Origin of the sequence: Halomonas sp. 328 (genome assembly GCF_015645095.1) — a bacterium.
Taxonomy (GTDB): domain Bacteria; phylum Pseudomonadota; class Gammaproteobacteria; order Pseudomonadales; family Halomonadaceae; genus Bisbaumannia.
Window position 1 is genome coordinate 1 of the sequence record NZ_JADOTW010000018.1, and the last position, 57,443, is coordinate 57,443.

Sequence of the window (57,443 nt, forward strand, 5' to 3'; positions counted from 1 at the left end):
GCTGATCCTGTTCTTCCTCTCCCTATAATCTACTGGTGAAGCGGCTTGCCTCTCTCGTCACTCTTGCCAAGTTCGCCACCACTGATCCTGTTCTTCCTCTCGCTATAGCGGCACTGCCCCGCCGCTGCGCAGGGGATGGTAGGCCAGGGCCACGAGCCGACACTCCCCGCTGACCACCTCCAGACCCAGCGGTCGCCCCGCCGGCGTGGCGAGGCTCAGCTGGGTGATGGCCAGGCGTCCGTCGTCGAGCAGCAGCTCCAGGGAGCCATCGTCCAGCAGCCATTCCAGGGTCAGCGTTTCCCCCGTGAGCCGGCCCACCGCCAGGTCATGGGGAAAGTGGGCATCGAACTCGGCCACGCCGTTCTCGCCCCGGCGACGATGGCGCACCCGGATGCCGTCGCCGTCGTGGGCGAGCTCCAGGAGCTGGTGCCCGTCCTGCTGCAGGTCCAGCAGCACCCGGCTGCCGGCGTCCAGGCCCAGTGTCATCCGGCCATGGGCGAGGCGTGTCCCGGCGTTCAGCAGCTCATGGCGACCGGGACCGAACGCGGCCTGGCCGGAGGCGATGTCGAGGGGCTCGGCCGCCCGCGCCCGCCACTCCCGGGCGAAGGCCTGGCGCAGCCGCACCCCTTCGGGGGTGGCGACGAGGCCCAGCTCGCGGGGAAAGCTCATGGCGCCCCGCCAGCCCGACTCCGGGACCTGGTTGGCGTAGAGCCAGTTATTGAGCCAGGCGATGGCCAGGCGCCGGCCATCCGTCGCGGGCATGTCCGACCAGCTCTGCACGGCATAGAAGTCGCGCCCCTCGTCCATCATCAGCACCGTCTCGGCCGGGTGATCGTTATGGAAGCGCTCGCCGTCGAAGTGGCCGACGAAATACTGGGTGAAGGAGCCGAAGGGCTCCTCGGCGCTGGCGCCGATCCCCACCACCAGCACCCAGCGGGTCGCGGGCTCCCCGGGGGCCTGCCCCTCGACGGGCAGTTCGAAGAGGTCCGGGCACTCCCAGGGGTGCGCGGTATGGGCGCCCTGCCCGTCGCCGAACTCGCTGGCCAGGGTCCAGTCGAGCAGGTTGGTGGAGACGTAGAAGCGGATCGCCTGGCCGCAGGCCAGGGCCATCACCCAGCGACCGCTGGCGGCGTGCCAGAGCACCTTGGGGTCGCGAAAGTCCCGTGGCCCGGGACTCGCCAGGATCGGGTTGCCCGGGTACTTCTGCCAGCTGCGCCCGCGGTCACGGCTGTAGGCCAGGCACTGGGCCTGGACATAGGTCGGCCGTCCCGGTTCCCCGGGGTCGCCGGGCGGCTCCCGGTGCTCGGTATAGAAGGCCAGCAGCCCCGGCTCGCCATCGAACAGGCCACTGGTGTCATGCCGGTCGACGATGGCGCTGCCCGAGAAGCACATGCCGGCCGCATCGGGATGGAGCGCCACGGGCAGGTGTTCCCAGCGGCACAGGTCGCGGCTCACCGCATGCCCCCAGTGCATGGGCCCCCAGACCCGCGCCTGGGGATGGTACTGGTAGAAGAGGTGGTACTCCCCCTCGAAGACCACCAGGCCATTGGGGTCGTTCATCCACCCCTCGGGCGGGGTGAAGTGCAGGCCGGGACGCGCCGGGGCGACGGCATCCGCCGGCACGCCGGCGGCGGAGTCGGGTGCGTTCATGGTGATTCCTTGGGTGGGGATCGATGAATGGGCGACGCCTCGGGCACGGGAGCGCCGGTGCCCAGGCAAGAAGCCCGCGTCCGAGGACGCGGGCAAAGATCGAAACGGCAAGCGTGGCCTGGGGTCTGGCCTCCCGGCTTAGAACCAGACTTCGGTCTGCACGCCGAAGCTCCACTGGCCGCCGGTAAAGCCATCCTCGCCGAAGCTGCCACCGAAGCCGTTCAGCTCGCTATCCCAGTCGGTATAGGAGGCGAAGGCCCGGATCTCGGGGCGCTGCCAGAATCCCCCCACCTGGGGCTTGAAGGTCGGCGCGATGGTCAGCTTGCCCCAGTTGCCGCTGACGGCATTGCCGCCCTCGCCCTGGTCGAGGTCCATGTACTGGTAGCTGCCCTCGTACTGCATCTCGAAGTTCTCGGTCAGCTCGTTGGCCAGGCGCAGGTTGAGGGTCGCCCAGTCGTAGCGATCGCCGGAGGCGAGGCGATCCCGGCTGGTCTCGGCGAGCAGCGCCGGGGCGATGCGCCAGTTGGACGTCAGGTAGGTGGTGCCGTAGACGCCGAGGCGGGTCGCGGTGGCATCGTCGGTCAGGGTGCCGTTGCTGCCCAGCCCCTTGACCTCGGCGCCCAGGCCCTGGCCGTGCAGCAAGGCGACCTTGAAGTTGCCCTCCCCCAGGCCGAAGAAGCTGTCGCCATGGTAGGCCACCATGGTTTGGAAGCCGCTGTCGGCGGCGGTCTGGCCGGCGCCGATATCACGTTCGTCGTTGTCGGCGGCGGAGATGCCGTTGACCATCCACTGCCAGTTGCCGAAATAGTTGTTGGCGGTGAGGATCAGGCTATCGGTGCTGCCCTCGTCACCCGGGTGCTCGGGGCTCACCGGGAAGTCGCTGAAGCTGCGCCCATAGAGCGAGAAGTTGGCGCGCCAGCTGTCGGCCAGCTGGACATCGTAGATGCCCGCCCCGGTGCCGGCCAGGAAGACGAAGTCGGTGTCGAGCCAGTGGATATCGAAGTTGTCGCGATCGAAGCGCTTGCCCGCCCAGATCGAGGCGTTCTCGAAGGCGCCGGTGAAGCTCGGCAGATCGCTGAACTCGGCATAGACCTGGCGCACGTTGAGGTTGGAGTCGTCGTCCCAGTCGTTGCTGGTGGTGGTGCCGCTGGCCAGCATGGTGCGGTAATGGGCCCGGGCACCGTTGTCGAACTGCATGCGGTAGTTGAGGATCGCCTCCGCATAGGTATCGGACTCGTTACCCAACCGACCCACGGCGCCTCCCACGGAGCCCGCCGGGGTCACATAGGGCCCACCCGGGATGCTCTTGCGATCCTCGCCCAGCAGCAGCCCGGAGCGGGCATAGGCATTGAAGGAGAAGCCCTCTTCCCCGCTGGCCCGGCGCTCGACCCGGGCCAGGCGCTCCTCCACCTCCTCGGCGGACAGGCGGCCCTCGGCCTGGGCTTCGGCGAGCTCGGCGCGCCGTTCGGCGGCATTGGCGCGCTGCTCGGCGGCGGCAATGCGCGCCTCGAGATCGGCCAGGCGCTGATCGAGATCGGTCGACTGGGCGCCGGCGGTGCCGGCCAGGGCCAGCCCGGCGGCGGTGATGGCGATGGCCAGCGGGGTCTTGAACAGGGTGGTGTTCATGGTGATGGGGTCCCTTGTTGTTATGGAGTGGCTCGGGGTGGTCCCGGCCTGAGCCGGTCCGCCGTCTCGGCATCGCTACCGAGTGGCCCACCCGATGACCTTGCCTGCTCCGTCGTGCCCGAGAGGCGATCCGTCTCGGTCGATAGCGATCTGTATCGATTCAGTCCGGTGAGGCACGGGATGCCCCGCAACCGAAGCCGGGCAGAAGAGTCAGGCCGGGTCAGGTCGAAACTTAATCGTTTAAGCTCGATCCCTCAACCACGGCGGCGAAGAATGCAACCAAAGTCTAACGACAGGCGACGCATCGCGAACGCCTCGGAAAAACGTGGCGTTTCCTGGGTTGCCAGGTAAGAAGGCGCTCATGTCTGCACCAGGGCGCACCGGGGAAGCGGACGGCGTGCTTCGACAAAAGTCTAGGTTGATGGAGCCACGCCCTTGGTCTTAACTAACGCCACGACTTAATCGTTTAAGACCACCCTTCGATAACAACAACCGCGAGGATGCCCCATGCTCAAGACTCCCCTGCTCGCCGCCATTGCCCTGGGCTCCGCCGCCCTGGCCGGGACCGGCCAGGCCCAGGCCGCCGACCTGACGATATCCTGCGGTGCCGTGGGCGCCGAGCTGACCCTCTGCCAGGAGGGAATTCGCGCCTGGGAGCAGCAGACCGGCCATAGTGTCGATGTGGTTTCCACCCCCAACTCCTCCACCGAGCGCCTGTCGCTCTACCAGCAGATCCTCTCCGCCAACTCCAGCGATATCGATATCTTCCAGATCGACGTCATCTGGCCGGGCCTGCTGGGCAGTCACCTGCTCGACCTGCGCGAGGTGCTGGGGGAGACCGCGGGCGAGGGCCACTTCCCGGCCATTGTCGAGAACAACACCGTGGATGGCCGCCTGGTGGCCATGCCCTGGTTCACCGACGCCGGGGTGCTCTACTACCGCGCCGACCTGCTCGAGCAGTACGGCCACGAGGCACCCGAGACCTGGGAACAGCTGACCGAGATCGCCCGCGACATCCAGGACGCCGAACGGGCGGCGGGCAACGAGCGCATGCACGGCTTCGTCTTCCAGGGCCGCGCCTACGAGGGCCTGACCGTCAACGCCCTGGAATGGGTGGCCAGCCACGGCGGCGGCAGCCTGGTGGAGCACGACGGCGAGATCAGCATCAACAACGAGCGCGCCGCGGCGGCCCTGGACCTGGCGGCCGGCTGGGTGGGCGAAATCGCTCCCAGCGGGGTGCTCAACTACACCGAGGAGGAGGCACGCGGCGTCTTCCAGGGCGGCAATGCGGTCTTTATGCGCAACTGGCCCTATGCCTGGTCCCTGGCCCAGAGCGACGGCAGCGAAGTGCGCGGCAAGGTGGGCGTGACCCAGCTGCCGGCGGGCGATGGCGGTCACAGCGCGGCCGGCCTGGGTGGCTGGAACCTGGCGGTCTCCCGCTACAGCGACAACCCCGAACTCGCCGCCGAGCTGGTGGCCTTCCTCACCGGCTTCGAGGAGCAGAAACGTCGCGCCATCGAAGGTGCCTACAACCCCACCCTGGCGGCCCTCTACGAGGACGCGGAAGTGCTCGAGGCGGTGCCCTTCTTCGGCGAGCTCTACGACACCTTCGTCAACGCCGTGGCGCGCCCCTCGGCGGTCACCGGCGATGCCTACGGCCGGGTCAGCAACGCCTTCTTCAGCGCCACCCACGACGTGCTCTCCGGCAGCCGCAGCGGCGAGCAGGCGGTGGCCGACCTCGAGCGCGACCTGTCCCGCGTCAAGCGCCGCAACTGGTAACCCGGGAGCCCTCCCATGAGTACGACCCTAGACGATAGCGCGCCCACCGCGGCGCGCCCCCCGGCCAAGGCCTACCGCAGCACCAAGGTGCGCCGCCAGCGAGTCAAGGCCGCCTGGACCTTCCTGGCGCCGATGCTGGTGGCCCTGGCCCTGGTGGCCGGCTGGCCGCTCGCGCGCACCTTCTACTTCAGTTTCACCGACGCCTCCCTCTCCGACCTCAGCAACGTCTTCTTCGTCGGCCTGGAGAACTACCTGGTCCACGACGACGGCCAGTGGTACGGCGTGCTCGCCGACCCCATCTGGTGGCGGTCGGTATGGAACACCTTCTACTTCGCCATCGTCTCGGTGTCACTGGAGGTGGTGTTCGGGGTGATCGTGGCGCTGATCCTCAATGCCCAATTCAAGGGCCGCACCTTCGTGCGCGCCGCGGTGCTGATTCCCTGGGCCATTCCCACCATCGTCTCGGCACAGATGTGGGCCTGGATGCTCAACGACCAGTTCGGGATCATCAACGAGCTGCTGATGGCACTGCGCCTTATCGCCGAGCCCATCGCCTGGACCGCCGACGCCAGCTACTCCATGTGGGCGGTGATCATGGTCGACGTCTGGAAGACCACCCCCTTCGTCGCCCTGCTGGCGCTGGCCGCCATGCAGATGCTGCCCAAGGACTGCTACGAGGCCGCCGAGGTCGACGGCATCCATCCGGTTAAGGTGTTCTTCAAGGTCACCCTGCCGCTGATCACCCCAGCGCTGATGGTGGCGGTGATCTTCCGCCTGCTCGACGCCCTGCGGGTGTTCGACGTCATCTATGTGCTGACCTCCAACTCCACCAGCACCATGTCGATGTCGATCTACGCCCGCCAGCAGCTGGTGGAGTTCCAGGACGTGGGCTACGGCAGCGCCGCCTCGACCCTGCTGTTCCTGATCATCGCCCTGGCCACCATCGCCTATCTCTACCTGGGCCGTAAGCGTCTCAACCTGGGAGGTGACGCATGACCTCACGCCAGTTCAACAAGCTCGCCACCCGTGTCGGCTTCTGGGTCCTGGTGGCCTTCGTGGTGGTCGTCGCGGTGTTCCCCTTCTATTACGCCGTCATCACCTCCCTCAAGCCGTCCAGCGACCTCTTCCGAGTCGAGCTGTGGCCCAGCACCTGGAGCCTGGCCAACTACGTCCAGGTATTCACCCAGCGCAGCTTTATCCAGGCGATCTTCAACTCCATCCTGATCGCCACCAGCGTGGTGTTCATCGCCCTGCTGCTCGGCATCACCGCCTCCTACGCCCTGGGCCGGGTCCGTTTCCGCGGCCGCTCCACGGTGCTGCTGGTGATCCTCGGCGTCTCCATGTTCCCCCAGGTGGCGGTGCTCTCGGGGCTGTTCGAGGTGATCCGCGCGCTGAATCTCTACAACAACCCGGGCGGCCTGATCCTCAGCTACACCATCTTCACCCTGCCCTTCACCGTCTGGGTGCTGACCACCTTCATGAAGCAGCTGCCCATGGAACTGGAGGAGGCGGCGATCATGGACGGCGCCACCCCCTGGGTGACCATCACCAAGGTGTTCCTGCCGCTGATGTGGCCCGCCATGGCGACCACCGGGCTGCTGGCCTTTATCGCCGCCTGGAACGAGTTCCTCTTCGCCCTGACCTTCACCCTCACCGACAGCCAGCGCACCGTGCCGGTGGCCATCGCCCTGCTCTCCGGCGGCAGCGCCTACGAGCTGCCTTGGGGCCCGATCATGGCCGCCTCGGTGGTGGTCACCGTGCCCCTGGTGATCCTGGTGATCATCTTCCAGCGGCGCATCGTCTCCGGCCTCACCGCCGGCGCGGTCAAGGGGTAAGCCTCTCATGTCATTCACGGAATCCAAGATGCAAGACAACACCCTCTGGTGGCGCGGCGGCGTCATCTACCAGATCTACCCGCGCAGCTTCATGGACGCCAATGGTGATGGGATTGGTGACCTGGCCGGTATCACCGACAAGCTCGACTATGTGGCGAGCCTCGGCGTCGACGGCATCTGGCTGTCGCCCTTCTTCACCTCGCCGATGCTCGACTTCGGCTACGACGTCAGCGACTACCGCGACGTCGACCCGATGTTCGGCACCCTGGATGACTTCAAGGCGCTGCTGGCGAAGGCCCATTCGCTGGGCCTCAAGGTGATGATCGACCAGGTGATCAGCCACACCTCCGAGGCGCACCCCTGGTTCCAGGAGAGCCGCGCCGATCGCCACAATGCCAAGGCCGACTGGTACGTCTGGGCCGACCCCAAGCCCGACGGCACCCCGCCCAACAACTGGCTGTCGATCTTCGGCGGCGCCGCCTGGACCTTCGACTCGCGCCGGCGCCAGTACTACCTGCACAACTTCCTGACCAGCCAGCCGGACCTCAACTTCCACCATCCGGAGGTGCGTCAGGCACAGCTCGACAACATGCGCTTCTGGCTGGAGCTCGGCGTCGACGGCTTCCGCCTGGATACCGTCAACTTCTACTTCCACGATGCGAAGCTGCGCGACAACCCGCCGGTGCCCGCCGGCGAGGCCAAGACCCTGGGCGCCCCGGACGCCAACCCCTACACCTGGCAGCGCCACGTCTATGACCTGAGCCGCCCGGAGAACCTCGATTTCCTGCGCGAGCTGCGTGCGCTGATGGACGAGTTCCCCGGCACCACCACGGTGGGCGAGATCGGCGACGACAACCCCCTCGAGCGCATGGCCGAATACACCGCGGGCGGCGACAAGCTGCACATGGCCTACACCTTCGACCTGCTCAACACCCCCCGCTCGGCGGCCTATCTCCGCGAGGTGCTGGAGCGCTTCCAGCGCCTGGCCGGCGATGCCTGGCCCTGCTGGGCGCTCTCCAACCACGACGTGGTGAGAAGCGCCACCCGCTGGGGGGCCGACGAGGACCCGGTCGCCTACCCCAAGGCGACCCTGGCGATGCTCTTCTCGCTGCGCGGCAGCGTCTGCCTCTACCAGGGCGAGGAGCTGGGCCTGATGGAAGCCGAGGTGCCCTTCGAGCGCATCCAGGACCCCTACGGCAAGGTGCTGTGGCCGGAATTCAAGGGCCGCGACGGCTGTCGTACCCCCCTGCCCTGGAGCGATGCCGAGAATGGCGGCTTCAGCGCCGAGGGCGTGACGCCCTGGCTGCCGGTGGAGGCCCGCCAGCTGCCGCTGGCCGTGTCGCGACAGCAGGACGACCCGGCTTCGCTGCTCAACGCCACCCGCCGCCTGCTGGCCTTCCGCCGTGCCCACCCGGCGCTGGTCGACGGCGACCTGAGCCTGGTGGACGTTGGCGACGACCTGCTGGGCTTCGTCCGCGAGACGGGCGACGAGCGCCTCCTCTGCGTCGTCAACCTCACCGGCCAGGCCCGCGAGACCCGGCTACCAATGGCGGTACAGGCCCCCCTCGAGGGCCACGGCTTTACCCATGAGCGCGATGGCGACACCCTGCGCCTGCCGCCCTACCAGGCCGCCTGGTTCGCCCTCTGAGCCACACTGATAACAGCACGCATCACAGTATTCATAACAACAGGCCGGCCCGGACGAGACCCTTCATCACCCAGCCACCACCGGGCCGGCAAGGAGACACCCCATGGCAAGCGTCACCCTCGACAAGGTCAACAAGGTCTTCGGCAGCACCCATATCATCAAGGACGTCGACCTCGACATCGGCAACGGCGAGTTCGTGGTCTTCGTCGGCCCCTCCGGCTGCGGCAAGTCGACCCTGCTGCGGTTGATCGCCGGGCTGGAGTCGATCAGCGACGGCGAGCTCTCCATCGGCGACACCGTGGTCAACGAGCTGCCGCCCCGGGAGCGCGGCGTGGGCATGGTCTTCCAGTCCTATGCGCTCTACCCGCATATGACGGTCTACGAGAACATGGCCTTCGGCCTCAAGCTGGCCAAGACCGCCAAGGAGACGGTCCACGAGCGGGTGATGGCCACGGCGCGCATCCTGCAGCTCGAGGAGCTCCTCGAGCGCAAGCCCAAGGCGCTCTCCGGCGGCCAGCGCCAGCGGGTGGCCATGGGCCGCGCCATGGCCCGGGAACCGCGCATCCTGCTGTTCGACGAGCCGCTCTCCAACCTGGACGCCTCCCTGCGCGTGCAGATGCGCAACGAGATCGCCCGCCTGCATCATCGCCTGGGCTCCACCATGATCTACGTCACCCACGACCAGGTGGAGGCCATGACCCTGGCCGACAAGATCGTGGTACTCAACGCCGGCCGGGTCGAGCAGGTGGGCAGCCCCCACGAGCTCTACCAGCGCCCGGCCACCAAGTTCGTGGCCGGTTTCATCGGCTCGCCGACCATGAACTTCCTGCCCGCGACGCTGGCCGCCGGTGGCCCCGAGGGGTGCCGGGTACATAGCCCCGGCCTCCATGAGCTGGCCCTGCCCCAGGACACCACGGATCATGCCGCCGGTGCCGCCCTGACCCTGGGCGTGCGCCCCGAGCACCTGCGCCTGACCGAGGCCAGCGGCGACAACGCCTTCGAGATCGTCAACGTCGAGTACCTGGGCAACGAGGTCTATGTCTACCTGGAGCCCAAGGCCGGCGAGACCCTGCTGATCCACCGCAGCGAGGCACCGAGCCCCTGGCGAGTCGGCCAGAAGGTGGCCCTGGTACCGGATCCCGAGCATGTCCATCTGTTCGACGGCCAGGACCGGGCACTGGGCGTCGCGACCGCCCGGGCCGTGGCCTGACGCCTCCCCGCCCCCACCGCCGGTGATCTTGCCTGGCCCCGTCGCGATGACGCCGCCGCCCCCGACGCCACGAATCACCGTCCCCAAACAATGACAACCAGGGGCCCCACTCATGCTCTCCTTCACTCGCACTCCCCTCGCCCGCCCTCTCCTGCTCGGTACCCTGCTGGCCGGCGGCCTGACCCTTGCCGCCGCCCAGGCCCAGGCCCAGGCCGCCAGGATCACCATCGCCTGCGGCGACGGCGGCGCCGCCGACTTCTGTCCGGTGCTCGCCGAGCAGTGGGCCGCGGAGACCGGCCACGAGGTGGCCGTGGTCACCACGCCCCAGTCCGGTACCGAGAAGCTCTCCCTCTACCAGCAGCTGCTCGGCAGCCAGTCCGGCGATATCGACGTGCTGATGATCGACACCGTCTGGCCCGGCCTGCTCGCCCCCCATCTGGTGGACCTCGCCGAGTACCTGCCCGAGGACGCCACCGCGGGCTTCTTCCCGGCGATGATCGCCAACAACACCGTGGACGACCGCCTGCTGGCCCTGCCCTGGTTCACCGACGCCGGCCTGCTCTACTACCGCACGGACCTGCTGGAGCAGTACGGCCACGAAGTGCCCGAGACCTGGGAGGCGCTGACCGAGATCGCCCGGGAGATCCAGAACGCCGAACGCGCGGCGGGCAACGAGCGCATGCACGGTTTCGTCTTCCAGGGGCGCGCCTACGAGGGCCTGACCACCAATGCCCTGGAGTGGATCGCCAGCTACGGCGGCGGCACCCTCGTCGATGACGAGGGCAACGTCACCGTCAACAACCCCCGGGCCGCCGAGGCCCTGACCCTGGCCGCCACCTGGATCGGCGACATCGCCCCATCGGGCGTGCGCAACTACATGGAGGAGGAGGCCCGTGGGGTCTTCCAGTCCGGCAACGCCGTGTTCATGCGCAACTGGCCCTATGCCTGGGCCCTGGGCCAGGCCGAAGGCACCGCCATCCAGGGCAAGTTCGGCGCCGCGCCGCTGCCCCGCGGCCCGGAGGGCGAGTCGGTGGCCACCCTGGGCGGCTGGAGCTGGGCGGTCTCCCGCTACTCCGCCAACCCGGAGGTCGCCGCCGACCTGGTGGCCTACCTGACCGGCGAGGCCCAGCAGAAGGCCCACGCCATCCGCTTCGGCATGAACCCCACCCGGGAAGCGCTCTACCGGGATGCGGAGGTGCTCGAGGCCCAGCCCTTTATCGGCGAGCTCTACGATACCCTGGTGGGCGGCGTGCCTCGCCCGGCCAACGTCACCGCCGAGAACTACCCGCGGGTCTCCAACGCCTTCTTCAATCGCGTCCACGACGTGCTCTCCGGCGACCTCACCGCGGAGCAGGCCCTCGACCAGCTCGAGCGGGAACTCAATCGCATGAGCCGGCGTGGCTGGTAGCCTCACCGTCCGCGTCGCGGCCATCACACTCAGGCCCTCTGGCGGTCCGCTCCTCGAGGGACTATGATAGCGAGCTAACTGAATCGATCCAGATGGCGAAGGAAACGCGCGTGCCCACTCCCCGTCGCATCACCCTCAAGGACCTGGCCCGGGAGCTTGGCGTCTCCACGGCGACCGTCTCCAACGCCTTCAATCGCCCGGACCAGCTGTCGCCGGCCCTGCGCGAGCGCATCCTCGGCGAGGCCAAGCGCCTCGGCTACCGCGGGCCCGATGCCAAGGCACGCAGCCTGCGCACCGGACGCTCGCGGATCATCGCGGTGATCCTCGCCGAGAGCCTCACCTACAGCCTCAACGATGCCGTGGCCAGCGAGCTGCTCTCCGGGGTCGCCGAGGTGCTCGACGCCCAGGGCCATACCCTGCTGCTGCTCTCCGCCCGGCAGATGCAGAGCGAGCTGCCCGGCGCCGCCAGCATGGCGGATGGCTACATCGTCTACGGCCTGATGCCCAGCGAGACCCTGCTGGAGAGCCTGCCCCCCCAGGCCCCCCTGGTGGCGGTGGACTTCGACGTCACCGGGCGCCCCTCGCTGCATGTGGACGACGAGCCGGCCTGCCACCTCATCGCCCGCCATGCCCTGGCGTCGCGGCCCCGGCGGCCGGGCATCATCAACCTGCGCCTGACCGCCGAGCCCTGCAACGGCCCCATCGTCCCCGGTCAGCGGCTGCTCGGCGCCGAGCAGACCATCACCCGCTCGCGACTCCTGGGCTTCCATCGGGCCCTGGACGAGGCGGGCCATGACCCGGCGGTGGTGCCCATGTGGAATATCGAGGAGAACACCTTCGAGGTCTCGGCCCCGGTGATCGAGGCGATCCTCGACCTGCCCGACACCGAGCGCCCCGACCTGCTGTTGTGCATGTCGGATCGCATCGCCCTGACCGCCCTGACCCTGGCCGAGGAGCGTGGCCTGCGGGTGCCCGAGGACCTGCGCCTGACCGGCTTCGATGGCATCGCCGAGGGCCAGTACCGGGCCCCGCGCCTGACCACGGTGCGCCAGGACAGCGTCGAGAAGGGCCGCCAGGCGGCGCGCATGATCCTCGGCCTGGAGGCGCCCCGGTCGCGCACCCTCGCCACCGAGCTGTGGCTGGGCGACAGCTGCCCCTGAGCGGTTACAGGCGACGACTCTCCGCCTCGTTCTGAAGGACTTGCAAATTCCCTGCATAATGGCTGACCAAAGCGTGCACCTCCGGATGGCATACTGCGCCGTCCTCTCGTCCCTGGAGACGCCTCGATGCGGCTGCCCCGTTTCCTGCTATCGCGCCTCGGCTTCAAGCTCTTCGCGGTGATCCTGGTGGTCAACGTGGCCACCTCGGCGCTGCTCTTCGTGGGCGTCTCCCGCAGCCTCGACCGGGGCTTTATCGACTACCTGGAGACCACCCAGGCCAACCGCGCCCGCCAACTGGCCGAGGCCCTGGGCGAGGAGTGGCAGCGCCGCGGCGACTGGCAGTGGCTGCGCGAGACCCACTGGGCCTGGTATCGCCTGGTGCGCCAGCAACTGGTCGCCGGCAATGACGACCCCCGCGGCCTGGAACGCCGCCTGGGCAATGCCCGGGACTTCGTGCTCAACGACGCCCAGGGCCTGCCGGTGATCGGCCTGCAGCAGCATCCGGACGAGGAAGAAGCCCCGGAGCTGGTCTGGCTACCCATCGAGAGCGGTGGCGAGAAGGTCGGTTCCCTGGGCTACCGGCGCCCCGAGTCGCTGATGGCGCGCATGGATCATGTGTTCCTGGAACGCCAGCAGCGCAACCTGGGCATTATCGTCGCCTCCCTGGTGGTGGCCTCGCTGCTGCTCGCCGGCGGCCTCTCCTGGTGGCTGGGGCGGCGCACCGGCGGCATGGCCCTGGCCACCCGGCGCCTCACCGAGGGCGACTACAGCATGCGCCTGAGCGAGCGCGGCCACGACGAGCTGGCCCGCCTGGCCCACGACTTCAATGTGCTGGCGGCGACCCTGGAGGCCAACCGCCAGGCCCGCAGCCGCTGGGTCTCGGATATCGCCCACGAGCTGCGCACCCCCCTGGCGGTGCTGCATGGCGAGATCGAGGCGATGCAGGACGGCATTCGCCCCCTCGACGAAGCCAGCCTGCACTCCCTGGCCCAGGAGGTGGCACAGCTGGAGCGCCTGGTGACCGACCTGCGCCTGCTGGCCCAGAGCGATGCCGGCGCCCTGGAGGCCTCCCTGGCCCCCCTGGACCTGAGCGAGGCCCTGGCCGGCCGGCTGGAGGAAGCCCAGGGCTGGCTGGCCGACCATGGCCTGAGCCTGGAGACCGAGATCCCGGGACCGGCGCCGATCCGCGGCGACATGCAGCGCCTGCGCCAGCTGTGGAATAACCTGCTCGACAACAGCTGCGCCTACACCGAGGCTCCGGGCCGGCTGCGAGTGAGACTGAGCCAGACCACCGAGCGGGTCCGGGTCACCTGGGAGGACAGCGCCCCCGGGGTGCCCGAGGCGGCCCTGCCGCGGCTCACCGAACGCCTCTATCGGGTCGAAGGCTCTCGCAATCGGGCCAGCGGCGGCAGCGGCCTGGGGCTCTCCATCGCCAAGGCCCTGGTCACCACCCATGGCGGGCAGATGCACGCCTCCCCCTCGCCGCTGGGTGGATTATGCTGGACAATCGAGTTCCCCCGCCTCACGGAGGAGACCCGCTAAGCCATGTCTGACGGAGAAGACGCCATGCGCCTCAACGACACCATCCTGGTGGTGGAAGACGAGCCGAAGATCGCCCAACTGGTGGGCGACTACCTGGCCGGCAACGGCTTCGCCTGGCACCACCTTGCCCATGGTGACGCCGTGGTCCCCTGGCTGGGCGAACAGACCCCGAGCCTGGTGCTGCTCGACCTGATGCTGCCCGGCACCGATGGCCTGACCCTGTGCCGGGAGATTCGCGCTCGCTGGCCCGCGCTTCCGGTGATCATGCTCACCGCCCGGGTCGAGGAGGTGGATCGCCTGCTGGGCCTGGAGCTTGGCGCCGACGACTATATCTGCAAGCCCTTCAGCCCCCGGGAGGTGGTGGCACGCATCAAGGCGGTGCTGCGCCGCAGCCAGGCCCTGGAGGCGCCCCCGGCGGATAACGGCCTGAGCCTCGACGACGAGGGTTGGCGGGCCCTGGCCGATGGCCACGACCTGGAGCTGACCGCGGTGGAATTCCAGTTGCTCAAGGTGATGATGCAGGCCCCCGGGCGCATCTTCTCCCGGGACCAGTTGATGGACCATATGTACCGGGACCACCGGGTGGTCTCGGAGCGCACCGTGGACAGCCATATCAAGAAGCTGCGCAAGAAGATCGCCGATGTATGGCCGGAGCGGGAGATCATCCGCTCGGTCTATGGCGTCGGCTATAAATACCAGCCGGAGGAGTAGTTCGCCGGACTGTTGGTGACGGCCCAAGGGGCGCTGGGGGCAGGTCGAAGCGGAGCTCATTCTTCAAGGATGAAGAATGGAGCGCCCAGGGACGGGTTCACAGCGTCTTCGCGGGGGTCCGGCCTTCCGGGTGCCTGCCCCCAGAGTAGCCCCGCGCCAAAACCGATAGCTTGAGAAACGAAATAAGATCATCGCTTCCCCGAAGCTTGCACCCTCCCTGCACAAGCGGCGACGACACTCTAGGCATCGACACACCGCAAAGGAGCCTTTCGATGCCGATCACCCGCAAGCTGCTGATGCCCGCCCTGCTCTCCCTGGCCATCGCCCCCCTGTCGCTGACCGCCCTGGCCGATGGCCACCGCGGCGGCTCTCACGCTGGCCCTTATGACGGCGGCCCCCGCGCAGAGACCCTGCTGGAACGCCTCGACCTGGACGCCGAGACCCGCGCCGCCCTCGAAGCGACCCGTGATGCCCATCGTCAGGCCTATCGGGAACTGCGCGAGCAGGACTTCGACGACCGCGAGACGCGTCGCGAGGCCTACCGGGCGCTCCACGCCGAGCACCGCGCCGAGCTGGATGAGCTGCTCGACGAGGAGCAGCGCCAGGCCCTCGCCGAGGCCCGCCAGGAGCACCGCGAGGCCCGCCGTGCCGCCATGCAGACGCGCCTGGACGCGGTGATCGACGGCTGGGAACTCTCCGCGGAGCAGCATGAGGCCCTGAACACGACACGCGAGGCCATTGCCAGCGACCTGGCCGAGTTCCGCGACCGGGAGTTCGACAACCGGGAGGCGCGCCGCGAGGCGATGGCCGAACTGCGCGACGCTCACCATGCCGACCTCGCCGAGATCCTCGACGAGGCCCAGCTCGACGAACTCAAGGAGGCCCTGCGCCCGAGCCGCGGCGACCACCACGGCAAGGGCCGCGACCGTCACCGCCACCAGGGCGATTGATCCCGGCCTCACCCCACAGCACGCTCCGACACCCGGCCACCGCCGGGTGTCGTCGTTTTCACGGCCACTCCACGCTCTCTCCTCGACCCCGGGTTGAAGATCCCTCGAGAAGTGCGTATTTTATTTGAACGGGCAATTAATAAAAATCCATTATGCATTAGCGATTGCCGGTCGCCTCGTCGACCGCGCCAGGGAAGCCCAATGGCTCCCTCACTTGCCCCGATGCGACGTTTATCGCGTGTCTTGTATCCCGTTGCGACCCCGGCCGACCCAGAGGCAGGCAAGACGATGAGATCACCGCTATTTTAATTGTGCGTTCAATCAAAATAACGACGATCCCATCCCCCTGCGCCCGGCCCACGGGGCGAGACACAACATCAATAACTCAGGGAGTCCCCCATGAATCAAGACAACCTGCGACGAGACCGGCTCAACCCCGCCGTCTTCCACGGCTCGGTGGCCGGTATCCTGGTCTTCCTCGTCCTGACCATGACCTTCACCGACCAGGCCGGCGCCTTCTTCGACGCCGCCCTGGCCTGGGTCAACGAAACCTTCGGCTGGTACTACATGCTGGCGGTGGTGGCCTACCTGGTCTTCGTGATCCTGATCGGCTGCTCGCGCTTCGGCAGCATCCGCCTGGGCCCCGACCATGCCCGGCCGGAGTTCTCGCTGCTCTCCTGGTCGGCGATGCTGTTCGCCGCCGGCATCGGCATCGACCTGCTGTTCTTCAGCGTCGCCGAGCCGGTGGCCCACTACCTGGCGCCGCCGGACATGACCCCGGAGAGCCAGGAGGCGATGCGCGCCGCCGTGGTCCAGACCTTCATGCACTGGGGCCTCTCCGGCTGGGGCCTCTATGTGCTGATGGGCATGGCCCTGGCCTACTTCAGCTACCGCCACCGTTTGCCCCTGGCGATTCGCAGCGCCCTCTACCCGCTGCTGGGCAAGCGCATCTATGGCCCCATCGGCCATGCGGTGGACATCACCGCGGTGATCTCCACGGTGTTCGGCATCGCCACCAGCCTCGGCATCGGGGTGATGCAGCTCAACTACGGCCTCAACTACATGTTCGACGTGCCGGAGAGCCTCTCGGTGCAGGTGATCCTGATCGCCCTGGTGGTGATCATGGCCACCATCTCGGTGGTCAGCGGCGTGGAGAAGGGCATCCGCCGTCTCTCCGAGTTCAATATGCTGCTGGCCCTCGCGCTGCTGCTCTTCGTGCTCTTCCAGGGCCACACCCTGCAACTGCTCGACAAGCTGGTGAACAACGCCGGCGACTACTTCGCCGGCTTCGTGGCCAAGAGCTTCGACACCTACGCCTTCGCCGGCGAGGAAGCCAGCGAGTGGAAGATGTGGTGGACCGTCTTCTTCTGGGGCTGGTGGATCGCCTGGACCCCCTTCGTCGGCCTCTTCCTGGCGCGCATCTCCCGCGGGCGCACCATCCGCGAATTCGTCGCCGGAGCCCTCGGCATCCCGCTGGCCTTCATGATGGTGTGGATGTCGGTGTTCGGTAACAGCGGCATCGAGCTAGTGGCCCAGGGCGCCGTGGAGCTGGGCGAGCAGGCCCTCTCTACCCCCCAGACCACCATGTACACCCTGCTGGAGTCCTACCCCTGGGTCGGCCTGACCGCCGCCGTGGTCACCATCCTGGGCATCGTCTTCTTCGTCACCTCGGCGGACTCCGGGGCCCTGGTGATGGCCAACTTCACCTCCATCCTCTCCGACGTCAACCACGACGCCCCGGTGCGCCTGCGCATCTTCTGGTCGGCGGTGATCGGCCTGGTGACCGTGGCCCTGCTGATGGCCGGCGGCCTGGCGGCGCTGCAGAGCGCCGTGGTGGTCACCGCCCTGCCCTTCTCGCTGGTGATCTTCGCCATCATGGCGGGCCTCTACCGGGCCCTGCGCATGGAGGGCGACAAGGCCGACGCCCGGCGCCGCATCGCCGGCACCGCCCCCGGTGGCGACTGGCGCGAGCGCCTCGACCGGGCCCTGGACACCTCCACCCGGGCCGGCGCCGCCGCCACCATCGAGCACGCCATTCGTCCGGCCCTGACCCAGTTCGCCGAGGAGCTCACGAACCGCGGCCAGAGCGCCAGCGTCAGCGAGGAGCAGGTCGAGGGTGAGCCCTTGCCGCGGCTCACCCTGCAGGTGGACTTCGAGGAGGCCCAGAGCTTCGTCTACCAGATCCGTCCCCACCGCATGCGAGCGCCCAGCTTCCTGCCGGCGGATGACGACTACTACCTGCGCCTGGATGTCTATCTGGCCGAGGGTGGCCTGGGCCAGGACCTCAACGGCCATACCCGTGGCCAGGTGATCAGCGACGTGCTGGCCGAGTACGAGCGCCACCTGGAGTTCCTGGCCCTGTCCCGCGCCGACAGCGCCAATGTCCACGCCATGCCCGGCGCCGTCGGGGACCTCCCCGAGCAGGCCCCGGAGACCTGAGCCGGTATTCCACCCCGGTCCTGACAGCGGCTCCCCATCGGGGAGCCGCTGTCGTTTCCTGACGATCGTCGACTTGTGGCAGTGCAACAGGCGGGAGTAACGTGATCGCCCGATCCTGCCCCTCGACGGAGTCGACCATGTCCCGTCCCCAAGCTTCGCCCCGCTATCGGCTCCCCTTGCCCGGCAGCGCCCTGGTCGCCGCCTGGCGGCAGGGCTATGGCCTCGCCGAGCTGCGCCGTGACCTGCTGGCCGGCCTGACCATCGGCATCGTCGCCGTGCCGCTCTCCATGGCCCTGGCCATCGCCACCGGCGTGCCGCCCCAGCACGGCCTCTACACCGCCATCGTCGCCGGCGCGATCATCGCCCTGACCGGCGGCTCCCGCTTCAACATCTCCGGCCCCACCGCGGCCTTCGTGGTCATCCTCTTCCCCATCGTCGCCAGTCACGGCCTGGGGGGCCTGCTGATCGCCACCCTGATGGCGGGACTGATCCTGGTGGCCCTGGGCCTGGCCCGGCTCGGCAACCTGATCCAGTTCGTTCCTTACCCGGTGGTGCTCGGCTTCACCGCCGGCATCGCCGTGGTGATCGCCCTGCTGCAGCTCCCCGACTTCCTCGGCCTGGCCGATGTCGAGCTCGGCGACAGCACCCTGCACAACCTGGCCGCCATTATCCGTGCCCTGCCGGGCGTGGCGCCGGCCGAGCTCGGCGTCGGGCTGGTGACGCTGGCCAGCCTGATCCTCTGGCCAAGACTGAAGCTGCCGATCCCCGCGCCCCTGGTCGGCCTGGCGGTCGGTACCCTGGCGGCACTGGCCATGGTGCCGCTGGGCGTGGAGATCGACACCATCGCCTCGCGCTTCCGTTGGGAATTCCAGGGCCAGAGCGGCAGCGGGATTCCTCCCTTCGCCCCCGCCCTGCTGCTGCCCTGGCAGCTGCCCGGCCCCGATGGCCTGCCGCTCCGGGTGGACTTCGCCCTGATCCGCGAGCTGCTCGGCCCGGCGCTGGCCATCGCCATGCTGGCCGCCATCGAGTCGCTGCTCTGCGCGGTGGTCGCCGACGGCCTGACCCGCACCCGTCACGATCCCAATGCCGAACTGATCGGCCAGGGGCTCGGCAACCTGGCGGTGCCCTTCTTCGGCGGCATCACCGCCACCGCCGCCCTGGCCCGTACCGCCACCAATATCCGCAGCGGCGCCGTCTCGCCACTGGCCGCGGTGGTTCACGCCCTGGTGGTGCTGCTGGCGGTGGTGGCCCTGGCCGGCGTGCTCGGCCAGGTGCCCATGGCGGCCCTGGCGGCCCTGCTGTTCGTCATCGCCTGGAACATGAGCGAGGCGCGGCACTTCATGCATACCCTGCGGAGCGCTTCCGGCAGCGACGTGGCCATCCTCGTGATCTGCTTCGGGCTTACGGTCATCGTCGACATGGTGCTGGCGGTGGCGGTGGGTATCGGCCTGGCGGCCGCGCTCTTTATCCGCCGCATGGCCCACCTCACCGAGGCCCGGCGGCTGCGGGCCGACGAACACGAGGCACCTCCCGGGCTACCAAGGGAGGTCGCCCTCTACGACATCAAGGGCCCGCTGTTCTTCGGGGCCGCCGAGAAGGCCCTCGCCTCGTTGCGGGTGGTCGACCCGGAAGTGCGCGTGGTGATGGTCGACATGCGCCACGTGCCGAGCCTCGATGCCACCGCCATCGTCGCCCTGCAGTCGCTGGTGGAGGAGCTGCGCTCCCGGGGCGTCAGGCTGATCCTGGTCGGGCTCCCCGCCCGCCTCGCCTTGAAGCTGAAGCGGGCCGGGCTGCGCCGCGAGGCCGGCCGCCTGGCCATGGTCGCCCACCAGGCCCAGGCAGTACGGCTGGCCGAGCGCTGGCTGACCGCACCGGGCAACTGAGCGAGCCGCCCCAAGCATGCCCGGCGCAGCGGGCAACCCGGGTTAGAGCGCCCGCGCCCCGACAACGACGACGGCGGCCTCGAGGCCACCGTCGTCGTTGTCGAGGGCTGTACTGGCACATCAGCCAGTCAGGGGTAGCGCTTACGGGGAAGCCACCGTGGTGGGCTCGCCTTCCGCGGCGACGAAGACCACCAGCACCTTGGCGTCACTATCCGTCATATTGAAGAGTTGATGGTCCCGATTGAGCGCTTCGATATAGGCCTCTCCGGCGCCGTAGGTGTAGGGATCCCCCCCCTCGGTGCGTAGCTCGACCTCGCCCTCGAGAACATAGACGAAGACAGGCACCGGATGCTGGTGCAGGGGCGTGCGTCCGCCGGGCTCGATGGTGCCGATCACCGAGACGATCTCCGCCGTGCCCTGGGGCCAGGCGATCGGGTCGCCATCGCGGGTGGTGGTGGTCTTCAGGACCGGCTCGGTCTCGAAACCGGCCGGCAGGGCAGTGTCCTGGGCCAGGGCGGTGCCGATAGGCAGGGCGATGACCAGGCCCAGGGTCAGTGCCGACGTCTTGACAATGGTTTTCATGGGAGTCTCCTCTCTCGGAAAGCGCTTAGGCCTTGATGGCCAGCAGCGAAATGCTCTTCACGCCATAGGTCTCGCTGGCGCCCCGCGCCGAGTCGGTCAGGAAGCGGTACTCGGGGTGCTCGCGAAATGCCTGGATCTCGAGCCCCGCCGCTTCGATGGCCGCCCGGTAGTCGTCCTGCTGGCTGGCGCCACCAATGCAGGCGGCCCACAGGGTGGCATTGCAGGTCACCCCCTCGGGCAGCGGCGCCTCGGTGACGATATCCGCCAGCGCCAGGCGGCCGCCGGGCCGGAGCACCCGCGCCGCCTCGGCGAAGACCCGGGGCTTGTCCGCCGACAGGTTGATCACGCCGTTACTGATCACCACCTCGACGCTGGCATCGGCGAAGGGCGGAGCCTCGATATAGCCGGCATGGAACTCGACATTGGTGAAACCGCCCTGCCGCGCCAGGCGGGAGGCCTTCTCGCGCTGGGCCGCGGTCATGTCGAGCCCCAGCACTCGCCCCCGTGGGCCGGTGGCCAGGGCGGCCAGTAGGCTGTCCATGCCGGAGCCACTGCCCAGGTCGAGCACCGTCTCGCCGGGGCGAATCGCCGCCAGGTCGAGGAAGTGGCCGACCCCGGCGAAGGAGTCGATGGCCGCGGCGGGAATGCGGTCGAGGGCCCGGGGGTCATAGCCCAGGCGTTCGGCCAGGGCGCGCCCCATCTCGAAGTGAAAGTCGCTCTCCGGGGTCTCGGCGACCTCCCGGTACATCGCCTTGACCCGGGATTCGAGTTCGCCCCGATCCACTGCGGTTGGCGTCGTGATGGCCATGGTTGCTCTCCTCTTGTGTGGATTCACGACATGGCGAGCATGCCGTGGAACCAAGGACGCACCCCGTCGTCCCAGGGTTCCCGTGCTCGCCACGGGAACCCTCCGCCGTGTTGCCGCGTCCTGGCGAGGCACTCGACTTGCCGCCCCGGCAAGCCTGGCCCAGGCTCAGAGGTGCCCCATGTCCCTTGCCAGTTCCTGTGTGGTTACCGCCCAGGGCGGCTCGACCGGCCGCCACGAGGCACAGCGAGAAGGCGCCATGACCTTGCATTCGGCGAGTTCCCCCCGACAGCGCCGCCAGTGGTTCCAGGCGCGACTGGAGGCGGTGATGGATCGCCTCTATGGCCGCGCCCTGCGCCTGACCCGCCACCCGGACGATGCCGAGGATATCGTCGCCGAGACGGTCACCAGGGCCTGGGCGCGCCTCGACGAACTGCGCGACCCGGAGCGCTTCGAAGGCTGGCTCTTCCATATCCTCACCACCACCTTTATCAGCGACTGGCGCCGGCGCCGCTGTCGCCCCCAGGCGGACCTGAGCCTGGACGAGGCCCAGGAAACCTTCTGCCTCTACGAACGCCTGCATCAGCCCTTCCTGCTGTGGTGGGGCAGTGCCGAGGAGCGCTTCTTCAATGGCCTGCTCAAGGAGGAGCTGGAGCGGGCCCTGGACGACCTGGCCGAGGAGTTCCGGCTGGTGATGGTGCTGGTGGAGGTGGAGGGCCACACCTATGCCGAGACCGCCGGGCTGCTGGGCATCCCGGTGGGCACGGTGCGCTCGCGGCTGAGCCGGGCCCGCGGCCAGCTGCAGCATCGCCTCTGGCTGCAGGCCAGGGAGCGTGGCCTGGGTGGGCCCGGGGCCGCGGAGGAGGAGGCGCCATGATGCCGCGAGAGCCGAGCTGCGAGGAAGTGATGGCACGCCTCTTCGACTACCTGGACCGGGAGCTCGAGGCCCCGGACCGGGCGGTGATCGAGCGCCACCTGGCGCGCTGCCACGCCTGCTTCGGGCGCGTCGAATTTGAGCGCCGCCTGCGGGCGCGCCTCGACGAGGCCATGGCCTCCCGGGCGCCGCCGCGGCTCAGGCGGCGCCTGGAGCGCCTGCTGGATGAGCTGGAATCCTCCCACCCCGATAGCTAAGGAGTCCCCCATGGTTGCCATCTTAGGTTACTCCCGCCGGCAGATCCTCGGCGCCGTGCAGCAGATGTACGCCGAGGTGGCCCGACGCCCCGAGGCGGGCTTCCACTTTCCGGTGGGGCGCGAGGCCTGCGAGGCGCTCGGCTACCCACCCGCCTGGCTGGATCGCCTCCCCGAGGGCGCCCTCGCCTCCTTCGCCGGCGTCGGCTGCCCCTTCCGCGGCGAGGGGATACGCCCCGGCGACCGGGTCCTGGATATCGGTGCCGGGGCCGGGGTCGACAGCCTGATCGCCGGCGAACGGGTGGGGCCCGAGGGGCGGGTGATCGCCCTCGACCTCACCGCCGCCATGACCCAGAAACTGCAGCGCACGATCCGCGAGCGGGAGCTTTCCCGGGTCAGCGTGATCCGGGGCTCGGCGGAGCAGTTGCCCCTGGCGAATGCCAGCATCGACTGCATCACCAGCAACGGCGCCCTCAACCTGGTACCGGACAAGCGCCGGGCGGTGCGCGAGATGTTTCGGGTGCTGCGTCCCGGCGGGCACCTGCAGCTGGCCGACGTGGTGATTCGCCGCCCGGTCTCGGTGGATTGCCACGAGGATCCGCGCCTCTGGGTGGAGTGCGTGGTGGGCGCCAGCGTCGACGAGGAGCTCGTCGCCCTGTTCCGCGAAGCGGGCTTCGAGGCCATCGAGTCCCTGGGCGAGCACGACTACTTCGCCCTGAGCCCCAGCGACCAGACCCGGGAGGTGGCCCAGGGCTTCGGCGCCCGTAGCCAGGAGTGGCGAATGCGCCGCGCCGAGACGCCTCCCGGCCCCTGGCAGCGCGCCTGGCGACGGCTCGACCCGCGCCGGCTATGGCGCCGCCTGCGCGGCCATGGGCTGGTAGGCGTCCTCGCCCTGGGGCTGGCCCTGCTCAGCTGCTACGGCACCCTGGCCCTGGTTGCCCTGCTGCCGCTGCTGGGCCTGCACCTGAGCCTGAACGAGGGGCTCTGGGCCGGCGCCATCGGCGTCTTCGTCCTGCTGACCCTGGGCGTGGTGGTGGCCTCGGGCATCCACCGCCGCCAGGCCGCCCCGGCCCTGCTGGGACTGGGCGGTGCCCTGCTGGTGGGCCACGCCCTCTTCGTCGACTACCAGGCCTGGCGCGAGTTGGTCGGCTTCCTGCTGCTGGGGGGCGCCGTGCTCTGGGACCTGCGCCGGCGCCGGCGGCAGGAGTCGGCGCTGCTGGCCCCCTCCCGAGGCGGGGAGTGATGGCGTATCATGGCCCCAGCCCTGGCCCCATAAGGAAGCCTTCCATGATCGACGCTCGTCCTACCCGCTTCGCCGGCGCCCTGCTGAGCCTGGCGCTGTCCACTCTCGCCACGGTCGCCCAGGCCAAAGAGTGGCCCCGGGGCCATTACCCACTGCCGGAACGGGGCAGCCTGATCGGCGAGCCCTTCACGGTGACCGCGACCCACGAGCAGACCCTGCTGGATATCGCCCGGGAACACGCCGTGGGCTACGAGGAGATCCGCAACGCCAACCCCGACGTCAGCCTGTGGCTGCCCGGCGAGGGCACCGAGGTGGTGATTCCCGCCCAGCACCTGCTGCCGGACGCCCCCCGGGAGGGCCTGGTGATCAATATCGCCGAGCTGCGCCTCTACTATTACCCGGAGGTGAGCGAAGGCGAGACCCCGCGGGTCGAGACCTACCCCATCGGTATCGGCCGCGAGGGGTACGACACCCCCCTGGGCACCACCCAGACCACCATGAAACTGCAGGATCCGGCCTGGTACCCGCCCCGCTCCATGCGCGAGGAGGCCGCCGCCCGGGGCGAGCCGGCACCCGCCGTGGTTCCCCCCGGCCCCGACAACCCCCTGGGTCGCCACGCCATCCTGCTGGATATCCCCGGCTACCTGATCCACGGCACCAACCAGCCCGACGGCATCGGCATGCGCGCCAGCCGCGGCTGCATCCGCATGTTCCCGGAGGATATCGAGGCCCTCTTCCGGCGGGTGCCGGTGGGGATCGATGTGCATATCATCGACCAGCCCTTCAAGGCCGCCTGGCAGGATGGCACCCTCTATGCCCAGTCCTTCGATACCCCCGAGGTCCAGGCCCAGGAACTGACCAGCATGCTGGATGCCATGGCCACCCTGGAGACCCTGAAGGCCGAGGCCGATATCCATATCGACTATGCGCAGCTGCGCCAGGCCCTGGATGCCGCCCCGGGGCAGATCGTCCGCCTCTCTCCCAACGCCTGACCGTATCGACCCACCGCTCTGCCTCTGGGGCTATCCTCACAACAAAGCCGTGAGGATAGCCCGATGCGCCCTTCCCCCGAGTGGCAAGTGAGTCAATGGCTGAATGGTCCGCCCCTGAGCCTGGCGGGCCTGCGCGGCCGGGTGGTGCTGCTCCACGCCTTCCAGATGCTCTGCCCGGGCTGCGTGCTGCATGGCCTGCCCCAGACCCAGCGGGTGGCCCGACTGCTGGCCGGCACCCCGCTGACCGTGGTGGGCCTGCATACGGTCTTCGAACATCACGCCGTGATGGGCCCCGAGGCCCTGGCGGTGTTTCTCGCCGAGCATGGCTACGGCTTCCCGGTGGGTATCGATGCCGCAGGCCCCACGGGCGATCCCCTGCCCCGCACCATGCGCGCCTATGGCCTGGAGGGCACCCCCAGCACCCTGCTCTTCGATGCCCGGGGACGGCTGCGCTATCGCCACTTCGGGGTCGAGGAAGACCTGCGCCTGGGTGCCCAGCTGGGGCTGCTGTTGCAGGAGGCGGAGACCTCCTGACCGTTGCCCGACAGTCGGCGAGCGACGGTCAGGCAAGTCCTGAACGAAAAAAGGGGACGCCACGGCGTCCCCAAGCTTTCACACGACTCACACCACCGACTTGCCGATCAGAAGAACCCCAGCGGGTTGATGTCGTAACTCACCAGCAGGTTCTTGGTCTGCTGGTAGTGTTCCAGGGCCACCTTGTGGGTCTCGCGGCCGACGCCGGACTTCTTGTAGCCCCCGAAGGCGGCATGGGCCGGATACTGGTGGTAGCAGTTGGTCCAGACGCGGCCGGCCTGGATGCCACGGCCCATGCGGAAGGCGACGTTGATGTCGCGGCTCCACACCCCGGCGCCGAGACCGAACTCGGTGTCATTGGCGATGGCCAGCGCCTCGGCCTCGTCCTTGAAGGTGGTCACCGCCACCACCGGCCCGAAGATCTCTTCCTGGAAGACCCGCATCTTGTTGTGGCCCTTCACCAGGGTCGGCTGGATGTAGTAGCCCTGGTCGATGCCCGCCTCCAGGCTCTCCTTGTCGCCGCCGGTGAGGAACTCGGCGCCCTCCTGGCGGGCGATCTCCATGTAGGACATGATCTTGTCGAACTGCTCCTGGGAGGCCTGGGCGCCCACCTGGACCTCGGTGTCCAGGGGGTTGCCGCGCTTGATGGTCGCGACCCGCTCCAGCACCTTGGCCATGAAGGGCTCGTAGATGGACTCCTGGATCAGCGCCCGGGAGGGACAGGTACACACCTCGCCCTGGTTGAAGAAGGCCAGCACCAGTCCCTCGGCGGCCTTGTCGATGAATGCCGGCTCGGCGTCCATGATGTCGGCGAAGTAGATGTTCGGCGACTTGCCGCCCAGCTCCACGGTGGAGGGAATGATGTTCTCGGCGGCGCACTTGAGGATATGCGCGCCCACCGGGGTGGAGCCGGTGAAGGCGATCTTGGCGATGCGCTTGCTGGTGGCGAGCGCCTGGCCCGCCTCGGCGCCGTAGCCGTTGACGATGTTGACCACCCCCGGGGGCAGCAGGTCGCCGACCCGTTTCATCAGCTCGAGGATCGAGGCCGGGGTCTGCTCGGCGGGCTTCATCACCACGCAGTTGCCGGCGGCGAGCGCCGGGGCCAGCTTCCAGACGGCCATCAGCAACGGGAAGTTCCAGGGGATGATCTGCCCCACCACCCCCAGCGGCTCGTGGAAGTGGTAGGCCACGGTGTTGGCGTCGATATCGGCGGCGGTGCCCTCCTGGGCGCGGATGCAGCCGGCGAAGTAGCGGAAGTGATCGATGGCCAGCGGCAGGTCGGCGTTGAGGGTCTCGCGCACCGCCTTGCCGTTGTCCCAGGTCTCGGCCACGGCCAGGGCCTCGAGGTTCTGCTCCATGCGATCGGCGATCTTCAGCAGGAGGTTGCTGCGTTCGGCGGCGGAAGTCTTGCCCCAGGCCGGGGCGGCCTGGTGGGCAGCATCCAGCGCCTTGTCGATGTCCTCGGCCGTGGAGCGCGGCACCTGGCAGAACACCTGGCCATTGACCGGGCTGACGTTATCGAAATACTGCCCCTTCACCGGCGGCACGAACTCCCCGCCGATATAGTTGCCATAGCGCTCGTCGAAGGTGACCACGGCGGCGGGCTGGCCGGGGTTGGCGTAGATCATGGCGTGTCTCCTGAGATTATCGTTGTTGCAACGGACACCTCCCAGTGTTGGCCAGCGGCGACGCTCGGGGCATCATGCCATGGCAGGAGGACGCCTCCTCCTTTGGGAGGAGGCGATCAACGACAACGAGGAGCGTTCATGCATAGGTTGCTGGTGGCCGATGACCACCCCCTGTTTCGCGAAGCGATCACCGGCGTGATCGCCGCCGGCCTCGAGGCCAGTGAGGTACTGGAGGCCGCCAGCCTCGCGGAGGCCCTGCGCCTGGCCGAGACGCATGACGCCCTGGACCTGGTGCTGCTGGACCTGGGGCTGCCGGATGCCGACGGCCTGAGCGGGCTGGCCCGGCTGCGCGAGGCGGTGCCGGAGCTGGCGGTGGTGATCGTCTCCGCCGAGCAGCAGCGTGCCACCGTGCTCGAGGCCCTGGAGTTGGGCGCCGTGGGCTATATCCCCAAGTCGACGCCCCGGGAGGCGCTGATCGCCGCCCTGCGCCAGGTGCTCGAAGGGCAGGTCTATCTGCCGCCGGCGATCATGCGACGCCCCGCACCCAGCCGCCCCTGTGCTCCGGTCAGCGAGGAGAATCCCCTGGCCGGGCTCACCGACAAGCAGCGGGAGGTGCTGACGCATATGGTCCAGGGGGAATCCAACAAGATGATCGCCTATCGCCTGGCGATCGCCGAGACCACCGTCAAGACCCATGTCTCGGCGATCCTGCGCAAGCTCGGCGTCACCAGCCGGGTCCAGGCGATCCTGCTGGCCAGCGACTGGCAGCGGCGCGACTGACTCAGCGGCGTTCGTTCCGCACGAGCCTGACAACACAGCGGCGCGACTGACTCAGCGGCGTTCGCTCCAGCCGAGCATGACCCAGCGGGTCGCCATCTCCCTGGGCCCGCGCCTCGGCCTGACAGCGCAGCGACGTGACTGACTCAGCGGCGTTGCATGGCGAGCATGGCCATCTTGAGACGCAGTGGCTTGACCGGCTTGAGCAGGTAGCCATAGCCCCGCCGCCGCGCCTGGGCCTTGAGCTCGGCATCGTGATGGGCGGTGACCAGGATCACCGGAAGGCTCGGACACTCCCGGCGCAGCCGATCCGCCACCGCCAGGCCATCCGTCGCGCCCAGGTGATAATCGATGATCAGCAGGTCCGCCGCCACGCCACGATCCAGCGCCTCGTTCCCGGTCGCGGTCACGGCGTGGCAGCCCCAGCCGGCGAGCAACGCCGCCATGCCGGCGCAGATCTCCGGGTCGTCATCGATCACCCAGGCCGTCAGCCCGGTCAGCGGCGCCTCCCCCCCGACCTCCGCCGGCGCTGGCGGGTAGGCCCGCCCATAGGGCACCCGGATCGAGAACCGCGAGCCCCGTCCCGGATACGACACCAACCCCAGGGGGTGATCGAGCAGGCCGGCGATACGCTCGACGATGGCCAGGCCCAGGCCCAGGCCCCGGTCGCCGCGGCCCCGCTCGGCAGGGCCGCGGCGAAACTCCTCGAAGATCGCCCGCTGCTGGTCCTCGGCGATACCGCCGCCGCTGTCGGCCACCCAGATCTCGAGCCCCTCGGCGCGGCGCCGGCAGCCCAGCAGCACCCGCCCCGACGCCGTATAGCGAATGGCATTGCCGAGCAGGTTGCGCACCATCCGGGCCAACAGGGTCAGGTCAGAGTCGATCAGCGCCCGGCTCGGCACATAGCGGAAGTCGAGCCCCTCGGCAGCGGCCAGCTGGCGATGCTCCTCCGCCAGCACATCGAGCAGCTCGCGGGCCGGGAAGCTGCCGCGATCGGGGGTCAGGGCCCCGGCATCCAGCCGCGAGATATCCACCAGGGTGCCCAGCAGGGTTTCCACATCCTGCAGGGAGCGACCGATATGCCATGCCAGGCGCCGCGGCTCCTCGGCCAGGGCCTGGGACTCCAGGGCACTGGTGAAGAGCCGTGCCGCATTGAGCGGCTGCAGCAGGTCGTGGCTGACCGCCGCCAGGAACTTGGTCTTGGAGAGGTTGGCCGCCTCGGCCTCCGCCTTGGCCTCGCGCAGCGCTTCCAGGGTGTGGCGCAGGGCCTCGGTGCGCTCGCGCACCTGTTCGGCCAGCACCACCGTGTGCTCGAAGGCGGCATAGGGAGCCGTCCCGGGCTGGCCACTGGACTCCACCCGCTCGATCAGGGCGGCACAGATCCGCCGCAGGCGGGCATTCTCTTCGACCAGCGCCTCCCGGGTGAGGCCCGGCTCAATCCCCGGCAGCTCCAAGGGCGACACCGGTGAAGGTCTGGTTGATGTGTCGGCCATGGTGCTGCTCTCCGTAGGTGTTGAAGCCGATCACCCGACGCTCGCTCAGCAATCGGGACGCCGCGGCTTCCTGGTCCAGTGCCTCGATCTCCAGGCGCCGCAGGAAGCAGTCGCAACCGATGATCAAGGTCGGCGGGCCCAGTCGGTCTGCCAGGCTATCCAGGGTGGTGGCCAGATCGGCGAGGATCGGCGCCGGGGTCATGGCGGTGAGCACGATGCCGGTCTCCACCGCACAGTAGAAGCTCAGGCTGCCATCCCCATTGACCCGCTGGATGGAGCGCACGAAATAGTCCTCGCCGATACGCACCGCCAGGGGATACCGGGCAAAGACATCCGCGTCCAGCCGCTCCGGGGCCAGCCCCACCAGGCGCGCATAGGCCTCGACGGCGGGGACGGCGTTGAGCTCCAGCACCCGGCGCCGCTCCCGATCGGCCCGGGTGACCACCAGCTTCTCGCCGCGGGGCCGCAGATGGTGGGTGCTGAAGACCTCGAAGGGCAGCCGGGTATTGATGGCCACCACCACCGCCGCCTCGCTATGGAAGCGCCCCTGGCAGTAGACATGCGTTCGAGCCAGGTGATTGTCGTCGCCGGCCGAGCCCCCGAAGCTGGGGATGCTACCCAGGGCCGCGTCCAGGGTCGCCAGCACCTGCTCCTCGCGGCTGGAGAGGCCATCCAGCAGCGTCATCACGAAGGTGTGTTCGGCGATGGGCGCCAGGGCACGGCCCCGGCAATCCGCCAGGAGGTCGTCGCAGAGGCGCTGGGCCTGGACCAGGTCGAAGGCCTCCAGGTCGGTGACCAGGGCCAGGGAGACCGCGAAGTGGCGGGCATCGAAGCCGATGCCGACGACCCGCCCCCGGCCATAGCCTTCGCTGGTGATCTCCCCGGCGGTCGTGCAGCCGGCCACCGGCACCTCGTCGAAGGCAGCGGTCAATGCCTCGCCCAGGGCGGCCAGGGGGTACTCGGCACTGCAGAAGAACAGCACCAAGCCCAGGTGGCAATGGCTCAGGGCCGCCGCCAGCTCGGCAGCGGCGGCATCGGGGGCCCGGGCTCGGGTATCGGCCTGACGCAGGGGCGGTGCGGCGGTATCGCGCATGGCGGGGCATCCTTCATGGTCTGCGGCCAGTCTAGCAGCCCCGAGAAGGCCGGGATAAGGCGCCGTTCGCTTGCAATCAGGCCCTCAACTGGTACCAGAGCCGCGCCAGACGCCCTCTTTCAGGGAGCCAGGTCAGGGAGCCAGGACGGTGCTTGCCCGGCACTAGGCCCTCACCCGGTGCAGGTCCCAGAGCCGCGCCAGGCGCCCTCTTTCAGGGAGCCAGGACGGTGTTTGCCCGGCATTAGGCCCTCAACTGGTGCCAGAGCCGCGCCAGACGCCCTATCCCGGGGCGGGAATTGAGCCAGGGCGCCAGCCAGCGGGTCACCAGGGGGATGAACAGGAACACCATCACCGGGGTCAGCATCAGGGTGGTGGCCAGGACCTTGAGTACCATCGGCAGGCCGCCCAGCAGCTCGCCGAACAGGAACTGATGACCCAGGGAAACCGGGAAGAAGGCCAGCCAGATGGCCACCGCCTGCTTCCAGCGCGGCGGGGTCTGGCCGCCGGCCTCGCGGAACCAGCTGTCGAGGCCGGTGGCGCGGTGCTCGTGGGGCGCCAGGTAGAGGCCTTCGCCCCGCTCGAGCCAGGCGCGCCGGGAGGCGGAGTGCTCCCAGGCGGCGAGGGTCTCGGCGTCGCTGAAGCGGAAGATGATCTGGTACTCGTCGTCGCCGGGGGGCGGCGCCAGCACGCCGGAGCCCAGGTAACCGCGGAAGTCGGCGGCGAGTTCCCGGCCCTCGTCGAGCCAGGCCATGAAGTCGGGGTAGCGGCCGCGGGCCACGCGGCGGGCCACCATCAGGGTGACGGGTGACATCGTGTATCTCCTCGGTCCACACGGCGCCCCGGGTAGGGTCGCCTCGGCAGTCGGGGCCGGGTAAGGCCCCCTGCATGGGGGATGCAAAAAGTACACCATTTCTTGGCGCGTCTCTACCATGGCACTCCAGGTTAACGCGCTATATGTTGAGGCCCGGGGCTATCCTGGGGGCAGGCCGTCGCGGGGCGCTGTGAACCCATCCATGGGCGCTACTTTTGCCCTGCTTCGCTCTCGCATCCTGCTCCGCTAGCAGGGCCGGTGCTGGCCATCCCTGGCCAGCCCGTTCGGAGCCGTGCTCCTCACCCCTGGCAAAAAACCCCCGCTCCATCCTGCCCCCAGCGCCCCTTAGCCATTCCAATGGCGATGGCCTTGTGATGTGCTCACGAGGCGCCCCATAGCAAAAAGGGCATGGCCATCATGGCCATGCCCTTGGCTTGTCGCCGCCCGGGTCGATCAGGTGGCGGCCACCGCCACCGGGGCGGCGCCGCGCTTGATCAGGGCATAGCCCAGGCCGGTGATCAGCGAGCCGACCACGATGGCGCCCAGGTAGAGCAACACCGGAGTGATGGCATTGGGGATCAGCAGCACGAAGATGCCGCCGTGGGGGGCCATCAGCTGGGCACCCACCAGCATGGAGAGGGCCCCGGTCACGGCGCCGCCGGCGATGCAGGCGGGGATCACCCGCAGCGGGTCCTTGGCGGCGAAGGGAATGGCGCCCTCGCTGATAAAGCACAGGCCCAGCACGAAGGAGGCCTTGCCCGCCTCCCGCTCCGGCTCGGAGAACTTCTGCTTGGCGACGAAGCTGGCGATGCCCATGCCAATGGCCGGCACCATGCCGGCGGCCATGATCGCCGCCATGGGGGCGTAGGTCTGGGAGGCCAGCAGGCCGACGCCGAAGGTGTAGGCGGCCTTGTTGACCGGCCCGCCCAGGTCGAAGCACATCATGGCGCCGAGCAGGATGCCCAGCAGCACGGCGTTGGCGGAGCTCATGCCGGCCAGGAAGCTGGTCAGGCCGGCGAGGATCGCCGCCACCGGCTCGCCGATCACGTAGATCATGGTCAGGCCGGTGACCAGGCTGGCCACCAGGGGAATGATCAGGATCGGCTTGAGGGACTCGACGCTGGCCGGCAGCTTGACGTGGCGGGTCACCGCCAGGGCCACGTAGCCGGCCAGGAAGCCGGCGAGGATGCCGCCGATAAAGCCCGCCTCGATATTGGCCGCCAGCATGCCGCCGATCATCCCCGGGGCGATGCCGGGACGGTCGGCGATGGAGTAGGCGATATAGCCGGCCAGCACCGGGATCATCAGGGCGAAGGCGGTGCCGCCACCGATCTGCATCAGCGCCGCGGCGAGGGTCCCCTCCTCCTGGAAGGCCTCGATGCCGAAGACGAAGGAGAGCGCGATCAGCAGGCCCCCGGCCACCACCATGGGCAGCATAAAGGAGACCCCGGTGAGCAGGTGCTTGTAGACGCCCTTCTCCTTGACGCCCTTCTTCGCCTCGCCCTGGGCGGCCGAGGCGGCACCACTCTCGACCTCGGCGTGCTCGAGCGCCGCGGCGATGGTGGCCTGGGCCTTCTTCAGGGCATTGCCGGTGGAGGTACGGTAGACCCGCTTGCCGGCGAAGCGGGTGGGATCGACCTCGATATCGCAGGCCAGGATCACCACCTCGGCGGCGGCGATCTCCGCGTCGGTGAGCTGGTCCTGGGCGCCCACCGAGCCCTGGGTCTCGACGCGGATCTCATGCCCCAGCGCCCTGCCCGCCTCGGCCAGGGCCTCGGCGGCCATGAAGGTATGCGCCACCCCGGTGGGACAGGCGGTCACCGCCACGATACGAGTGGCCCCGGCCGTGGGGGCCGCCGGCGCCTCGGCGGCCGGGGCGCTGAAGTCGGTGGCCTCCCGCTCGGCCCGTCCCAGGAAGGCCCCGGGGTCGGCCAGGGCCTCGCTGATCGGGGCCTGGAAGAGGCGCTTGCCGGCGAAACGCGCCGGCTCCGGGACCCGCTCGGCGGCCACCACCACCAGGTCGGCGGCGGCGATGGCCTCCTCGCCCAGGGGCGTGACGGGTTCGAGCTGGCTATGCATCTCCACCCGGGCCTGCCAGCCGAGCCGGCCGGCGGCCTGCTCCAGGCGACGGGCGGCGAGGAAGGTGGTGGCCATGCCGCTGGGGCAGGCGGTCAGGATAATGACGTTCATGCGAGGGCTCCCCCTGCGTCCACGTCGTTGAGACGACGCACGCGGGTCTGTTGTTGGAGTTGATGGAGGTCCGGGGCCTGAGGGTCGCCCACCCCGAGGTGACGAACCGCCTCGGCGGAGAGGGCGGTGGCCAGGCGCAGGGTGCGCTCGGCGGGCCAGTCGGCCAGCACGCCATGCAGCATGGCGGCGACCAGGGTGTCGCCGGCGCCCACGGTGCTGGCCACGTCAACGGCGGGGGGCAGCGCCTGCCAGGCGCCGCGCCGGCCCACCCAGAGCACGCCCTCGGCGCCGGCGGAGATCACCGCCTCGTCGACGCCGGCGGCGTGCAGCCGCAACCCGGCGCGCAGCCGAGCCGCCGGCGAGTCGAGAGATTCGCCGGCCCAGGCGGCCAGTTCCTCCTCGTTGGGCTTGACCGCGGCGGGGCCGGCGGCGATGGCGGCATCGAGCGCCGCACCGCTGGTATCCACCCAGAGCGGCAGGCCATGGGCCTTGAGGCGGGTGATCAGGCCGGCCAGGTCCGCCGGGACGAGCCCCGGCGGCAGGCTGCCGGCGATCACCAGGGCGTCGGGGCGCCGCGCGGGATCGCTCAGGCGCGCCGCCAGGTCCGTTTCCAGGTCCGCCAGGTCGGCGGCACTCAGGGAGAGGCCCGGGCCATTGATATCGGTGACCCGGCCATCCGCCTCGGCCAGCTTGGCGTTGATGCGGGTCTCGCCGGGGCGGCGCAGGCAGGCGTCCTCCACTCCCAGGGCCTGGAAGGCACGCAGGAAGGGGCCGTCGTTGTCGGCGCCGAGGAAGCCCGCCACGGTGACCTCATGGCCGAGGCCCACCAGCACCCGGGCGACGTTGACGCCCTTGCCGGCGGCCACCAGGTGCGTCTCCCGGGTGCGGTTGACCTCGCCGGGCACCAGGCGCTCGAGGCGCAGCGACAGGTCCAGGGCGGGATTCAGGGTCAGGGTCAGGATCTTGGCCATCTCAGTGCGCCTCCAGGGCGTCGCGCACCGCCTCGGCGGTGGCCTGGGCCAGGGCCAGTTCGGCCCGGGCACGGGCCTCGGCCAGATCGAACTCGCGCAGTCGCGCCTTGACCAGGGGTACCTGGCGGGCGCTCACCGAGAGCTCGTCGACGCCCAGGCCCACCAGCACCGGCACGGCGGCGGCGTCCGAGGCCAGCTCGCCGCACACCCCCACCCACTTGCCCTGGGCATGGGCGGCGCTCACGGTCATCTCGATCAGCCGCAGCACCGCCGGGTGCAGGCCGTCGGCCTGGGCGGAGAGCTCCGGATGGCCGCGGTCGATGGCCAGGGTGTACTGGGTCAGGTCGTTGGTGCCCACCGAGAAGAAGTCCACCTCGGCGGCCAGGCTCGGGGCCAGCAGCGCCGCCGAAGGCACCTCGATCATCACCCCCAGTTGAACGTCGGTGGCCCGCTCGGCCTCGGGAAGCTCCGTCAGCAGGCGATTGAAGAGGGCCCGCACGGTGCGGAACTCGGCCACGTCCTTGACCATCGGCAGCATGATACGCAGCGGACGGCCGACACTGGCCATCAGCAGGGCGCGAAGCTGAGTCTCCAGCACCTCGGGGCGGGTCAGCGCCAGGCGGATGCCGCGCAGGCCCAGGAAGGGGTTGTCCTCCTGGGGCACCGGCCAGTAGGCCAGCGGCTTGTCGCCGCCCACGTCCAGGGTACGAGCCACCAGGGGGCGACCGTCCAGGGCATCCAGGGCCTCCCGGTACTCGGCGATCTGGGCCTCCAGGTCCGGCGCCTGGGCATGGGCCATGAAGATGAACTCGGTGCGCAGCAGGCCCACCCCCTCGGCGCCACGCTCCACGGCATCGGCGGCATGGGCGGTGTTGCCCAGGTTGGCGGCCACCTCGACCCGGTGACCGTCGGCGGTGGCGGCGGGCTCGAAGCGGGCCGCCCAGGCCGCCTTCTCGCGGGCCTGGGCCTCCCGGAGGCGCAGCTCGGCGCGATCGCGGCGCTCCTTGGAGGGACGCGGGATCACCTGGCCCCGCTCGCCGTCGAGGATCAGCTCGTCGCCATTCTCCAGGGTCAGCACCCGCTCGCCGGCCCCCACCACGGCGGGGATGCCCAGCGCTCGGGCGAGGATGGCGCTATGGGCGGTGGCGCCGCCGCGGGCGGTCAGCAGGCCGCGGACCCGGGCGGTGTCCAGGCGTGCCACGTCGGAGGGGCCCAGGTCGTCGGCCACCAGGATATAGGGGTGTGCCGGCGGCTCGGGCAGTGCCACCTCACAGAGGATGCCCAGCACCCGGCGCCCCACGTCACGCAGGTCGGCGGCACGCTCGGCCAGCAGCCGGTCGGCCAGGGCCTCCTGGGCCCGGGCGGCGGTCTCGATCGCTTCCCACCAGCCGGCCTCGGCGGAGGCGCCGTCGCGGATGCCCTCCAGGGCGGCCTGGTAGAGCTCCGGGTCCTCCAGCATCTCCTCATGCATGGAGAGGATCTCCGCCACCTCGCCGCCCCGGGCCTGGGTCACCAGGGCCTCGAGCTGTTCGGCCCCCTCGCGGATCGCCGCCCCCAGGCGTCGCTCCTGCTCGGCGGCGTCCGCGGCCCGGGCCGGGTAGTCGAAGCGCGGCGTTCGCATCACGAACAGCGGCGCGATGGCCAGCCCCGGGGAGGCGGCCACCGCCGGATGGGGACGATCCGCCGCCAGCGGCTCCAGGACCGGGGCCGGCGCTTCGGCGGCGATGGCATCGCGCCCCTCGTCGAAGGGGGTGACCCGCTCGCCGAGGCCATCGCGCACCGCCCGGTCGATGGCGGCCAGGGCCTCCCCGGCCCCCTCGCCTTCGGCGGAGAAGACCAGCCGCTGGCCGCGGCGGGCCCCCAGGCCGATCACCTTGGTGAGGCTGGTGGCGGCCACCGCCTCGCCGCCCTCGGCCAGGCGCACCTTGATCGCCAGGCCCTGGGCCCGGGCCACCTGGATCAGCTGCTTGGCCGGACGCGCATGCAGGCCGTGGGCATTGAGGACCCGCACGGTCAGGGTCTCGGCCCCGGCGCCCTCGCCGGCCAGGCGCGCCAGCACGGTCTGGACCGAGGCGCCGACGAGCTCGCCGCCCTGCCCCGTCTCCAGCAGGGCATGGAGGCGCTCCAGCAGGCCGCGGTGGGCATCGCCCTGGGCGGCCAGGCAGAAGACCCCGTTGACGGCGCCGGCCTCGGCGGGGGTGGCCAGGGCCAGGGCCGGGGTGGCGACTTCGCGATGGCTATGGGCCAGCCATAGCCCCTGGCCCAGGGCCAGGGGCGGCTGCTCGGCAATGGCGGCGACGAAGCCCGGGGCCACGCAGCCGGCCTGGCGCAGCCTAGCCGCGGCGGCCAACGCCAGCTCCTCGGCGGAGTGGGCCGGGAAGCCCAGGCACAGGGTCTCGGCATCCAGGCGCGCCTCCACCACCGCCTTGGAGAGCAGGGCGGCCACCTGGGCCGGCGAGTCGGCGGCGGCCAGGCGCTCGCCGACGCCGTCCCGGTCCAGCACATGGGTCAGCTGACGCAGGATATCCAGGTGCTCGTCGCTCTGGGCGGCGATGGTCACCAGCACATGAACCCGCTGGCCGTCGTGCCAGTCGAGGCCCCGGGGAAACTGCAGTACCCGCACGCCGGTCTGCTTGACGTGGCGACGGCTCTCGGGAGTGCCATGGGGAATGGCGATGGCATTGCCCAGGTAGGTGGACGACTGTGCCTCCCGGGCATGCAGGCCCTGACGGTAGTCGGCCTCGACCAGGCCCGCCGCCAGCAGCGCCTCGGCGGCATGGTCGAGGGCCGCCTGCCAGTCGCTGGCCTCGCAGCCCAGCAGGATGTCCTCCTGGCGTAGCGTCAGCATGGGTGCCTCCTTGATGGGCGCTCGTCGCCCTGGTTCGAGTCTAGCCAGCCCTATCGGGAGCCCAGGCCCGTGATGTGTCGTGAAGATGAGACAAGATGAATCGTGTCACCTATGATTTAACCTAAGGCTGGATCGTGTCACCTAAATAATCAAGCACCAGCCTATTCGACTTTCGAAGGGGGCAGAGAGCCTCTGCCATGACGTAGAATCGAGTCAGCCGCAAGGAGAGGCCCATGACACTCGCCGAAATCGCCCGTCTGGCGGGGGTATCCCGTACCACCGCCAGCTATGTCATCAATGGCCAGGCCCGGGAACGGCGCATCAGCCAGGAGACCGTGGACAAGGTCATGGCGGTGGTGGAGAAGCATCACTACCGCATCGACGCCCAGGCCGCGGCCCTGCGCCGTGGTGCCAGCCATACCCTGGGGCTGATCATCCCCGACCTGGAGAACGCCAGTTATGCGCGCCTGGCCAAGCGCCTGGAGCGGGGCGCCCGGGCCCAGGGCTATCAACTGCTGATCGTCGGCTCCGACGACGACCCGGACAGCGAGCGGGAGCTGGCCCGGGCCCTGCGCGCCCAGCGCTGCGAGGCGCTGATCACCGCCAGCTGCCTGCCCGAGGAAGATCCCCTCTACGCCGAACTGATGGCCGCCGGCCTGCCGGTGATCGCCGTGGACCGGGCCCTGGATCCCGCGCGCTTCGTCAGCGTGGTCAGCAACAATCGGGAGGCCGCCCGGCAATTGACCGCCTCCCTGCTGGGGCCCGGGGTCGAGCGGGTGGTGTGGTTCGATGCGGTGGCGGAACTCTCCATCACCCGGGAGCGCCGCGCCGGTTTCCGCGAGGCGGTGACCGAAGGAGACTATCGCAGCGAGATCGCCTGCGCCTCCCGCTATGACCGGGATCAGGGGGCGGCGCTGATGCGCGAGCTGCTGGCCGGGCCGGGCCTGCCCGACGCCCTGATCACCGCCTCCTATACCCTGCTGGATGGCGCCCTGGACGTGCTGCTGGAGGCGGGCGGCCTGCCTCCCTCCCTGCGCCTGGCGACCTTCGGTGACGACCGCCTGCTGGACTTCCTGCCGCTGCCGGTCAACGCCCTACCCCAGGATCACGACCGCATCGCCGAGCTGACCCTGGCCCGGGCCCTGGACGCGGTCCGCGGCCAGTATGTGCCGGGACAGGTGCTGGTGGAGCGCCGCCTGCATCGTCGCCTGCCCCTGGCCGCCCCACACTCAGTGGTATAAGATATTCAACATACTTTCTTATCCCCCTTAACATCGACCCCGAATAGCGAGCTTTCGTTATTCGGGGTCGAGCCGTCGGTGAGAAAATGCAACCAACTCTCGAGCAACGCACCCTCAAGCTCTCCATTTTCATGACCCTGTCGGTGGCCAGCCTGGGGGTGCTCTTCGGGCTGCTCTCCGGCTCGCAGTCGATCCTCTTCGATGGCGTCTTCTCCACCATCGATGCCGGCATGTCACTGCTCTCGCTGTGGGTCTCGCGGCTGCTGATGCGCGAGGCCAGCCCGCGCTTCCAGCATGGCTACTGGCACCTGGAGCCCCTGGTGGCGGCCCTCAACGGCGCCATCCTCACCCTGCTCTGCTTCTACGCCTTCCTCAATGCCCTGCGCGGCCTGCTGGAAGGCGGTCGGGTGCTGGCCTTCGACCTGGCCATCGCCTATGCGCTGGTGGTGGCCGTGGTCTGCTTCGCCATGGCTTGGTACCAGCGCAAGGTCAATCGCCGGGTGGGCTCCGAGTTCCTGCGCATCGACGCCCAGGGCTGGCTGATGGCCGGGCTGATCACCGCCGCCCTGCTGGTGGCCTTCGCCATCGCCCTGTTGCTGGAGGGGACCCCCGCCGCGCCCTGGATCCCCTATATCGATTCCCTGCTGCTGGCGGGCCTGACCCTGGCCTTCCTGCCGGTGCCCATCGGCATCGTGCGCCGCGCCATGAAGGAGGTGCTGATGGTGGCCCCCAGTGCGCTGGATCGGGAGGTGCGGGGGGTGATGGAGGGGGTCATGCGACGCGACGGCCTGCTCGCCTATCACAGCCACGTGGCCAAGACCGGGCGCGTCTCAGTGATCGAGATCCATATCGTCACCCGGCCGGACTTCGCCGCCGACGCCGGGGTGGCGGCACTGGACGAGATTCGCCAAGAGATCGATGCCGGCCTGAGCATTCCCGCCGAGAAGCGCTGGTTTACCCTGGCGTTCACGGCCGATCCGCGCTGGGCCTAAGCGCTACCCGGGCCCCCGGCCCAGGCCACGACGCCTTCACCGCCGGGACGAGCCGGCCCTTCAGGCATCCATCCCGGACTCGCTCAGGCATCCGCTTCCGGCAGCGCCTCCAGCCACGCCTTCAGGGCCGCCTGCAATGGCGCCTGAGCCGCCTCCAGGGCGGCCATGGTGGCATGCATCGGCGCCGTATTCTCCGCCCGAGCCTCGCGCTCCAGCTCACCGGCCAGGTGCGCCAGGCGACAGGCGCCGACGCTGGCCGACTCCCCCTTGAGCAGGTGAGCCAGCTGCATGGCCTCGCGGCACTCCCCCGCCGCGACCCGGCGAGCCAGGGTGGCCAGGCGCTCGGGGAGCTGCTGGCAGTAGAGATGGACCAGGGAGCGAATCCCCGGGGTGCCCAGGCTCTCGCGCAGCTCCTCCAGGGTCGAGGCCTCCAGGTCATGAACCGGTGGCGAGGCCTGGGGCGTCGGCAAGGGGGCCTCGCTACCGGTCAGGTAATGGGAGAGCAGGGCCACCAGCTCGTTACGGTAGAAGGGCTTGGTGAGGTAGTCGCTCATGCCCACGGCCAGGCAGCGCTCGCGTTCATCGGCCAGGCCACCGGCCGTCATCGCGACGATGGGCACCTCGGCCAGCCAGCCGCCCCGCTCCCGCAACCGGCGGGTCGCCTCCAGGCCATCCATCCCCGGCATCTGGATATCCATGAAGATCAGGTCGAAGCGCTCCGCCTCGACCCGCGCCAGGGCCTCCGCGCCGCTCTCCGCCAGGCTGACGCGTCCCCCCAGGGACTCCAGCATGGCTCGGGCCACCTGCTGATTGACCGGGTTGTCCTCGACCACCAGCAGTCGCACCCGGAAGCATTGCGGCGACGGCGCCTCGGTCGCGGCCTGGGGCGTGGCCACGGCCCCCTCGACCACTTTCAGGGGCAGCTCGACCCAGAAACGGGAGCCCTCGCCCGGCCGGCTCTCGAAACCGATCTCGCCGCCCATGGCCTCTACCAGGCGGCGACTGATGGCCAGCCCCAGGCCGGTGCCACCGAAGCGCCGTGCCGTGGAGGTATCCCCCTGGCGAAAGGGTTCGAAGAGGTCGGACTGGGCCTCCTCGCGGATGCCGCAGCCGGTGTCGACGACCTCCAGATGGAGGCGCTGCGCCTCCTGCCAATGCGCGGCCAGGCGCACCTCGCCCCGGTCGGTGAACTTGATGGCATTGGAGAGCAGGTTGAGCACGACCTGACGCAGGCGGCCGGGGTCCCCCTCCAGGCGCCGCGGGAGCGCCGGGTCCAGGTCGCAGCCCAGGGCCAGGCCACGGGAGCGGGCGCGGGGCGCGAAGAGCGTCAGGGCCCCCTGAACCACCTCGCGCAGGTCGAAACTGGTCTGTTCCAGCTCCAGGCGTCCGGCCTCGATCTTGGAGAAGTCGAGGATATCGTTGATCAGATTGAGCAACAGGCCGGCGCTGTCATGGATGGTCGTGGCATAGCGGCGGGCGGCGTCATCCAGGGGACGCCCCAGCAGCAGGTCGCTCATGCCGATCACGCCATTCAGGGGGGTGCGGATCTCGTGACTGACGGTGGCCAGGAACTCCGACTTCGCCTGGCTGGCGGCCTGGGCCTGGGTGGCCGAGACCTCCAGCTCCTGGCTGAGCCGCTCCAGGGAGTCCCGGGCCCGGGCATGATCGCGCACCTCGCGAAACAGGAAGAGAGCCACCAGGGCACCGGCCAGGCTCATCAGCAGGATCATTGCCAGCAGCAGGGTATAGAGCCCCTGGAGGTTGCTGCGCTCCCGGTGGGCGGTCTCGGCCAGGAAGCCATTGATGATCACCACCAGCTGCTCGGTATCACGGCCCAGCACCGTCAGTTGCTCGTCGAGGCGCCGGCGCAGCTCATCATCGAGACGCGACTGGGAGTAGAAGGCCTCGTCCAGGGCCTCGATCTGCGCGATCAGGGAGGGCATCTTCTGGTTGGCGGCGGGTATCGACGCCAGCAGCGCCGCCAGCTCGCCACGCCGCAACAGGTTGATACGACTGTAGAGCAGCTCCAGGCGCATGCGCAGCGCCTCCAGCTCGTCCTCCTGCTGCATGGCCAGCTCGCTACGTAGCTGCACCACCTCCCGGTCGAGCTTGTAGGCGGCCCAGGTGGTATCGCCCCCCACGCTCTGGGCCAGGCTCTCCTGGCGCCACAACACCAGCCCGATGACGATCACCGCCGCCGAGAAGAAAGCCAGGGCGGCAAACACGCCCAGCTTGAAGCGAAGGGGGTAGCGCAACATGGGCTTTTGGCCTCCCTGCCCGAGACGGTCGCCGAGACTACTCCACCATCATCCGCTGCACCTGCCATACGGAGCGAAAGCGTATCGTCTCGTTGTGCAGCGAGGGGTCCTGATCGAACGGATAGAGCACGAAGATGGGGCCCTGGTCGCGAATCGCCATGCGCTCACCGTCCTGCTCCATGGCCAGCAGCACCGGATGACGATGGAAGTCGCTGACGGGGATCTCAGCCATGAAGTTGTTCAGCGCCGTGACGGTGACCCGCTTGCCCTGAGCTCCCAGCGCCGCCAGCAGGGCGCGGGCCAGAGGGCCGCGGTAGTGACTGATGCCATCGGTCCAGGGCGTTGAAGTCTCGATGCTATGCCAGGGCAGCGCCTCGAGCATCTCGCGATCGAAATGGGCTTCATCGCCCACATTGGTATGGGAGATATTGCCTCCCACCACCAGAATGACCGCACCCTCAGGCTCGCGTAGTTCATGGGCCAAGGTCGAGAAGGGCCATAGCAGGCCGATAAGCAGCAGCCGATACCAGTTGCGTGAAAATATTGTCATGAAAAGAGACTATCACTGAGACGCCGAGCCTTCTCCCGAGGAGGACGTCCGATGGGGGCGGCACCCTGGCTCCTTATGCCGCCTCGCCTAGCCTACCATGGCGCCGACGAAGGAGGCGCTCTCCTTTCGGCGATGCCGGGAAGCCGGGCCACGGGATTGTAAAGCATCAGAGAAGTGATTTTCGATATCACATGAGCAATTGGCGATATTCAATGGCCGCGCCATGAAAACGGGGGCCGAAGCCCCCGTGACACTCGCGGCACGACCTCAGGCCTCGTCGGCCTGCCCGGGGTGCTCGATACGCACCAGGTCCTCATAGGCATGCCAACTGGCGTGACCCAGCACCGGCAGGATCAGTGCCAGGCCGATATAGAAGGTCATCACCCCCACCAGCACGCAACCGGTGAGCATGGCCGCCCACAGCAGCATGGGACGGAAGTTGCGCGCCACCGAGCGGATGCTGGCCTCGATCCCCTCCATGAAGGTGAGGTCCTGATCCATCAGGGTGGGTATCGCCACCACGCTGATGGCGAAGGCGCCGAAGGCCAGGATGGCGCCGGCCACGGTACCCACGGCGAGCATCCCCAGCCCCTCGGGGGTGGTCAGCAGCGACGTATAGAGGGTCTCGGGGCTGGGCACCTCGAAGCCGAAGAAGAGCGCGAAGAGCAGGGTCGCCAGGCGGATCCAGGCGAGAAAGAAGATCATCATCATCACGCCCATCATCGCCAGCTGCCCGGTATGGGAGGTCCAGGCACCGAAGGCATCCCCCAGGGTCGGCGCGCGCCCCGCTTCCAGGGCTCGACTGATGCCATAGGAGCCCACCGCCACCAGGGGACCGAGGAACATGAAGCCGGCGATCAGCGGCAACAGCCAGTGCCACAGCCCCAGCATGAAGGCCCCCACGGTCACGGCGACACTCAGGCCCACCCAGAACATGCCATAGGCCAGGCTGACCGCCGTGGCCTGTCGAAAATCCTGAAACCCCGCGGCCAGCCAGGCCTTGGGGCGGTCCATGCCCACCGGGTTGATGGAGATCTTCACCACGGCATCGGTCGGCTTGTGATTCTTGGATGCTGCTGCATTCATGGAACAACCCCTTATCCCGCAAGCGGAAATCAAAGCCTGGGTCAGGCGCCGCGATACCCAGGTCAATGAAGGACACAAGGCTGGATGCCTCTACACTGCTAACTGTAGTCGAGGCCTCGAGGGCCCGCCGCGCTTGCCTTCAACGCCGGGGCCGCCATTCGGACAAGGCGACATCATTCCGCCATTCGGCTATATTAAAGACCACGCTAATAAATAAAGCGTCTAACAAGACGAGGAGTTCGACGATGCGTTACCTCCCCCCTGGCCTGGGCCGCGGACTGGTCGCCTCCCTGGCCCTGCTGGCCGCCGCCGCCACCCATGCCGATGACCTGCAGATCGAGGTGATGGCCGGTGGCTGCGCCAACTGCCATGGCACCGATGGCCGCCTGTCGGGGGCCGTGCCTCCTCTGGCCGGGCGCGACCAGGCGCTGCTGGAGAGCCGCCTGCTCGCCTTCAAGCACGAGGAGGTACCCGGCACCACCATCATGGACCGTATCGCCAAGGGCTTCAGCGACGAAGAGCTCGCCGCCCTGGCCGAGCACTACGCGACCCTGGCCAACGACTGAGGAGTGCCCAAGATGACCCAACCCACTCGTCCGACACTCGATCGTCGCCAGCTGCTCCAGGGCCTGGGCGCCGCGGCCTCCCTCCCCCTGCTGGGCGGCCTGGCCGCTCCGGCCTTCGCCAATGGTGGCGACGGCCGGGTGGTGGTGATCGGCGGCGGCTTCGGTGGTGCCACCGCCGCCAAGTACCTGAAGCGCGGCAACCCGGCCCTCCAGGTGACCCTGGTGGAACCCCAGTCGACCTTCTACACCTGCCCCTTCAGCAACCTCTTCCTGGGCGGGCTGCGGGAGATGGAATCGATCGCCCACGGCTACGACGAGCTCCGCGACCGCTACGGCGTCGAGGTGGTGCATGCCCGGGCCGAGGACATCGATCCGGTGGCCCACAAGGTCAGCCTGACGGGAGGGCGCGAGCTGGCCTACGACCGCCTGGTGCTGTCGCCGGGGATCGATATTCGCTGGAACGCCCTGGAGGGCTACGATGAGGCCGCCGCCGACCTGGCGCCCCACGCCTGGAAGGCCGGCCCCCAGACCCGCCTGCTCAAGGAGCAGCTGGAGGGCATGGAGGATGGCGGTACCTTCGTCATGGTGGCTCCCGCCAACCCGTTCCGCTGCCCGCCGGGACCCTACGAGCGGGCCAGCATGGTGGCGCACTATTTTTCGCAACATAAGCCCAACGCCAAGGTGCTGATCCTCGACGCCAAGGACAACTTCTCCAAGCAGGGGCTGTTCACCGCCGGCTGGGAGCGCCTCTATGGCGATCGCATCGAGTGGGTGGGGCTTTCCGGCGACGGCCGGGTAACCCGTGTCGATGCCGCCAATCGCGAGGTGGAGACCGAGTTCGGTACCCGCCACCAGGCCGATGTGCTCAACGTGATTCCGCCCCAGAAGGCGGGCTGGATCGCCGACCGGGCCGGAGTCACCGACGACAGCGGCTGGGTACCGGTGCAGCCGGCGACCTTCGAGTCGACCCGGGTACCGGATATCCATGTGGTGGGCGACGCCACCATCGCCGCCCCCATGCCCAAGTCGGGGTTCTGTGCCAACGCCCAGGCCAAGGTGGCCGCCGCGGCCATCGTCGCCGCCCTGGCCGGCCGCTCAGCCCCGGAACCCTACTGGACCAACACCTGCTACAGCCTGGTCGGCCCCGAGTACGGCATCTCCGTGGCCGGCGTCTACCGCCTGGCGGACGGTCAGATCGCTTCCGTGGAGGGGGCCGGCGGCCTCAGTCCCATGGAGGCCAGCGACGAGGTGCGGCGCATGGAGGCTCAGTATGCGGTGGGCTGGTATAACGCCATCTGTCAGGATACCTGGGGCACCGAAGCCTGATCACCACTCAACTCGGCCACGCCTTAGCGTTATCATGGGGCCACCTTCGGGTGGCCCCAGTCGTGCCCATCGAATCCCGAGATTTCCCCGACGCTTGCCATCAAGGGAGAGGCAGCCCCATGACCCATACCGCCCTCGTCGCCTGGTCCGGCCTGGCCATCGGCCTGCTGTTCGGCGCCACCGGCCAGCGCACCGGCTTCTGCCTGTTCCGCGGCCTGCAACGCCAGTGGCTGGATGGTGACGGTCGCAAGCTGCGCGCCTTCGCCCTGGCCATGGCGGTGGCCCTGCTCGGCAGCCAGGGACTGGCGAGCCTGGGGTGGGTCTCCCTGGGCGCCTCCCTCTACCCCACCGCCAGCCTCTCCTGGCTGCTGGTGCCCCTGGGCGGCGTCCTGTTCGGCTATGGCATGGCCCTGGCCAACGGCTGCGGTGCCCGCTCCCTGGTGCTGCTGGGCAGCGGCAACCTGCGCAGCTTCGTGGTGCTGATCTGCCTGGGCGTGGCCGCCTACATGACGATGTCCGGCGTGCTGGCACCGCTTCGCCTCTGGCTGGAGGGACTGACCGCCCTGCCCCTGCCGGCCCGCGACCTGCCCGCCCTGCTGGCCGGGTTCGGCCTGACACCGGGCCTGGCCCGCGGGCTGCCCAGTCTGCTGCTGGGCGGCAGCCTGCTGGCGTATGCGCTGAGTCACGGCCCGCTGCGAGCGGCCCCCCGGGAGTGGCTCGGCGGCCTGATCATCGGCGCCCTGATCCCCGCGGCCTGGTATGCCACCGGGGTGCTGGGCCAGGATGACTTCGAGCCGGTGCGGCTCGCCTCCCTGACCTTTATCGCCCCCATCGGCGACGCCCTCCAGTACCTGATGCTCGCCACCGGCACCGCCCTGGGCTTCTCGGTGACCCTGGTGCTCGGCGTGCTGCTGGGCGCCCTGGCCGCCGCCCTGCTGACCCGCACCTTCGTCTGGCAGGGCTTCCCCACGCCCCAGCGCATGCTGCGCAGCATGGCCGGCGGCACCCTGATGGGCATCGGCGGGGTACTGGCCCTGGGCTGCTCCATCGGCCAGGGCCTGACCGGCTTCTCCACCCTGGCCCTGACCAGCTTCGTGGCCATCGCCGGTATCCTGGCGGGTACCCGCCTGGGAGTCAGTGGCCCCCTGGCGCTGTCCAAGGTTTGATCGATCGAGGAGATCCCGATGTCCTACCCCAGCCCCCTGACCACCCGCCTGGCCCTGGCCGGCGCGCTGCTCTTCACCGCCCCGCCGCTGCTGGCCAGCGACGCCTGGCAGCGCCTGGAACCGGCCCGAGCCCTGGTGGGCGACGCCGTGCCCGAGGGCGATGGCCTGGTGCTGGAGCTGCCCCATGTCTCCGAGGATGGTTCGGCGGTGCCCCTGACGGTGCGCTTCGAGCCGGTCCTGGAGGACGATGCCATCGCCAGCATTCACCTCTTCGCCACCGGTAACCCCTATCCGGAGGTCGCCGGCTTCCACTTCACCGAGCAGGCCGCCAGGCCGGAGGTCTCCACCCGGGTGCGCCTCAACGAGAGCCAGCGAGTGGTGGCGGTGGCGGTGAGTCGCGAGGGGCGGGTCTGGACCAGCGAGCGGGAGGTCCGGGTCACCGTCAGCGGCTGCCTGATCCGCGGCGACGAAGAGACGCCCGAGGCGCTGGCCAACCCCCGGGTCAGCCTGCCCGACTTCCGCGCCGGGGAGCCCGGCGAGGTACGCACCCTGATCACCCACCCCATGGAGACCGGCCTGCGCGAGGGGCCGGATGGCGAGGTGCTACCGCGCTATATCATCGAGACCTTCCGGGTCAGCCTGGACGGCGAGACCGCCTTCGAGGCCGAGCTGCACCCCTCGGTCTCCGCCAACCCCTACCTGCGTTTCTACCTGACGCCGCAGGCCGAGGGCGAGGCACTGTTCGAGTGGCAGGATGACAGCGGCGAGCGGGCCGAATACCGCGCCGAACTGACCCTCTCCTGAGTCACGGCGCCCCGGCGGCGGGACCCCACAACGCCTCGAGCCGGGGCAGGTCTTCGGGGCGATCCAGGTCCCAGACCGTTGCCGGCTCCGCCCAGCACCAGCCCAGCCCGGTCAAGGCCGTGCGGGTGGCGGTCATCACCGTATCGCCACCCCAGGCGATATCGCGAAACAGCGCCGGCGCCCGCCGCCACAGGCCGATCAGCCCATAGCCGCCATCCTCGGCGGGCAGCAGGACGGCGTCCCGCTCGGCCAGGGCCTCCCAGCAGGCCACCAACAGCGCCGACGTGATCACCGGGCAGTCACACCCCATCAGCAGGCGCGGGGCCGGCCGTGACGGCACGGCGAAGGCCGCCGCCATGCGCGCGCCCAGGTCCCCCTCCGGCTGGGGCCTGAGCTCGATATCGAAGGCCCGCCGGCACTCGCCGAAGAAGGGGTGCCGGTGATCCAGGGCCGTCCATAGCCGCACCGGACCGAGGCCCAGTTGGGCCGAGGCCTCGCAGGCCTGGGTCAGGGCCCGCCACACCAGGCGCCGATGCAGGGCCGCCGCTCCCTCGGCCCCCAGGGCCGGAATCAGCCGGGTCTTGGCCTGGCCCGGGAGCGGCGCCTTGGCAAACAGCTGGATCATGGCAACTCCCGGCTGTGAGGGGGGGATGGGACGCCCGACAGCCCCGACAACGACGACGCCCACCACAGGGGTGGGCGTCGTCGGTTCTCGCGGCGGCGCCTCAGCGCACGATCATCACCGAGACCTTGCTGTGATGCACCACATGTTCCGCGTTGGGGCCCAGCACGTAGTCGACGAACTTGCGCTTGTTATGGGAGGCCATGACGATCAGGTCCACCTCGAGCTGCTTGGCGGCCTTGATGATCGCCTCCCAGGGCGAGCCCTCGACGATGGCCCGGTGCACCTCGATATCCTCGGGCACCTGGTCGTGGATGAACTGCTTCTGGGCCTCCCCCAGGGACTTGTGCGCCTTCTCGGTGAAGTCCTTGGGGAAGTAGGCCCCCACCATGGGCATGCGGAAATCGGGCATCACCGTCACCACATGCAGGGAGGCACCGAAGCTGCGACACAGGGTCAGCGCCGTGGGCAGGGCCTTCTTCCAGGAGGCCTCTTCATTGAGGTCCACCGGCAGCAGGATCTTCTTGTACATGGGTCACTCCCCCTTAACTGGCCGCCGGAGCGGCCGTGGTGTCACGGCGGCGGCGCTGCATGACGACGATCAGGCCGAACACCAGGAAGGCCGGAATCCACATCAGCTCCTTGGGCCAGCGGTCCACCGGCGCCATCACCGTGAGGATCTGCTGGTCGAAGAACATCGCCTCGAAGCCGATCTGCTCCGCCTGGCTGCCGAAGGCCACGTTATCCACGAAGGTGGATCCATCCTCCTCGCTGCGCAGGGTCAGGCCCAGGGCCTCCATGCGCTCCTCGCCGGTTTCGCCCCCGGGCACCGGCACCAGCATGTAGCGGGTGAACTGGTCGCCGAAATCATCCTCGTCGAGGATCTCCACCCGCAGGTTGCTGCCGCTTTCCACCATGCCCAGCGCCTGCTCGAACTGCGCCGGGGGCACCGACTGGTAGGGATCGTGGATGCGATCCATCCAGAAACCGGGACGGAACAGGGTAAAGGCCACCAGCAGCAGCAGCAGGGACTCGTACCAGCGATTGCGCGCGATCATGAAGCCCTGGGTCCCGGCGGCGAAGATCAACATGGCGATGGTCGCCACGATGAATATCAGGATGCCCTGCCAGAGCCCCACCTCGATCAGCAGCAGATCGGTGTTGAAGATGAACAGGAAGGGCAACGCCGCGGTGCGCAGGCTGTAATAGAAGGCCTGGAAGCCGGTGCGGATCGGGTCGCCCCCGGAGACCGCCGCGGCGGCGAAGGAGGCCAGGCCCACCGGCGGCGTCACGTCCGCCATGATGCCGAAGTAGAAGACGAAGAGGTGCACGGCGATCAGCGGCACGATCAGGCCGTTCTGCTGCCCCAGCAGCACGATCACCGGGGCCATCAGCGACGACACCACGATGTAGTTGGCGGTGGTGGGCAGGCCCATGCCGAGGATCAGGCTGAGCACCGCGGTGAGCAGCAGGATCAGCATCAGGTTGCCCATGGAGAGCACCTCCACCACGTCCGCCAGCACCAGGCCGACGCCGGTCTGGGAAACGGCGCCGACGATGATGCCGGCGGTGGCGGTGGCGATGCCGATGCCGATCATGTTGCGGGCCCCACTGACCAGGCCATCCCACAGGTCGAGGAAGCCCTCCTTGATGTCCTCGGCCAGGCGGCTGCGGCCGCGGAAAATGGCCGTGAGGGGGCGCTGGGTGATCATGATGGCGATCATGAAGACGGTGGCCCAGAAGGCCGAGAGCCCGGGTGACAGGCGCTCCACCATCAGGCACCAGACCAGCACGATCACCGGCAGGATAAAGTGCAGCCCCACCATCACCGTGGGCTTGGTACGGGGCAGCTTGACCACCTTGGAGCTGGGGTCATCCAGCTCCAGCTCCGGGTAGTTGGCGCCCACCTTGAGCAGGGCCACATAGACCACCGCCAGGGCCACCGCCACCACCCAGGGCGTGGCGTCGCCCAGTGCCGGCTTGAGCCAGCCCAGGCCGTAGTAGACGCCGAAGGAGAGCGCCATCAGCGCCAGCAGGCCGGTGAGAAAACCGATCACCTTGTTGAGGAAGGGACGCGCCGGGTTGCTGCTGGGCAACCCCGTCATGTTGGCCTTGAGGGCTTCCAGGTGAACGATATAGATCAAGGCGATATAGGAGATCAGCGCCGGCAGGAAGGCGTGCTTGATCACCTCCACGTAGGAGATGCCCACGTACTCCACCATCAGAAAGGCCGCGGCCCCCATGACGGGCGGCATGATCTGCCCATTGACCGAGGAGGAGACCTCCACCGCCCCGGCCTTGTTGGCGGGGAAACCGACCCGTTTCATCATCGGAATGGTGAAGGTGCCGGTGGTCACGGTATTGGCGATGGAGGAGCCGGAGATCAACCCGGTCATCCCCGAGGCCACCACCGCCGCCTTGGCGGGGCCGCCCTTGTAGTGACCGAGCAGCGAGAAGGCCACCTTGATGAAGTAGTTGCCGGCCCCGGCCTTGTCGAGCAGGGCGCCGAACAGCACGAAGAGGAAAACGAAGCTGGTGGAGACCCCCAGGGCGATACCGAAGACCCCTTGGGTCGTCAGCCACTGGTGGTTGATCAGGCCATTGAGGCTCACCCCCCGGTGGGCGAGGATGCCCGGCATATGGGGCCCGAACAGCGAATAGACGATAAAGACCGCGGCCACGATCATCAACGGTGGCCCCAGGGCCCGGCGCGTCGCCTCCAGCAGCAGCAGGATGCCCACCACCCCGACCACCACGTCCTGGGTCAGGGGCGAGCCGGGACGCTCGGAGAGCTGTGCATAGAAGAGGAACATGTAGGCGCCGCAGAAGGCGGCCACCCCGGCGAACAGCCAGTCCTGGAGGGGAATGCGCTCCCGGGGCGAGCGCTTCAGCGCCGGGTAGGCCATGAAGGCCAGGAAGAGCGCGAAGGCCAAGTGGATGGAGCGCGCCTCGGTGGCGTTGAAGACCCCGAACCGGAAGAGAAAGGGCAAGGGCGAGGCGATCCACAGCTGGAACAGCGACCAGGCCGCGGCGATGCCCACCAACAGCTTGCCGGGGGCCCCCAGCGGCTTGCGTGCCCCGGAGTCGGTGGAGGCCACCATCTCCTCGAGATCGACTTCCGAGCCCTGCGGTCTCTGCTTGTCGTTTGTCATAAGCGGTTCCTGCCTGTGTGATCCAGCCACCGAGTCAAGGGTCCTGCCATGGTGTCTTGCCTTTCCCCTGGAGAAGAATGGGTAGTAAAAACCCGAATGCGCGACTCCCGGGAGGAAGCCGCGCATCCAGTAGTGGAAGGGAAACCTTCCCCGTTATCGGGCCGGGATCACTCGATCCAGCCACGCTCACGATAGTAGCGGGCGGCCCCGTCGTGCAGCGGCGCAGTGAGACCGTCGGAGATCATGCTCTCCTCGTCCAGGTTCTCGAAGGCCGGGTGCAGGCGCTTGAAGCGATCGAAGTTCTCGAATACCGCCTTGACGGTCTCGTAGACGACCTCTTCGTCGACGCCCTCGTGGGTCACGAAGGTGGCGGCGACCCCGAAGGTCTCGACGTCCTCGTCATTGCCGCGGTACATGCCGCCGGGAATCAGCGCGCGGGTGTAGTAGGGATACGCTTCGACCAGGGCATCGATCTCCTCGCCGGTCACCGGCACCAGGCGCGCATCCACGGTGGTGGTGGCCTCCTGGATGGAGCCGTTGGGGTGGCCCACCACATAGACCATGGCATCGATGTTGTTGTCGGAGAGGGCCGCGGCCTGCTCGGCGGCATCCAGCTCGGAGGCCAGGGAGAAGACGCCGGTATCCCAGCCCATGGCATCCATCACCACGTTCATGGTGTTGCGTTGGCCAGAGCCCGGGTTACCGATATTGACCCGCTTGCCGGGGAAGTCGGAGATATGCGAGATGCCGGAGTCGGCCCGGGCCACCACCGTCAGCGGCTCGCCATGCATGGTGAAGACGGCACGCATCTCCTCCCAGGCACCGTCGTTCTCGAAGTTGGCCTCGCCATGATAGGCACGGTACTGGACATCGGACTGCACGACGCCCATGTCCAGCTCGCCGCTCTTCATGCCGTTGACGTTGGCCACCGAGCCGCCGGTGGAAGGCGCGTTACAGCGGATGTTGTGCTCGTCGCTGCCCCGATTGACCATCCGGCACACCGACTGGCCCACCACATAATAGACGCCGGTCTGGCCGCCGGTACCGATGGTGATAAAGCGATCCTGGGCCACCGCCGGAGCGGAAAAGGCCGCGGCGCCCAGCAGGGCACCGGAGACGGCGGCGGCAGAGAAGACATGACGTTTCATCTAGACACCTCTTGGCATGGTTGGTCCCCCAGGCGCCTCGCGGCGAATCCCCGCCACGGCGGACACCCATACTCGGGGTTCAGCATGAAGATAGTTCACCCACGGCGACGACGCAGCCCCGAGGCATCGCCTCGATTCAACGACGCCCCCTGATCGAGGGCATCACGCCGGCCACAAGCACTCTTTACTAAAGCCTAATTTTACACTGAGTCAAACGTTTAACGCACGCCAGAGACAGCGACGCCGCCGCCGAGGTCACGGCGGCGGCGTCGACGAACAGCTACCGGATTCAGCCGGCCTTGGTAATCAGCGCCTGCTTCTCGTCCTTCATGGCGGCGAACTCGGCCTCGAAGAAGAACTCGCGCTCGCCGAGGGCGGGCTCCAGGTGGTTGAGCCAGGTGGCGGTCTCGTCGTACTTGGCGAAGAAGGGCCGCTGCACCCAGTCGCTGTCGCGGCCCTGGATAAAGCGCAGCACGAAGACCTTCTCGCCCTGGATTTCCGTCACCCCCTGGATCTCCACCTTGCCCGGGTCGGCGGACATCGACGGCCCCCGGGCGGTACGCGCCAGGCCCGGCACCGTTTTGATGGCCTCGCGGTAGATCTCCCAGGCGCGCACCAGCGGCACCTCGAAGTAGTGGCGGGCACCGGTGTCACGCTCGACGAACAGATAGTAGGGGATCATCCCCAGGCGCACCTGGGTGGTCCACATCCGGGCCCACTGATCGGCATCGTCGTTGATGTGCTTGAGCAGCGGCGCCTGGGTGCGAATCTCCGCCCCGGTGGCGCGGATACGGCGGATCGCCTCACGGCAGATGGGGGTCTCCATCTCCTTCCAGTGGTTGAAGTGCGCCATGAAGGCGACGTGCTTGCCGGCCGCCGTCAGCTCGCGAAAGAGCTCGAGGATCTCCTCGGCGTCCGGGTCGGTGACGAAGCGGTAGGGCCAGAAGGTCAGGCTCTTGGAGCCGATGCGGATATCCTGGACATGGTCCAGCTCCGGGGCCATCAGCCCCTCCAGGTACATCCGCAGATGCTTGGCCTTCATCACCATGGGATCACCGCCGGTCATCAGCAGGTCGGTGACCTCGGTGTGCTCGGCCAGGTAGCGATGCAGGGAGCCGGCGTCGCTTGCGGCGAACTTGAGGTCCTTGTCGCCGACGAACTGCGCCCAGCGGAAGCAGAAGGTGCAGTAGCTGTGGCACACCTGCCCCTGGCTGGGAAAGAACAGCACCGTCTCGCGATACTTGTGCTGCATGCCGGGCAGCGGCTCGCCATCCAGCAGCGGCAGGTTGAGGTCCATCTGCCCCGCCGGGTGAGGGTTCAGCTCGCCACGAATGCGCTCCACCACCGGCTTGAGCTCGTCGGCGGGGGCGTCGCGGCGCACCAGGGCGGCGACCTCGTCGAAGTGCTCGGGGCGCAGCATGCCGCGCTGGGGGAAGGTGAGCTGGAAGACCGGATCATTGGGCACGGCGTCCCAGTCGATCAGCTCGTCGATCACGTATTCGTTGACCCGGAACGGCAATACCTGGCTGACCACCTTCATCTCGAAGCGCAGCGTCTCGGGCAGTGCCTGGATCGCCGTGATCTTGTCCAGCTGACGGTGGGTATAGACCTTGAACTGGCGGGCCTCGAAGGCCTCGGCCTCGGGGCTGCCGAGCTCGATGTTCACTCGCTGGTTCATGCCATCTCCTCTTTGTCTATCACGGCCGGACCGCCTCGCCGCAGGCGCGGGGCGGCCGTCTCGCCTCATGCAGGGGAGGCAGACAGGCCATGGTGTCTTAGGGGAGGGCTATTGATACAGGCTTGGGAAAGGGGTTGCAAATTTCCGCATCATTTTGCAACAAATGTCACGCATTAGCGGCCTTTTCGCCACACTTCGTTCATCGGCTCGGGTGGCGGATCAACTTGGCGGCGAGGCGCTGCAGGCGGGGCGCACCGACCAGGATCAGCGAGAAGGCGATGGGCCAGGCGATATAGAAGGCACGCCACCAGCGCCCCAGGAAGCCGTCGGCCAGGCCGGTATTGACCCAGGTGATCAGGAAGGTCATCAGGGTGACCATATAGAGCGACATCAGCACCGAGAAGACCAGGGGGGCATAGCGGGGCGGGAACAGCATTCGGCGTCTCCATGATCGTTATCGGGCTCATTATTAGACCAGAAGCCTTGCCGCCTGAACAGCTGCCTTGCGCCGGATCGAGGAGGCACACCACACTGTATCGAGTGGTCAATGTGATCGGGGGCTCCATGCTGAAGATCGAGTGCCGCCAGGGCGATATTACCCGGCAAACCGACGTGGCGGCGGTGGTCAACGCCGCCAATGCCCAGTTGCGTCCCGGCGGCGGCGTGGCCGGCGCCCTGCATCGCGCCGCCGGCCCCGAGCTGGAGGCGGCCTGCCGCCCCCTGGCACCGATCCAGCCCGGCCAGGCGGTGATCACCCCTGCCTTCGGTCTGCCCAATCGTCATGTGATCCACTGCCTGGGCCCGGTCTACGGGGTCGACGAACCCTCCGACGAGCTGCTGGCGGCCTGCTACCGAAACGCCATGGCGCTGGCCGAGGCCCAGCGCCTCGACTCCCTGGCCTTCCCCGCCCTCTCCACCGGCGCCTTCGGCTACCCCATGGCGGAGGCCGCCCGTATCGCCCTGAGCACGGTCAGGGAGAGCGGGCGCCATGGCGAGCACCTTGGCCTGGTCCGCTTCGTGCTCTTCGACGCCGCGGCCGCCGAGCTCCACCGGCAAGTGCTGGATACCCTGCAAGCCGGGCAATAGCCCCCCTGCCCTCCTGGCCCACGCTCAACCCACGTTGTAACCGAGTACCCGCGGTAGCCAGAGGGCGATCTCCGGGAACACGGCCACCAAGGCCAGGGCCCCGGCCATGGCCACCACGAAGAGCAGCGCCCAGCCGACCGTCTGCTCCAGGCGGATCCTGGCCACCTCGGTGGTCACCATCAGGTTCACCGCCACCGGCGGGGTGAACTGGCCGATGGCGATATTCATCGCCAGCAGGATCCCGAACCATACCGGATTCCATTCGAAATGCTGCATCACCGGAATCAGAATCGGCATCAGGATCAGGTAGATGGAGATGGCATCCAGCAGCATGCCGGCGGCCAGCACCGCCAGCATGATCAGGATCAGCAACAGTACCCCGTTGTCGGTGAGGGCGATGATCCACTCGGCCAGGCCACGGAAGGTACCAAGCATGGTGCCGGCCCAGGCGAAGATGCCGGCGAGCGCGATGATCAGCATCACCACCCCGGAGATCACCGCCGCCTCGCCGAACAGCGCCCAGAGGTCGCGCCAGCCGATCTCGCGGGTCACGAAGAGGCCGATGATGACCCCATAGGCCACCGCCACCACGGCGGCCTCGGTGGGGGTGAAGAGCCCGGAGCGCAGCCCGCCGAGGATCAATACCGGGGCAAACAGCGCCGGCAGGGCCTGCTTGAAGGTCTCGCCCACCTTGAGGCGTTCGGCGCCCTCCACCGGCGTCCCGCCTTCCCAACCATGGCGTTTCGAGACGATCAGCGCCGGCACCAGCAGCGCCAGGCCGGCGAGGATGCCGGGGAAGAGCCCGGCGGCGAAGAGCGCGCGCAGGTCGACCCCGGGCACCACGATGGAGTAGAGGATCAGCGCCACCGAGGGCGGGATCAGGATCGCCGTGGAGGCCGAGGCGGCGATCAGGGTGGCCGAGAAGGGCTTGGGGTAGCCCGCCTTGGTCATGCTCGGCAGCATCACCATGGCCACCGCGGCGGCGTCCGCCGGCCCCGAGCCGCTCATGCCGCCCATGATCATGCACACCAGCACCGCCACCAGGGCCAGGCCGCCGTGGCGCGGGCCGATCAGCGCCTGGGCGAAGCGCACCAGGCGCAGCGCCACCCCGGAGCGCTCGAAGATCAGGCCGGTGAGGATAAACAGCGGGATGGCGATCAGCGGGTACTTGGCGATGCTGTTGTAGGTGTTGGTGCCGAGGGTCGCCAGCATCATGGGCGGCAGGCCGGCCAGGATACCCACGGCGCCGGCCAGGCCCAGAGAGAAGGCCACCGGCACCCCGGCGATCAAGAGGCCGGCGAAGGCCAGCAGCATCCAGAGGTCAGGACTCATCGTCGAGCCTCCCGCGCAACCGGTCCCGGGTCTGCTGGGTCTGACGGATCAGCATCGCTCCCGAGAGCAGCGGCAGCCAGACGATGTACCACCACTGGGGCAGGCCGAGCCCCGGCGAGAGCGACTGCCACTGGTACTCCTGCCAGGCGAGCTTGGCGCCGAACCAGGTGATCAGGCCCAGCACGATCATGCCGCAGGCCCACTGGAAGAGGATCAGCGCCTTGCGCGGCGCCGAGGGCAGGGCGCGCTCCAGCAGGCCGATACGAATATGGCCATTGCGGCGCAGGGCCACGGCGGCGCCGGCGAAGGTCAGCACCACCAGCAGGAACACCGAGAACTCCTCGGTAAAGGCCAGCGAGCCCCCGGTGAGGTAGCGGGTCACCACATTGGCGAGGCTGATCACGGCGATGATCACCAGGGCCAGGGAGGCCAACCAGCGCTCCGGCCGGGCATCGGGAAAGGGTTTCATGTCGACCTCGTGAAATGACGTCGCCCCCGGGAACGGGGGCGACGAGAGGGGCCAGCGCCGGGACTCAGCGCGCCTCGATGGCCTCGCGAGCCGCCTCGACCAGGGCCTCGCCGATACGCGGCGCCCACTTGTCGTGGACCTCGGCGGTAGCCTCGACGAAGGCCTGGTACTGATCGTCGGAGAGCTCGGCAACATTCACGCCACGCTCCTGGATCGCGGCCAGGCGCTCGGTCTCCTGCTCGCGGGTCATGGCGATCTCCCACTGGCCGGCATCCAGGGCCGCCTCGCGCAGGATCTCGCGATCCGCCTCGTCCAGCGACAGCCACACCTGGCGATTGACGGCGAAGATCAGCGGGTCGTTCATGTAGTTCCACAGGGTCAGGTGTTCCTGGCCCACCTGATCAATGCGCGCCACATCGAACACCGACAGCGGGTTCTCCTGGCCATCCACCGCGCCGGTGGTCAGCGCCGGCTGGGCATCGGTCCAGCTCATCTGGGTGGGGTCGGCGCCCAGGGCGGTGAAGGTGTCCTGGAAGAGCGGCGAGCCCACCACGCGGATCTTCAGGCCCTCCAGGTCGCCGGGCTCGGTGACCGGGCCCCGGGAGTTGGAGAGCTGGCGGAAGCCGTTCTCGCCCCAGGCCAGGGGGATGACGTCCCGGGACTCGATGGCCGCGAAGATCGTCTCGCCGGCCTCGCCACCGGTCACCGCATCCACGGCGGCCTCGTCGGGCAGCAGGAAGGGCAGCGAGAAGAGATTGAGCTCCGGCACCTGGGGCGACCAGTTGATGGTGGAGCCCACGGCGGCATCGATCAGCCCGGAACGCATGGCGGAGAACTCGCGGGTCTGGTCGCCGGCCACCAGCTGCGCATTGGGGTAGACGCGCATGGTGATGCGCCCCTCGCTGCGCTCCTCGACCAGCTCGGCCCACTTCTCGGCGGCCTGGCCCCAGGGGAAGGCGTCGGAAAGCACGGTGGAGATGGAGAGCTCGCGGGCCTGGGCGGAAAGCGAGGCACCGAGCAGGGCGGCGCCG

47 protein-coding genes and 1 pseudogene (1 of these 48 running past the window's edge) are annotated in these 57,443 nt (G+C 68.8%); 25 read left to right on the forward strand and 23 right to left on the reverse strand.

What is annotated here, in order from left to right; all coding sequences use genetic code 11:
• Nucleotides 1-102: 102 nt before the first annotated feature.
• Both IHD13_RS10520 and IHD13_RS10525 read right to left on the reverse strand, forming a co-directional pair.
• Nucleotides 103-1,650 carry a glycoside hydrolase family 32 protein gene (locus tag IHD13_RS10520; protein WP_195861000.1) on the reverse strand — a complete coding sequence of 516 codons (1,548 nt, stop codon included), beginning with the start codon at nt 1,648-1,650 and terminating at the stop codon, nt 103-105.
• 138 nt (nt 1,651-1,788) lie between these two features.
• A complete protein-coding gene (locus IHD13_RS10525; RefSeq protein WP_195861001.1) occupies nt 1,789-3,276 on the reverse strand; it encodes a carbohydrate porin in 1,488 nt (495 codons plus the stop codon).
• Nucleotides 3,277-3,783: 507 nt separating this feature from the next.
• On the opposite strand from IHD13_RS10525, the gene IHD13_RS10530 reads away from it, so the two are divergent.
• The 12 genes from IHD13_RS10530 (at nt 3,784) to dauA (ending at nt 19,841) form a co-directional block, all read left to right on the forward strand.
• Entirely contained in the window at nt 3,784-5,055 is a 1,272-nt protein-coding gene (locus IHD13_RS10530) for an ABC transporter substrate-binding protein (protein WP_195861002.1), read from the forward strand.
• A gap of 15 nt (nt 5,056-5,070) precedes the next feature.
• Nucleotides 5,071-6,051 (forward strand): carbohydrate ABC transporter permease, encoded by a 981-nt coding sequence (locus IHD13_RS10535; RefSeq protein WP_195861003.1) that lies wholly within the window; start codon nt 5,071-5,073, stop codon nt 6,049-6,051.
• Nucleotides 6,048-6,890, forward strand: coding sequence for a carbohydrate ABC transporter permease (locus tag IHD13_RS10540; RefSeq protein ID WP_195861004.1), 843 nt, complete (start codon nt 6,048-6,050; stop codon nt 6,888-6,890). The genes IHD13_RS10535 and IHD13_RS10540 overlap by 4 nt, the downstream gene beginning before the upstream one ends.
• A gap of 28 nt (nt 6,891-6,918) precedes the next feature.
• Nucleotides 6,919-8,538 carry an alpha-glucosidase family protein gene (locus tag IHD13_RS10545; RefSeq protein WP_195861005.1) on the forward strand — a complete coding sequence of 540 codons (1,620 nt, stop codon included), beginning with the start codon at nt 6,919-6,921 and terminating at the stop codon, nt 8,536-8,538.
• Between the two features lie 103 nt (nt 8,539-8,641).
• Nucleotides 8,642-9,748: an ABC transporter ATP-binding protein gene (locus tag IHD13_RS10550; RefSeq protein ID WP_195861006.1), complete on the forward strand. Its 1,107-nt coding sequence runs from the start codon at nt 8,642-8,644 to the stop codon at nt 9,746-9,748.
• A gap of 151 nt (nt 9,749-9,899) precedes the next feature.
• Nucleotides 9,900-11,156, forward strand: coding sequence for an ABC transporter substrate-binding protein (locus IHD13_RS10555; protein ID WP_195861076.1), 1,257 nt, complete (start codon nt 9,900-9,902; stop codon nt 11,154-11,156).
• A gap of 110 nt (nt 11,157-11,266) precedes the next feature.
• A complete protein-coding gene (locus IHD13_RS10560) occupies nt 11,267-12,316 on the forward strand; it encodes a substrate-binding domain-containing protein (protein WP_195861007.1) in 1,050 nt (349 codons plus the stop codon).
• A gap of 126 nt (nt 12,317-12,442) precedes the next feature.
• On the forward strand, nt 12,443-13,858 hold the full coding sequence (locus IHD13_RS10565; protein ID WP_195861008.1) for an ATP-binding protein: 1,416 nt from the start codon (nt 12,443-12,445) through the stop codon (nt 13,856-13,858).
• 3 nt (nt 13,859-13,861) lie between these two features.
• On the forward strand, nt 13,862-14,569 hold the full coding sequence (locus tag IHD13_RS10570) for a response regulator (RefSeq protein ID WP_195861009.1): 708 nt from the start codon (nt 13,862-13,864) through the stop codon (nt 14,567-14,569).
• 272 nt (nt 14,570-14,841) lie between these two features.
• The gene (locus tag IHD13_RS10575; RefSeq protein ID WP_195861010.1) at nt 14,842-15,519 is read left to right on the forward strand and encodes a hypothetical protein; all 678 of its coding nucleotides are present in this window, start codon (nt 14,842-14,844) and stop codon (nt 15,517-15,519) included.
• 399 nt (nt 15,520-15,918) lie between these two features.
• On the forward strand, nt 15,919-17,958 hold the full coding sequence (betT, locus tag IHD13_RS10580; protein ID WP_195861011.1) for a choline BCCT transporter BetT: 2,040 nt from the start codon (nt 15,919-15,921) through the stop codon (nt 17,956-17,958).
• A 137-nt stretch (nt 17,959-18,095) separates the two neighbouring features.
• Nucleotides 18,096-19,841, forward strand: a complete 1,746-nt coding sequence (gene dauA / locus IHD13_RS10585) for a C4-dicarboxylic acid transporter DauA (RefSeq protein ID WP_195861012.1) — start codon at nt 18,096-18,098, stop codon at nt 19,839-19,841.
• Between the two features lie 141 nt (nt 19,842-19,982).
• Here the strand turns inward: dauA and IHD13_RS10590 are convergent, their stop codons facing one another.
• Nucleotides 19,983-20,423, reverse strand: a complete 441-nt coding sequence (locus IHD13_RS10590) for a cupin domain-containing protein (RefSeq protein ID WP_195861013.1) — start codon at nt 20,421-20,423, stop codon at nt 19,983-19,985.
• Nucleotides 20,424-20,448: 25 nt separating this feature from the next.
• Entirely contained in the window at nt 20,449-21,231 is a 783-nt protein-coding gene (locus IHD13_RS10595; protein ID WP_195861014.1) for a methyltransferase domain-containing protein, read from the reverse strand.
• Nucleotides 21,232-21,409: 178 nt separating this feature from the next.
• Here IHD13_RS10595 and IHD13_RS18465 point away from each other — a divergent pair, with 178 nt between their 5' ends.
• From IHD13_RS18465 to IHD13_RS10620, 5 genes are all read left to right on the forward strand, one after another.
• Nucleotides 21,410-22,105 carry a sigma-70 family RNA polymerase sigma factor gene (locus IHD13_RS18465; RefSeq protein ID WP_268246230.1) on the forward strand — a complete coding sequence of 232 codons (696 nt, stop codon included), beginning with the start codon at nt 21,410-21,412 and terminating at the stop codon, nt 22,103-22,105.
• Nucleotides 22,102-22,359 (forward strand): anti-sigma factor family protein, encoded by a 258-nt coding sequence (locus IHD13_RS10605; RefSeq protein ID WP_195861015.1) that lies wholly within the window; start codon nt 22,102-22,104, stop codon nt 22,357-22,359. The genes IHD13_RS18465 and IHD13_RS10605 overlap by 4 nt, the downstream gene beginning before the upstream one ends.
• 10 nt (nt 22,360-22,369) lie before the next feature.
• Nucleotides 22,370-23,599 carry a MerC family mercury resistance protein gene (locus IHD13_RS10610; RefSeq protein ID WP_195861016.1) on the forward strand — a complete coding sequence of 410 codons (1,230 nt, stop codon included), beginning with the start codon at nt 22,370-22,372 and terminating at the stop codon, nt 23,597-23,599.
• Between the two features lie 44 nt (nt 23,600-23,643).
• Nucleotides 23,644-24,591 (forward strand): L,D-transpeptidase family protein, encoded by a 948-nt coding sequence (locus tag IHD13_RS10615; RefSeq protein ID WP_195861017.1) that lies wholly within the window; start codon nt 23,644-23,646, stop codon nt 24,589-24,591.
• Between the two features lie 63 nt (nt 24,592-24,654).
• Nucleotides 24,655-25,125, forward strand: coding sequence for a TlpA disulfide reductase family protein (locus tag IHD13_RS10620; protein ID WP_195861018.1), 471 nt, complete (start codon nt 24,655-24,657; stop codon nt 25,123-25,125).
• Nucleotides 25,126-25,232: 107 nt separating this feature from the next.
• Here the strand turns inward: IHD13_RS10620 and exaC are convergent, their stop codons facing one another.
• Nucleotides 25,233-26,753: an acetaldehyde dehydrogenase ExaC gene (exaC, locus tag IHD13_RS10625; RefSeq protein ID WP_195861019.1), complete on the reverse strand. Its 1,521-nt coding sequence runs from the start codon at nt 26,751-26,753 to the stop codon at nt 25,233-25,235.
• A 138-nt stretch (nt 26,754-26,891) separates the two neighbouring features.
• Between exaC and IHD13_RS10630 the strand changes: the two genes are divergently transcribed.
• Entirely contained in the window at nt 26,892-27,533 is a 642-nt protein-coding gene (locus IHD13_RS10630; protein ID WP_195861020.1) for a response regulator, read from the forward strand.
• A gap of 143 nt (nt 27,534-27,676) precedes the next feature.
• Here IHD13_RS10630 and IHD13_RS10635 read toward each other — a convergent pair whose 3' ends face one another.
• The 6 genes from IHD13_RS10635 to ptsP all read right to left on the reverse strand — a co-directional run bounded on the left by IHD13_RS10635 (nt 27,677) and on the right by ptsP (nt 36,936).
• Nucleotides 27,677-29,023 carry a hybrid sensor histidine kinase/response regulator gene (locus IHD13_RS10635; RefSeq protein ID WP_195861021.1) on the reverse strand — a complete coding sequence of 449 codons (1,347 nt, stop codon included), beginning with the start codon at nt 29,021-29,023 and terminating at the stop codon, nt 27,677-27,679.
• Nucleotides 28,965-30,116 carry a nitric oxide-sensing protein NosP gene (gene nosP, locus IHD13_RS10640; RefSeq protein ID WP_195861022.1) on the reverse strand — a complete coding sequence of 384 codons (1,152 nt, stop codon included), beginning with the start codon at nt 30,114-30,116 and terminating at the stop codon, nt 28,965-28,967. The genes IHD13_RS10635 and nosP overlap by 59 nt, the downstream gene beginning before the upstream one ends.
• 241 nt (nt 30,117-30,357) lie before the next feature.
• Entirely contained in the window at nt 30,358-30,927 is a 570-nt protein-coding gene (locus tag IHD13_RS10645) for an antibiotic biosynthesis monooxygenase (RefSeq protein WP_230086250.1), read from the reverse strand.
• 453 nt (nt 30,928-31,380) lie between these two features.
• Nucleotides 31,381-33,117: a PTS fructose-like transporter subunit IIB gene (locus IHD13_RS10650; RefSeq protein ID WP_195861023.1), complete on the reverse strand. Its 1,737-nt coding sequence runs from the start codon at nt 33,115-33,117 to the stop codon at nt 31,381-31,383.
• Nucleotides 33,114-34,088 (reverse strand): 1-phosphofructokinase, encoded by a 975-nt coding sequence (gene pfkB, locus IHD13_RS10655; protein WP_195861024.1) that lies wholly within the window; start codon nt 34,086-34,088, stop codon nt 33,114-33,116. The genes IHD13_RS10650 and pfkB overlap by 4 nt, the downstream gene beginning before the upstream one ends.
• Nucleotide 34,089: 1 nt before the next feature.
• Nucleotides 34,090-36,936: a phosphoenolpyruvate--protein phosphotransferase gene (ptsP, locus tag IHD13_RS10660; RefSeq protein WP_195861025.1), complete on the reverse strand. Its 2,847-nt coding sequence runs from the start codon at nt 36,934-36,936 to the stop codon at nt 34,090-34,092.
• A gap of 230 nt (nt 36,937-37,166) precedes the next feature.
• On the opposite strand from ptsP, the pseudogene cra reads away from it, so the two are divergent.
• Nucleotides 37,167-38,177 (forward strand): annotated as a pseudogene (cra, locus tag IHD13_RS10665) (catabolite repressor/activator); the annotation flags it as partial.
• An 86-nt stretch (nt 38,178-38,263) separates the two neighbouring features.
• The gene (locus tag IHD13_RS10670; protein WP_195861027.1) at nt 38,264-39,169 is read left to right on the forward strand and encodes a cation diffusion facilitator family transporter; all 906 of its coding nucleotides are present in this window, start codon (nt 38,264-38,266) and stop codon (nt 39,167-39,169) included.
• Nucleotides 39,170-39,252: 83 nt separating this feature from the next.
• Here the strand turns inward: IHD13_RS10670 and IHD13_RS10675 are convergent, their stop codons facing one another.
• From IHD13_RS10675 to IHD13_RS10685, 3 genes are all read right to left on the reverse strand, one after another.
• Nucleotides 39,253-41,427: an ATP-binding protein gene (locus tag IHD13_RS10675; protein WP_195861028.1), complete on the reverse strand. Its 2,175-nt coding sequence runs from the start codon at nt 41,425-41,427 to the stop codon at nt 39,253-39,255.
• Between the two features lie 37 nt (nt 41,428-41,464).
• Complete coding sequence (locus tag IHD13_RS10680) at nt 41,465-41,977, reverse strand: oxidoreductase (RefSeq protein ID WP_195861029.1); 513 nt, start codon at nt 41,975-41,977, stop codon at nt 41,465-41,467.
• 267 nt (nt 41,978-42,244) lie between these two features.
• Nucleotides 42,245-43,063 (reverse strand): DUF2189 domain-containing protein, encoded by an 819-nt coding sequence (locus IHD13_RS10685; protein WP_195861030.1) that lies wholly within the window; start codon nt 43,061-43,063, stop codon nt 42,245-42,247.
• A 245-nt stretch (nt 43,064-43,308) separates the two neighbouring features.
• Here IHD13_RS10685 and IHD13_RS10690 point away from each other — a divergent pair, with 245 nt between their 5' ends.
• The 4 genes from IHD13_RS10690 to soxZ all read left to right on the forward strand — a co-directional run bounded on the left by IHD13_RS10690 (nt 43,309) and on the right by soxZ (nt 46,925).
• Nucleotides 43,309-43,629, forward strand: coding sequence for a c-type cytochrome (locus IHD13_RS10690; RefSeq protein ID WP_195861031.1), 321 nt, complete (start codon nt 43,309-43,311; stop codon nt 43,627-43,629).
• A gap of 12 nt (nt 43,630-43,641) precedes the next feature.
• On the forward strand, nt 43,642-44,955 hold the full coding sequence (locus IHD13_RS10695) for an NAD(P)/FAD-dependent oxidoreductase (protein WP_195861032.1): 1,314 nt from the start codon (nt 43,642-43,644) through the stop codon (nt 44,953-44,955).
• 119 nt (nt 44,956-45,074) lie between these two features.
• Nucleotides 45,075-46,121, forward strand: coding sequence for a YeeE/YedE family protein (locus IHD13_RS10700; protein ID WP_195861033.1), 1,047 nt, complete (start codon nt 45,075-45,077; stop codon nt 46,119-46,121).
• Nucleotides 46,122-46,139: 18 nt separating this feature from the next.
• Complete coding sequence (gene soxZ / locus IHD13_RS10705) at nt 46,140-46,925, forward strand: thiosulfate oxidation carrier complex protein SoxZ (protein ID WP_195861034.1); 786 nt, start codon at nt 46,140-46,142, stop codon at nt 46,923-46,925.
• 1 nt (nt 46,926) lies between these two features.
• On the opposite strand, the gene IHD13_RS10710 is transcribed toward soxZ, so the two are convergent.
• The 6 genes from IHD13_RS10710 to IHD13_RS10735 all read right to left on the reverse strand — a co-directional run bounded on the left by IHD13_RS10710 (nt 46,927) and on the right by IHD13_RS10735 (nt 53,961).
• Complete coding sequence (locus tag IHD13_RS10710; protein WP_195861035.1) at nt 46,927-47,550, reverse strand: TIGR04282 family arsenosugar biosynthesis glycosyltransferase; 624 nt, start codon at nt 47,548-47,550, stop codon at nt 46,927-46,929.
• A gap of 100 nt (nt 47,551-47,650) precedes the next feature.
• Nucleotides 47,651-48,079 carry a universal stress protein gene (locus IHD13_RS10715; protein ID WP_195861036.1) on the reverse strand — a complete coding sequence of 143 codons (429 nt, stop codon included), beginning with the start codon at nt 48,077-48,079 and terminating at the stop codon, nt 47,651-47,653.
• Nucleotides 48,080-48,092: 13 nt separating this feature from the next.
• Nucleotides 48,093-50,699, reverse strand: coding sequence for a TRAP transporter permease (locus IHD13_RS10720; protein WP_195861037.1), 2,607 nt, complete (start codon nt 50,697-50,699; stop codon nt 48,093-48,095).
• 167 nt (nt 50,700-50,866) lie between these two features.
• On the reverse strand, nt 50,867-51,847 hold the full coding sequence (locus IHD13_RS10725) for a TAXI family TRAP transporter solute-binding subunit (protein WP_195861038.1): 981 nt from the start codon (nt 51,845-51,847) through the stop codon (nt 50,867-50,869).
• 289 nt (nt 51,848-52,136) lie between these two features.
• Entirely contained in the window at nt 52,137-53,525 is a 1,389-nt protein-coding gene (locus IHD13_RS10730) for a KamA family radical SAM protein (RefSeq protein WP_195861039.1), read from the reverse strand.
• 199 nt (nt 53,526-53,724) lie between these two features.
• Complete coding sequence (locus IHD13_RS10735; RefSeq protein ID WP_195861040.1) at nt 53,725-53,961, reverse strand: DUF2798 domain-containing protein; 237 nt, start codon at nt 53,959-53,961, stop codon at nt 53,725-53,727.
• A 128-nt stretch (nt 53,962-54,089) separates the two neighbouring features.
• On the opposite strand from IHD13_RS10735, the gene IHD13_RS10740 reads away from it, so the two are divergent.
• Nucleotides 54,090-54,611, forward strand: a complete 522-nt coding sequence (locus tag IHD13_RS10740; RefSeq protein WP_195861041.1) for a macro domain-containing protein — start codon at nt 54,090-54,092, stop codon at nt 54,609-54,611.
• 24 nt (nt 54,612-54,635) lie between these two features.
• On the opposite strand, the gene IHD13_RS10745 is transcribed toward IHD13_RS10740, so the two are convergent.
• The 3 genes from IHD13_RS10745 to IHD13_RS10755 all read right to left on the reverse strand — a co-directional run.
• The gene (locus tag IHD13_RS10745; protein ID WP_195861042.1) at nt 54,636-55,943 is read right to left on the reverse strand and encodes a TRAP transporter large permease; all 1,308 of its coding nucleotides are present in this window, start codon (nt 55,941-55,943) and stop codon (nt 54,636-54,638) included.
• Complete coding sequence (locus IHD13_RS10750) at nt 55,933-56,412, reverse strand: TRAP transporter small permease (RefSeq protein ID WP_195861043.1); 480 nt, start codon at nt 56,410-56,412, stop codon at nt 55,933-55,935. The genes IHD13_RS10745 and IHD13_RS10750 overlap by 11 nt, the downstream gene beginning before the upstream one ends.
• A 64-nt stretch (nt 56,413-56,476) precedes the next feature.
• Nucleotides 56,477-57,443 carry the 3' portion of a DctP family TRAP transporter solute-binding subunit gene (locus IHD13_RS10755; RefSeq protein ID WP_195861044.1) on the reverse strand. Its footprint extends 44 nt past the window's final position, so only the last 967 of its 1,011 coding nucleotides appear in the window; its start codon lies off the right edge, out of view — the gene reads right to left on this strand; its stop codon occupies nt 56,477-56,479.

Coding starts and splice junctions, on each gene's coding strand:
- IHD13_RS10520 (WP_195861000.1), bottom strand. CDS start 1,650: ATGAACGCACCCGACTCCGCCGCCGGCGTGCCGGCGGATGCCGTCGCC.
- IHD13_RS10670 (WP_195861027.1), top strand. CDS start 38,264: ATGCAACCAACTCTCGAGCAACGCACCCTCAAGCTCTCCATTTTCATG.
- IHD13_RS10615 (WP_195861017.1), top strand. CDS start 23,644: ATGATCGACGCTCGTCCTACCCGCTTCGCCGGCGCCCTGCTGAGCCTG.
- IHD13_RS10750 (WP_195861043.1), bottom strand. CDS start 56,412: ATGAAACCCTTTCCCGATGCCCGGCCGGAGCGCTGGTTGGCCTCCCTG.
- IHD13_RS10690 (WP_195861031.1), top strand. CDS start 43,309: ATGCGTTACCTCCCCCCTGGCCTGGGCCGCGGACTGGTCGCCTCCCTG.
- IHD13_RS10700 (WP_195861033.1), top strand. CDS start 45,075: ATGACCCATACCGCCCTCGTCGCCTGGTCCGGCCTGGCCATCGGCCTG.
- IHD13_RS10675 (WP_195861028.1), bottom strand. CDS start 41,427: ATGTTGCGCTACCCCCTTCGCTTCAAGCTGGGCGTGTTTGCCGCCCTG.
- betT (WP_195861011.1), top strand. CDS start 15,919: ATGAATCAAGACAACCTGCGACGAGACCGGCTCAACCCCGCCGTCTTC.
- IHD13_RS10595 (WP_195861014.1), bottom strand. CDS start 21,231: ATGGCCATCACGACGCCAACCGCAGTGGATCGGGGCGAACTCGAATCC.
- IHD13_RS10635 (WP_195861021.1), bottom strand. CDS start 29,023: ATGGCCGACACATCAACCAGACCTTCACCGGTGTCGCCCTTGGAGCTG.
- dauA (WP_195861012.1), top strand. CDS start 18,096: ATGTCCCGTCCCCAAGCTTCGCCCCGCTATCGGCTCCCCTTGCCCGGC.
- IHD13_RS10695 (WP_195861032.1), top strand. CDS start 43,642: ATGACCCAACCCACTCGTCCGACACTCGATCGTCGCCAGCTGCTCCAG.
- exaC (WP_195861019.1), bottom strand. CDS start 26,753: ATGATCTACGCCAACCCCGGCCAGCCCGCCGCCGTGGTCACCTTCGAC.
- IHD13_RS10540 (WP_195861004.1), top strand. CDS start 6,048: ATGACCTCACGCCAGTTCAACAAGCTCGCCACCCGTGTCGGCTTCTGG.
- IHD13_RS10545 (WP_195861005.1), top strand. CDS start 6,919: ATGCAAGACAACACCCTCTGGTGGCGCGGCGGCGTCATCTACCAGATC.
- ptsP (WP_195861025.1), bottom strand. CDS start 36,936: ATGCTGACGCTACGCCAGGAGGACATCCTGCTGGGCTGCGAGGCCAGC.
- nosP (WP_195861022.1), bottom strand. CDS start 30,116: ATGCGCGATACCGCCGCACCGCCCCTGCGTCAGGCCGATACCCGAGCC.
- IHD13_RS10610 (WP_195861016.1), top strand. CDS start 22,370: ATGGTTGCCATCTTAGGTTACTCCCGCCGGCAGATCCTCGGCGCCGTG.
- IHD13_RS10620 (WP_195861018.1), top strand. CDS start 24,655: ATGCGCCCTTCCCCCGAGTGGCAAGTGAGTCAATGGCTGAATGGTCCG.
- pfkB (WP_195861024.1), bottom strand. CDS start 34,088: ATGGCCAAGATCCTGACCCTGACCCTGAATCCCGCCCTGGACCTGTCG.
- IHD13_RS10740 (WP_195861041.1), top strand. CDS start 54,090: ATGCTGAAGATCGAGTGCCGCCAGGGCGATATTACCCGGCAAACCGAC.
- IHD13_RS10575 (WP_195861010.1), top strand. CDS start 14,842: ATGCCGATCACCCGCAAGCTGCTGATGCCCGCCCTGCTCTCCCTGGCC.
- IHD13_RS10710 (WP_195861035.1), bottom strand. CDS start 47,550: ATGATCCAGCTGTTTGCCAAGGCGCCGCTCCCGGGCCAGGCCAAGACC.
- IHD13_RS10680 (WP_195861029.1), bottom strand. CDS start 41,977: ATGACAATATTTTCACGCAACTGGTATCGGCTGCTGCTTATCGGCCTG.
- IHD13_RS10605 (WP_195861015.1), top strand. CDS start 22,102: ATGATGCCGCGAGAGCCGAGCTGCGAGGAAGTGATGGCACGCCTCTTC.
- IHD13_RS10725 (WP_195861038.1), bottom strand. CDS start 51,847: ATGAAACGTCATGTCTTCTCTGCCGCCGCCGTCTCCGGTGCCCTGCTG.
- IHD13_RS10650 (WP_195861023.1), bottom strand. CDS start 33,117: ATGAACGTCATTATCCTGACCGCCTGCCCCAGCGGCATGGCCACCACC.
- IHD13_RS10530 (WP_195861002.1), top strand. CDS start 3,784: ATGCTCAAGACTCCCCTGCTCGCCGCCATTGCCCTGGGCTCCGCCGCC.
- IHD13_RS10565 (WP_195861008.1), top strand. CDS start 12,443: ATGCGGCTGCCCCGTTTCCTGCTATCGCGCCTCGGCTTCAAGCTCTTC.
- soxZ (WP_195861034.1), top strand. CDS start 46,140: ATGTCCTACCCCAGCCCCCTGACCACCCGCCTGGCCCTGGCCGGCGCG.
- IHD13_RS10570 (WP_195861009.1), top strand. CDS start 13,862: ATGTCTGACGGAGAAGACGCCATGCGCCTCAACGACACCATCCTGGTG.
- IHD13_RS10745 (WP_195861042.1), bottom strand. CDS start 55,943: ATGAGTCCTGACCTCTGGATGCTGCTGGCCTTCGCCGGCCTCTTGATC.
- IHD13_RS10590 (WP_195861013.1), bottom strand. CDS start 20,423: ATGAAAACCATTGTCAAGACGTCGGCACTGACCCTGGGCCTGGTCATC.
- IHD13_RS10525 (WP_195861001.1), bottom strand. CDS start 3,276: ATGAACACCACCCTGTTCAAGACCCCGCTGGCCATCGCCATCACCGCC.
- IHD13_RS10550 (WP_195861006.1), top strand. CDS start 8,642: ATGGCAAGCGTCACCCTCGACAAGGTCAACAAGGTCTTCGGCAGCACC.
- IHD13_RS10685 (WP_195861030.1), bottom strand. CDS start 43,063: ATGAATGCAGCAGCATCCAAGAATCACAAGCCGACCGATGCCGTGGTG.
- IHD13_RS10735 (WP_195861040.1), bottom strand. CDS start 53,961: ATGCTGTTCCCGCCCCGCTATGCCCCCCTGGTCTTCTCGGTGCTGATG.
- IHD13_RS10630 (WP_195861020.1), top strand. CDS start 26,892: ATGCATAGGTTGCTGGTGGCCGATGACCACCCCCTGTTTCGCGAAGCG.
- IHD13_RS10645 (WP_230086250.1), bottom strand. CDS start 30,927: ATGTCACCCGTCACCCTGATGGTGGCCCGCCGCGTGGCCCGCGGCCGC.
- IHD13_RS10730 (WP_195861039.1), bottom strand. CDS start 53,525: ATGAACCAGCGAGTGAACATCGAGCTCGGCAGCCCCGAGGCCGAGGCC.
- IHD13_RS10720 (WP_195861037.1), bottom strand. CDS start 50,699: ATGACAAACGACAAGCAGAGACCGCAGGGCTCGGAAGTCGATCTCGAG.
- IHD13_RS10535 (WP_195861003.1), top strand. CDS start 5,071: ATGAGTACGACCCTAGACGATAGCGCGCCCACCGCGGCGCGCCCCCCG.
- IHD13_RS18465 (WP_268246230.1), top strand. CDS start 21,410: ATGTCCCTTGCCAGTTCCTGTGTGGTTACCGCCCAGGGCGGCTCGACC.
- IHD13_RS10715 (WP_195861036.1), bottom strand. CDS start 48,079: ATGTACAAGAAGATCCTGCTGCCGGTGGACCTCAATGAAGAGGCCTCC.